17 protein-coding genes and 1 pseudogene (1 of these 18 running past the window's edge) are annotated in these 57,671 nt (G+C 70.3%); 11 read left to right on the plus strand and 7 right to left on the minus strand.

The window, feature by feature from the left end; all coding sequences use genetic code 11:
• The 5 genes and pseudogenes from CV755_RS12480 to CV755_RS12500 form a co-directional block, all read left to right on the plus strand.
• Positions 1-20,686, plus strand: a 20,686-nt coding sequence (locus CV755_RS12480) for a type I polyketide synthase (protein WP_109280287.1), incomplete at its 5' end; no start/stop codon positions are given.
• A gap of 36 nt (positions 20,687-20,722) precedes the next feature.
• Positions 20,723-31,471: a type I polyketide synthase gene (locus CV755_RS12485; protein ID WP_109280288.1), complete on the plus strand. Its 10,749-nt coding sequence runs from the start codon at positions 20,723-20,725 to the stop codon at positions 31,469-31,471.
• Positions 31,472-31,509: 38 nt separating this feature from the next.
• Positions 31,510-37,755 (plus strand): annotated as a pseudogene (locus CV755_RS12490) (type I polyketide synthase); the annotation flags it as partial.
• A gap of 150 nt (positions 37,756-37,905) precedes the next feature.
• A complete protein-coding gene (locus CV755_RS12495; protein WP_193553399.1) occupies positions 37,906-38,457 on the plus strand; it encodes a CcdC protein domain-containing protein in 552 nt (183 codons plus the stop codon).
• A gap of 43 nt (positions 38,458-38,500) precedes the next feature.
• Positions 38,501-39,721: a glycosyltransferase gene (locus tag CV755_RS12500; RefSeq protein ID WP_161968673.1), complete on the plus strand. Its 1,221-nt coding sequence runs from the start codon at positions 38,501-38,503 to the stop codon at positions 39,719-39,721.
• 129 nt (positions 39,722-39,850) lie between these two features.
• Here the strand turns inward: CV755_RS12500 and CV755_RS36685 are convergent, their stop codons facing one another.
• The 3 genes from CV755_RS36685 to CV755_RS12515 all read right to left on the minus strand — a co-directional run bounded on the left by CV755_RS36685 (position 39,851) and on the right by CV755_RS12515 (position 46,332).
• Entirely contained in the window at positions 39,851-42,568 is a 2,718-nt protein-coding gene (locus tag CV755_RS36685; protein ID WP_109280291.1) for a LuxR C-terminal-related transcriptional regulator, read from the minus strand.
• A 162-nt stretch (positions 42,569-42,730) separates the two neighbouring features.
• Entirely contained in the window at positions 42,731-45,532 is a 2,802-nt protein-coding gene (locus CV755_RS12510) for an AAA family ATPase (protein WP_109280292.1), read from the minus strand.
• Between the two features lie 107 nt (positions 45,533-45,639).
• Entirely contained in the window at positions 45,640-46,332 is a 693-nt protein-coding gene (locus CV755_RS12515; protein WP_277751806.1) for a thioesterase II family protein, read from the minus strand.
• 693 nt (positions 46,333-47,025) lie between these two features.
• Between CV755_RS12515 and CV755_RS12520 the strand changes: the two genes are divergently transcribed.
• Both CV755_RS12520 and galE read left to right on the plus strand, forming a co-directional pair.
• Positions 47,026-47,502: a DUF1453 family protein gene (locus tag CV755_RS12520; protein ID WP_109280294.1), complete on the plus strand. Its 477-nt coding sequence runs from the start codon at positions 47,026-47,028 to the stop codon at positions 47,500-47,502.
• A 160-nt stretch (positions 47,503-47,662) separates the two neighbouring features.
• Positions 47,663-48,658 (plus strand): UDP-glucose 4-epimerase GalE, encoded by a 996-nt coding sequence (gene galE / locus CV755_RS12525; protein ID WP_109280295.1) that lies wholly within the window; start codon positions 47,663-47,665, stop codon positions 48,656-48,658.
• Positions 48,659-48,795: 137 nt separating this feature from the next.
• Here the strand turns inward: galE and CV755_RS12530 are convergent, their stop codons facing one another.
• From CV755_RS12530 to pdxR, 3 genes are all read right to left on the minus strand, one after another.
• A complete protein-coding gene (locus CV755_RS12530) occupies positions 48,796-48,981 on the minus strand; it encodes a hypothetical protein (protein WP_109280296.1) in 186 nt (61 codons plus the stop codon).
• Positions 48,982-49,105: 124 nt separating this feature from the next.
• Positions 49,106-50,185 (minus strand): mechanosensitive ion channel family protein, encoded by a 1,080-nt coding sequence (locus CV755_RS12535; protein WP_109280297.1) that lies wholly within the window; start codon positions 50,183-50,185, stop codon positions 49,106-49,108.
• Between the two features lie 131 nt (positions 50,186-50,316).
• Positions 50,317-51,759 carry a MocR-like pyridoxine biosynthesis transcription factor PdxR gene (pdxR, locus tag CV755_RS12540; RefSeq protein WP_109280298.1) on the minus strand — a complete coding sequence of 481 codons (1,443 nt, stop codon included), beginning with the start codon at positions 51,757-51,759 and terminating at the stop codon, positions 50,317-50,319.
• 124 nt (positions 51,760-51,883) lie between these two features.
• Here pdxR and CV755_RS12545 point away from each other — a divergent pair, with 124 nt between their 5' ends.
• From CV755_RS12545 to CV755_RS12560, 4 genes are all read left to right on the plus strand, one after another.
• On the plus strand, positions 51,884-52,375 hold the full coding sequence (locus CV755_RS12545) for a hypothetical protein (RefSeq protein WP_206608425.1): 492 nt from the start codon (positions 51,884-51,886) through the stop codon (positions 52,373-52,375).
• Positions 52,376-52,423: 48 nt separating this feature from the next.
• Positions 52,424-52,885: a cupin domain-containing protein gene (locus CV755_RS12550; protein WP_109280300.1), complete on the plus strand. Its 462-nt coding sequence runs from the start codon at positions 52,424-52,426 to the stop codon at positions 52,883-52,885.
• Positions 52,886-52,976: 91 nt separating this feature from the next.
• Positions 52,977-53,933: a trypsin-like serine peptidase gene (locus CV755_RS12555; protein ID WP_109280301.1), complete on the plus strand. Its 957-nt coding sequence runs from the start codon at positions 52,977-52,979 to the stop codon at positions 53,931-53,933.
• A gap of 125 nt (positions 53,934-54,058) precedes the next feature.
• Positions 54,059-54,841 (plus strand): isoprenyl transferase, encoded by a 783-nt coding sequence (locus CV755_RS12560; RefSeq protein ID WP_109280302.1) that lies wholly within the window; start codon positions 54,059-54,061, stop codon positions 54,839-54,841.
• A gap of 7 nt (positions 54,842-54,848) precedes the next feature.
• Here CV755_RS12560 and CV755_RS12565 read toward each other — a convergent pair whose 3' ends face one another.
• Positions 54,849-57,671: the 3' portion of an NHLP bacteriocin export ABC transporter permease/ATPase subunit gene (locus tag CV755_RS12565; RefSeq protein WP_109280303.1), read on the minus strand. Its footprint extends 99 nt past the window's final position; the window shows 2,823 of its 2,922 coding nt (coding positions 100-2,922); its start codon lies off the right edge, out of view; its stop codon occupies positions 54,849-54,851.

Genomic DNA, 57,671 nt, shown 5'->3' on the forward strand with positions numbered 1-57,671 from the left:
CTGGGAGGCGTTCGAACGTGCCCGGATCAACCCGCAGACCCTGCGCGGCACCGCGGCCGGCGTCTTCGTCGGCGCCAGCGCCCAGGGCTACGGCGCCGACGCCGACGACAGCGGCGACGGCTCCGAGGGCTACTTCCTCACCGGCAGCCAGACCTCGGTGATCTCCGGCCGGGTCTCCTACACCCTGGGCCTGGAGGGCCCGGCGGTCACCGTGGACACCGCCTGCTCCTCCTCGCTGGTCGCCCTGCACCTGGCCGTACAGTCGCTGCGCAACGGCGAGTGCGAACTGGCCCTGGCCGGCGGTGTGGCCGTGATGGCCACTCCCGGCGCCTTCGTCGAGTTCTCCCGCCAGCGCGGCCTGGCCGCGGACGGACGCTGCAAGGCCTTCTCCGCCACCGCGGACGGCACCGGCTGGGGCGAAGGCGTCGGCCTCGTCCTGCTGGAACGGCTCTCCGACGCCCAGCGCAATGGACACCAGGTCCTCGGCCTGGTCCGCGGCTCAGCGGTCAACCAGGACGGCGCCAGCAACGGCCTGAGCGCCCCCAACGGCCCGTCCCAGCAGCGCGTCATCCGCCAGGCCCTGGCCACCGCCGGGCTGACCGCCGACGAGATCGACGCCGTGGAGGCACACGGCACCGGCACCCGCCTCGGCGACCCCATCGAGGCCCAGGCACTGCTCGCCACCTACGGCCAGGAACACCCCGCCGACCGGCCCCTGTGGCTGGGCGCCGTCAAGTCCAACCTCGGCCACACCCAGGCAGCCTCCGGCATCGCCGGCGTGATCAAGATGGTGCAGGCCATGCGGCATGGCATCCTGCCGCGCACCCTGCATGTGGATGAGCCCACCCCCGAGGTGGACTGGTCCACGGGCGCCGTGCGACTGCTGACCGAGGCCCGCGACTGGCCGGACACCGGCCGCCCCCGCCGCTCGGCCGTCTCCTCCTTCGGGGTCAGCGGCACCAATGTCCACACCATTCTCGAACAGGCACCGCCCACCCCCGCCGAGCAGACCCCGGCGGACGCGCCCGCCCCGGGCCGCACCGGCACCGCCCTGCCCTGGGTGATCTCCGCCCGCTCCGAGACCGCCCTGCGGCAACAGGCCGCGCGACTGGCCGAGTTCCTCCAGGACCGCCCCGGCCTCGACCCCCAGGACATCGCCTACTCGCTGGCCGTCACCCGCTCCTGCTTCGAGCATCGGGCCGTCGTCACCGGCACCGGCCGGGAGGAAGTGCTCGCCGCGCTCACGGCGTTGGCCAACGGCAAGCCGGCCGCCAACGCCACCCTGGGCACGGTCTCCCCGCTGGGCGCCGCCCCCCTGGCCCTGCTGTTCACCGGCCAGGGCAGCCAACGGCCCGGCATGGGACGCGAACTCTACGAAACCCACCCCTCCTTCGCGGCCGCCTTCGACGAGGTCTGCGCCCACCTGGACGTCCACCTCGAACGCCCGCTGCATGAGGTGGTGTTCGGCAGCGAGCACCGTGGGCAGCTGGATGAGACGGCGTTTACTCAGGCGGCGTTGTTCGCGCTTGAGGTGGCGTTGTTCCGGTTGGTGGAGTCGTGGGGGGTGCGGCCGGACTTCCTGATCGGGCACTCGGTCGGGGAGATCGTCGCGGCTCATGTTGCCGGTGTGCTGTCGCTTGAGGATGCGGCGACGCTGGTGGCGGCTCGTGGGCGGTTGATGCAGGCTCTGCCGGCCGGTGGTGCCATGGCGGCCGTGGAGGCCACCGAGGCCGAGGTGGCGGAGTGGATTGCCGGGCGTGAGGCTGAGGTCGCGATCGCGGCGGTCAACGGCCCGTCGTCCGTGGTGGTTTCGGGCGACGAGGCGGCGGTTGAGGCGGTTGTCGCGCAGGCCCAGGAGCTGGGCCGGCGGGTACGCCGTCTGACCGTCAGCCATGCGTTCCATTCCCCCCGTATGGAGCCGATGCTGGAGGACTTCCGCGCGGTGCTCACCGGGCTGTCCTTCAACGCGCCGCAGATCCCGGTGGTTTCGAATGTCACCGGCACCCTGGCCACGGCCGACGAATTGTGCTCGCCGGACTACTGGGTGCGTCATGTCCGCCAGGCGGTCCGTTTCGCCGATGGCATGACCTACCTGTCCGGTCAGGGTGTTGGCAAGTTTCTGGAGCTGGGTCCGGACGGGATTCTCTCCGGCATGGGCCAGCAGTGCGTCAGCGACGACGCGGTATTCGCGTCCGTCCTGCGCAAGGACCGCCCGGAGGCCCAGACCCTCACCACGGCCATCGGCACCATGCACGCCCATGGCACCGACCTCGACTGGGAGGGCATCTTCGCGGGCCGCGCCGCCAAACGCGTGGACCTGCCCACCTATGCCTTCCAGCACCAGCGCTTCTGGCTGAACTCCGCGACGCCCACCGGAGACGTCAACCGCCTCGGCCAGTCCGCCACCGACCACCCGCTGCTGGGGGCGGCCATCTGGCTCCCGGAGTCCGACGGCCTGGTACTCACCGGATGGGTCTCCGCCCAGACGCACTCCTGGATCGCCGACCACACGGTGCTGGGCACCGTGCTCGTCCCGGGCACCGGACTGGTCGAGCTGGCCATTCACGCCGGCGACCGGGTCGGCTGCGCCACCGTTGACGAACTCACCCTGCAAAGCCCGCTCGTCCTCCCCGAACAGGGCGGACTCGCGCTGCGCGTCACCGTCGAGGCCATCGATGCCACCGGACGCCGCCCCGTGGCCATCCACTCCCGGCCGGACGACGCGGCCCCCGACGCCCCCTGGACCCGGCACGCCACCGGCTTCCTCCAGCAGGACGCCCCGGCCCCCTCGTTCGACCTGTCCGTCTGGCCGCCGCAGGGCGCCCAGCCGGTGGCCATTGACACCGCCTATGACCAGCTGGCCGCCGCCGGATTCGGCTATGGACCGGTCTTCCAGGGCATGAAGTCCGCCTGGCGACTGGGTGATGAGATATTCGCCGAGGTCGCCCTCCCCGAGGGCACCGCCACCGATGGCTTCGGCCTGCACCCGGCCCTCTTCGACGCCGCCCTGCACGCGGCCTCCCTGGCCGGGACCGAGGCCATCGACACCGGTCTGCCCTTCGCATGGACCGGGGTCACCCTCCACGCCACCGGGGCCTCCGCCCTGCGGGTGCGGCTCTCCTCCGGCCCGGCCGGCGGCCTGTCCATCGCCCTGGCCGACGGCACCGGCGCGCCGGTGGCCTCGGCCGAATCCCTGGTGTTCCGGCCGGTCACCGCCGAGCAGCTGACCGCCGGCGGCACAACCGACACGGACTCCCTGTTCCGCGTCGAGTGGACCCCGCTGCCCACCCCGGTCACCGGTACCGACACCGCCACCTGGGCGGTGCTCGGCGGGGACGACCATCTGCCGGCCGAACTCGACGGGGCCGCCCGCTACCCGGACCTCGCGGCACTGGCCACCGCACTGGACGCGGCCGCCCCCACGCCGAGGCTGGTCATCGCCCCGCTCACCGCTCCGGCGGACGGCACCCAGGACACCGCCGCCCAGGCCCACTCCGCCGCCCGGCACGCCCTCGCCATGGTGCGCGACTTCCTCGCCGACGAGCGGCTGCTCGACGCCCGCCTGGTCTTTCTGACCAGCGGCGCCATCGCCACCCGGGCCGGCGAGGACGTCCCCGGTCTGGCGCACGCCACCGTATGGGGCCTGGTGCGCTCCGCCCAGGCGGAGAACCCGGACCGTTTCCTGCTGCTCGACATGGAACCGGGGAACCCGGCCGGCCTGGGCCGCGCCCTCGCCGCGGCCACCGGCTCCGGAGAACCCGAACTCGCCCTGCGCGCCGGTGAATTGAAGGCGCCGCGCCTGGCACGGGCGCACGCCCCCGCCGACCCGGCGAGCCAGACCTTCACCGCCGGTGACGGCACGGTGCTGGTCACCGGCGGCACCGGTGCCCTGGGCGCGCTCGTCGCCCGCCATCTGGTGACCCGGCACGGCGTAACGAACCTGCTCCTGACCAGCCGCCGCGGACTCCAGGCCGAAGGCGCCCGCGAGCTGGCCGCCGAGCTGTCCGGACTCGGCGCCGAGGTGGAGATTGCCGCCTGCGATGTCTCCGACCGCGACGCCCTGGCCGTGCTGCTGGCGGACCGCCCCCTGACCGCGGTCGTCCACATCGCCGGCGTCATCGACGACGGCGTCATCGCCTCCCTCACTCCCGAGCGCCTGGCGGCCGTACTGCGCCCCAAGGTGGACGCTGCCTGGCACCTCCACCAACTGACTCGCGACCGCGAACTGTCCGCCTTCGTCCTGTTCTCCTCGGCCGCCGGCGTCCTTGGCGGCCCCGGCCAGGGCAACTACGCAGCGGCCAATGTCTTCCTGGACGCCCTCGCCGCACACCGGCGCGCCCACGGCCTGGCCGCCACCTCGCTGGCCTGGGGCCTCTGGGAGCAGAACGGTGGCATGACCGCCGAACTGGCCGACACCGACGTCAACCGGATGAACCGGGCCGGCATCGAAGGACTGCCGGCCGAGCAGGGCCTGGCCCTGTTCGACGCCGGATCGGCGGCGGACGAGGCCCTGCTGGTGCCCATGCGGTTCGACCTCGCCGAGGCACGTGCCCGCGCCATCACGACCGGGGTGCCGCCGCTGCTGCGCGCACTCGTCCGCGTCCCGGCACGCCGCACCGCACGCTCCGGCGATGCGCCTTCCGGTGCCCTGGGCCAGCGGCTCGCCGGCCTCCCCGAGGCCGAACGGCACCCGGCCGTACTCGAGTTGGTCCGCACCCATGTCGCGGCGGTACTCGGCCACGGCGGACCGGAGGCCATCGAACCGGGATGGGCGTTCAAGGAACTGGGCTTCGACTCGCTGACCGCCGTCGAACTGCGCAACCAGCTCTCCACGGCGGTGGGACTGCGCCTGCCCGCCACCCTGGTCTTCGACTACCCGACGCCTTTGGTGCTGACGGACTTCCTGCTGGCCGAGGCCCTGGGCGCGGTCACCACCGCGGGCGCCGCGCCGGCCTCCCCGGCCGCCTCGCGCGCCGATGACGAACCCATCGCCATCGTGGGCATGGCCTGCCGCTACCCCGGCGGGGTCACCTCACCCGAGGACCTCTGGCGCCTGCTGGTCAACGGTGAGGACGCGGTCTCCGTCTTCCCGGCCGACCGTGGCTGGGCACCGGAAGACCAGTTTGTGGACGACTACCAGCTCAAGGGTGGATTCCTCTACGACGCCGCCGAGTTCGACCCCGCCTTCTTCGGGATCTCGCCGCGTGAGGCGCTGGCGATGGACCCGCAGCAGCGGCTGCTGTTGGAGGCGTCCTGGGAGGCGCTGGAGTCGGCGGGCATCGACCCGGCATCCCTGCGGGGCAGCCAGACCGGTGTCTTCGCGGGCGTGATGTACCACAACTACGCGGCCCGCCTGACCGAGGTGCCCGACGAGGTCGGCGGCTTCCTCGGCACCGGAAACTCCAGCAGTGTGGTCTCCGGCCGGGTCTCCTACACCTTTGGCTTCGAGGGCCCCGCGGTGACCGTGGACACGGCGTGTTCCTCGTCGCTGGTCGCCCTGCATCTGGCCGGACAGGCGCTGCGTCGGGGCGAGTGCTCGCTGGCCCTGGCCGGCGGCGTCACGGTCATGCCGACGCCCGACACCTTTATCGACTTCGCCATCCAGGGCGGACTCGCCCGCGACGGCCGCTGCAAGCCCTTCGCGGCCGCGGCGGACGGCACAGGCTGGTCCGAGGGAGTCGGCATCCTGCTGGTCGAGCGGCTGTCCGACGCGCTGCGCAATGGACACCGGGTGCTGGGCGTGGTGCGGGGTACGGCCATCAACCAGGACGGCGCCAGCAATGGCCTGACCGCCCCGAACGGCCCCTCGCAGCAGCGTGTTATCCGCAGGGCGCTGGCCGAGGCCGGTCTGTCGGCGGCGGACGTGGACGCGGTGGAGGCACATGGCACGGGCACCACCCTCGGCGACCCGATCGAGGCCCAGGCGTTGCTGGCCACATATGGCCAGGAGCGGCCGGAGGAGCGGCCGTTGTGGCTCGGTGCCATCAAGTCCAACCTGGGTCACACCCAGGCGGCCGCCGGCGTGGCCGGTGTGATCAAGATGGTGCTGGCGATGCGGCACGGTGTGCTCCCGAAGACGCTGCATCTGGATGAGCCCACTCCGCATGTGGACTGGTCGGCGGGTGCGGTGGAGTTGCTGGCCGAGACGCGGGAGTGGCCGGAGGTGGGTCGTCCGCGGCGGGCCGCGGTGTCCTCGTTCGGTATCAGTGGCACCAATGCGCATGTGGTGCTGGAGCAGGCGCCGGAGGCGGCTATTACCGCTGCCGAGCCGGTTGTTGGTGCGGCTCCGGTGGCGTGGGTGGTGTCGGCGAAGTCGGAGGCGGGGGTTCGTTCCCAGGCTGAGCGGCTGCTGGCGTTCCTGGAGGAGCGTGCCGGCCTGTCGCCGGTGGATCTGGGCTACTCGCTGGCGGTGGCACGGTCGCGGTTCGAGCACCGGGCCGTGGTCGTCGGCGCTGAGCGGGACGAACTGATCGCCGGGGTGCGCGCCTTGGCGTCCGGCGAGGTGTCGAGTGCCGTGGTCGGCGGCAGCGTGGCGCGTGGCCGGCTGGCGTTGTTGTTCACCGGGCAGGGCAGTCAGCGGGCCGGTATGGGCCGTGAGCTGTATGAGACCTTCCCGGTCTTCGCGGATGCGTTCAACGAGGTCTGCGCTCACCTGGACGAGCAGTTGGACCGTTCACTGAAGGACGTTGTCTTCGGGGATGGGTCGTCTCTGTTGGATCAGACGGCGTTTACTCAGGCGGCGTTGTTCGCTCTGGAAGTTGCTCTGTTCCGGTTGGTGGAGTCGTGGGGGGTGCGGCCGGACTTCCTGATCGGTCACTCGGTAGGCGAGATCGTCGCCGCGCATGTGTCGGGTGTGCTGTCGCTTGAGGATGCGGCAACCCTCGTCGCGGCCCGTGGCCGGTTGATGCAGGCCCTGCCGACCGGTGGTGCCATGGCAGCCGTCGAGGCCACCGAAGCCGAGGTCGCGGGATGGATTGCCGGCCGTGAGGCTGAGATCGCGATCGCGGGGGTCAATGGCCCCTCCTCGGTGGTGGTTTCCGGTGGTGAGGCGGCTGTTGAGGCGGTTGTCGCCCAGGGGCAGGAGCTGGGCCGGCGAGTACGCCGCCTGACCGTCAGCCATGCGTTCCACTCGCCGCGTATGGAGCCGATGCTGGAGGACTTCCGCAGCGCCATCGCGGAGCTGTCCTTCAACGCCCCGCAGACCCCGGTGGTTTCGAATGTCACCGGCACGCTGGCTACCGCCGAGGAGCTGTGCTCGCCGGACTACTGGGTGCGCCACGTCCGCCAGGCGGTCCGTTTCGCCGATGGCATGGCCTACCTATCCGGTCAGGGAGTTGACAAGTTCCTGGAGCTGGGCCCGGACGGGATCCTCTCCGGCATGGGCCAGCAGTCCGTATCCGAGGGCGCGGTGTTCGCGTCTGTCCTGCGCAAGGACCGGCCGGAGGCTCAGACCCTCACTACGGCCATCGGCACGATGCACGCCCATGGCACCGACCTTGACTGGGAAGGTGTGTTCGCCGGCCGCGCCGCCAAGCGTGTGGAACTGCCCACCTACGCCTTCCAGCACCAGCACTTCTGGCTGGAAGGCGGCAAGGCCGCCGGTGACGCGTCCGGCCTCGGCCAGACGGTGACCGGACACCCGCTGCTCGGCGCGGTCGTGACCGTCCCCGCAACGGACACCGTGGTACTGACCGGCAGGCTCTCCACCGTCACCCACCCGTGGCTTGCCGACCACGCGGTGGCGGGCACGGTCATCCTGCCCGGAACCGCCCTGGTGGAGCTGGCGGTTCATGCCGGTGACCAGGTGGGCTGCGACACCGTCGAGGAGTTGACGCTCCAGGCCCCGTTGGTCCTGCCGGAACGCGGTGGCGTCGCGGTACGGGTGACGGTCGAGGCCGAGGAACAGACCGGCCGGCACCGGATCGCTGTCTACTCCCGGCCGGCCGACGCCGAGCCGGACGCTGCCTGGACCGTCCACGCCACCGGTGCGCTCGTCAACGCCCCTGCCGCACCCGCTCTTTCCGGGCCGGCCGCCTGGCCGCCGCAGGGCGCCGACCCGATCGCCATCGACGGCTTCTATGAGGGGATGGCGGAGGCCGGGCTGTCCTATGGACCCGTTTTCCAGGGCCTGAAGTCGGCCTGGCGACTGGGCGATGAGGTGTTCGCCGAGGTGACCCTCCCCGAGGGCACCGCCACGGACGGCTATGGTCTGCACCCCGCCCTGTTCGACGCTGCCCTGCACGCCATTGCCCTGGGCGGCTATGTCACCGACCCCGACCATGCTCATCTGCCGTTCTCCTGGAACGAGGTGGCTCTGCACGCCACCGGTGCGACCGAACTCCGGGTGCGGGTGATGCCTGCGGGCACCGACGCCGTGTCCCTGGAGATCGCCGATGGAGCCGGTGCGCCGGTCGCCACAGTCGGTGCGCTGATCGTCCGGCCGGCCTCCGACGAGGCGGCCTCCGCACGGATCGGCCACCGGGAGTCGGCCTTCCAGGTGGACTGGACCGCCCTGTCGCTGCCGGATGCCGAGCCGGGCCCGTTCTCCGTCCTGAACAGCCCCTCCGAGCTGGAACAGGCGGTAGGGGCGGAGGCCGTCTTTGTGCCGCTGGCGGCCGAGTTCCCCGCCTCCGAGCCGGTCTCCCGGATACACCGGGCTGTTCACCTCGCCCTGGAATGGGTGCAGGTTTTCACCGCGGACGAGCGATTCGCCGATGCCCGACTGGTGTTCGTCACCAAGGGCGCCATGGCCACCGAGGCCGGTGAGGGAATCAGCGACCCGGTGCACTCCTCGGTATGGGGCCTGGTGCGCTCGGCGCAGTCCGAGTACCCGGACCGTTTCGTCCTGGTGGACACCGACGGAGACGGGCCGCTGGACGCCAAGAGACTGTGGCCGCTGGTTGTGTCCGGCGAGCCGGAGTTGGCCGTCCGCGGTGGTGTGGTGCGGGTGCCGCGTCTGGCGCGTGCTGCCCTTGCCGAGGGTGGCAACCCGTTTGCTGCCGGTGAGGGCACGGTGCTGGTGACGGGCGGTACGGGTGCCCTGGGCGCCCTGGTGGCCCGCCACTTGGTGGCCGAACACGGGGTGCGCAGCCTGTTGTTGACCAGCCGCCGTGGGATGGAGGCCCAGGGCGCCACCGAGTTGGTGGCGGAGCTGTCGGAGCAGGGTGTCCAGGTGGAGGTCGCCGCCTGCGACGTGGCCGACCGGGACGCGCTCTCAGCGCTGTTGGCGGGCCGTTCCCTGTCGGCAGTGGTGCACACCGCCGGGGTGCTGGACGACGCGACCATTGGCTCGCTGACCCCGGAGCGGCTGGACGCGGTGCTGCGCCCCAAGGCGGACGCCGCCTGGCATCTGCACGAGCTGACCCGCGACCGGGAACTCTCCGCCTTCGTCCTGTTCTCCTCGGCCGCCGGCGTCCTGGGCAGCCCGGGGCAGGGCAACTATGCCGCGGCCAACGCCTCGCTCGACGCCCTCGCCCTGTACCGGCGTTCGCTCGGCCTGCCCGCTGTCTCCCTTGCCTGGGGCGCCTGGGCGAGCGTCGGCGGCATGGCAGGTGAGCTCGGCGAGACCAATGAGGCGCGGATGAACCGCGCGGGCATCGCCGGTCTGTCGGCCGCCGAGGGCCTGTCGCTCTTCGACCTCGGATGCTCCGCCGAGCAGGCGCTGCTGGTGCCGATGCGCATCGACCTGGCCGGAATCCGGGCCGCGGCGGCGACGGCTGGTGTACCGCCGCTGCTGCGCGGACTCGTCCGCACCCCCCTGCGGCGTACCGCGCGTGCCACGACCATGGAGACCAGCGCCCTGGCACAGCGGCTCTCCGGCCTGACGGCCGAAGCCCGTCTGGGTGCGCTGCTGGAGATCGTCCGTACGCATGTGGCGTCCGTGCTCGGCCATGCCGGACCAGAGGCGATCGAGCCGGAGGCGGTCTTCAAGGAGCTGGGCTTCGACTCGCTGACCGCCGTCGAACTGCGCAACCAGCTCGCGGCCGCCACCGGTCTGCGCCTGCCTGCCACTCTGGTCTTCGACTACCCGAGCTCCACCGCGGTCGCGGAGTACCTGCTTGCCGAGGTGCTCGGGACCCAGCCGGAGGCCGGCGCCCCGGCGATGATGCGGCGCGCGGCGGATGACGATCCGGTCGTCATCGTGGGTATGGCCTGCCGCTACCCCGGCGGTGTCAACTCTCCCGACGACCTCTGGCGACTGCTCATGGCCGGTGGCGACGCCATCTCCGCCTTCCCGGCCGACCGCGGCTGGGACCTGGAGGGCATCTTCACCCCGGATCCGGACCGTCCGGAGGTCTCGTACCTCCCCGAGGGCGGATTCCTCCACGGGGCGGGCGACTTCGACCCGGTGTTCTTCGGGATCTCGCCGCGTGAGGCGCTGGCGATGGACCCGCAGCAGCGGTTGCTGCTGGAGGCGTCCTGGGAGGCGCTGGAGTCGGCGGGTATTGACCCGTCGTCGCTGCGGGGAAGCCAGACCGGTGTCTTCGCGGGCGTGATGTACCACAACTACGCCTCCCGTCTGACCGAAGTCCCCGAAGAACTGGCCGGCTTCCTCGGCAACGGCAGCGCCAGCAGTGTGGTCTCCGGCCGGGTTTCCTACACCTTTGGCTTCGAGGGCCCCGCGGTGACCGTGGACACGGCGTGTTCCTCGTCGCTGGTCGCTCTGCAACTGGCCGCCCAGGCACTACAGCGGGGCGACTGCTCCCTGGCCCTGGTCGGCGGTGTGACGGTGATGCCGACGCCCGACACCTTCGCCAACTTCTCACTTCAGCGCGGTCTGGCCGTCGATGGCCGCTGCAAGCCCTTCGCGGCTGCCGCGGATGGCACGGGCTGGTCCGAGGGTGTGGGCATGCTGCTGGTGGAGCGGCTGTCGGATGCCCGGCGCAACGGGCACCAAGTGCTGGCAGTGGTGCGGGGTACGGCGGTCAATCAGGACGGTGCCAGCAACGGTCTGACCGCGCCGAATGGTCCTTCGCAGCAGCGTGTTATCCGCAGGGCGCTGGCCGAGGCCGGTCTGTCGGCGGCGGATGTGGACGCCGTGGAGGCGCACGGTACGGGTACGCGGCTGGGTGACCCGATCGAGGCGCAGGCGTTGCTGGCCACGTATGGCCAGGGGCGGTCGGAGGAACAGCCGTTGTGGCTGGGTTCGATCAAGTCCAACCTGGGTCACACTCAGGCGGCTGCGGGTGTGGCCGGTGTGATCAAGATGGTGCTGGCGATGCGGCACGGCATCATGCCGAAGACGTTGCATGTGGATGCGCCGTCGCCTGAGGTGGACTGGTCGGCGGGTGCGGTGGAGTTGCTGACCGAGGCGCGGGAGTGGCCGGAGGTGGGTCGTCCGCGGCGGGCCGCGGTGTCCTCGTTCGGTATCAGTGGCACCAATGCGCATGTGGTGCTGGAGCAGGCGCCGGAGGCGGCTGTTGCTGCTGTGGAGCCGGTGGTTGACACGGTGTTGCCGTGGGTGGTGTCGGCGAAGTCGGAGGCGGGTGTTCGCTCTCAGGCGGAGCGGCTGGTGGCGTTCCTGGAGGAGCGTGCCGGCCTGTCGCCGGTGGATGTGGGCTACTCGTTGGCGGTTGCGCGGTCGCGGTTCGAGCACCGGGCGGTGGTCGTTGGTGCGGATCGTGACGAACTGCTCGCGGGTGTCCGGGCGTTGGCGGCCGGTGAGATATCTGGTGCTGTGACCATGGGCAGTGCGTCGCGTTCGAAGCTGGCGTTGTTGTTCACGGGGCAGGGCAGTCAGCGGGCCGGTATGGGCCGTGAGCTGTATGAGACCTTCCCGGTCTTCGCTGCCGCCTTCAACGAGATCTGCGCTCACCTGGACGAGCGGCTGGGTCGTTCGCTGAAGGATGTCGTCTTCGGCGATGAGCCCTCTCTGCTGGATCAGACAGCGTTTACTCAGGCGGCGTTGTTCGCTCTGGAAGTTGCTCTGTTCCGGTTGGTGGAATCGTGGGGAGTGCGGCCGGACTTCCTGATCGGCCACTCGGTAGGCGAGATCGTCGCCGCGCATGTGTCGGGTGTGCTGTCGCTTGAGGATGCGGCAACCCTCGTCGCGGCCCGTGGCCGCTTGATGCAGGCCCTGCCGACCGGTGGTGCCATGGCAGCCGTCGAGGCCACCGAAGCCGAGGTCGCCGAGTGGATCGCCGGTCGCGAGGCTGAGGTTGCGATCGCGGCGGTCAACGGGCCGTCGTCCGTGGTGGTTTCGGGTGACGAGGATGCGGTTGAGGCGGTTGTCGCGCAGGCCCAGGAGCTGGGCCGGCGGGTGCGTCGCCTGACGGTGAGCCATGCGTTCCATTCGCCGCGTATGGAGCCGATGCTGGAGGACTTCCGTAGCGCTATCGCGGAGCTGTCCTTCAACGCTCCCTCGATCCCGGTGGTTTCGAATGTGACCGGCACCCTGGCTACGGCCGAGGAGCTGTGCTCGCCGGACTACTGGGTGCGTCATGTCCGTCAGGCGGTCCGTTTTGCCGATGGCATGACGTACCTGTCGGGTCAGGGCGTGGCCAGGTTCCTGGAGCTGGGTCCGGACGGGATTCTCTCCGGCATGGGCCAGCAGTCCGTATCCGAGGGCGCGGTGTTCGCGTCCGTCCTGCGCAAGGACCGGCCGGAGGCTCAGACCTTCACCACGGCCATCGGCACGATGCACGCCCATGGCACCGACCTCGACTGGGACGGTGTGTTCGCGGGCCGAGCCGCCAAGCGCGTTGCCCTGCCCACCTACGCCTTCCAGCACCAGCGTTACTGGCTGGAGGCATCCGCCTCCGCCGGTGATGTGACCAGCTTGGGTCTGGGGTCTGCCGGTCATGCCCTGCTGGGTGCGGCGGTGGAGCTTCCGGACAGTGGTGGGGTCGTTCTCACCGGGCGTCTGTCCGTCCAGGCCCAGCCATGGCTGGCCGAGCACGCGGTGATGGGTTCGGTCTTGCTGCCGGGCACCGGCCTGGTGGAGCTGGCGATTCACGCCGGCGACCAGGTGGGTTGCGGCTACCTGGAGGAGCTGATGCTCCAGGCGCCGCTCGTGCTGCCCGAGCACGGGGGACGTGCCGTGCGGGTCACTGTGGAGACCGAGGAAGGGACCGACCGAGGCCGCGTCGTCATCCACTCCCGCGCGGAGAGTCCTGACGAGCCGTGGACGCTGCATGCTGTCGGCGTGCTCACTGCCACGTCGGCGGCAACGGGGACCGACCTCACGGTCTGGCCGCCGGAGGGGGCCGAAGAGCTAGAGATCGGCGAGACCTTCTATGCCGGTCTCGCCGAGGCGGGGCTTTCGTATGGCCCGGTGTTCCAGGGCCTCAAGTCGGCCTGGCGGCTTGGCGATGAGGTCTTCGCGGAGGTGGCCCTGCCCGAGGACACGTCCATCGAGGGCTTCGCTCTGCACCCGGCCCTCCTTGACGCCGCGCTGCACGCCGTCTCCCTCGGCGAGTTCGTGGATCAGAACCAGGCTCACCTGCCCTTCTCCTGGAACGGCGTGACGTTGTACGCCACGGGCGCGTCGGCGCTGCGGGTCCGCCTGACCAAGGCCGGTGAACGCAATGCCGTGGCGCTTACGGTCGCGGATGCGAGCGGGGCGGCGGTCGCGCACGTCGATTCGCTGGTGCTGCGTCCGGCTGCGCCCGGGGAGACCTCCGAGGGCTCCGGTTGGGTCGGCGACTCCCTGTTCCGGGTGGATTGGGCCACCATGGCTATCCCAACGGTGACTCCGGGCACCTCCGCCGTCCTCTCCGGCGCGTTCGACCTGAACCAAGCGGTTGGGGCGGAGGTGATCTACGTACCGCTGCTGTCGGCCCATGGCACACAGTCGTTGGCGGACGAGGCTCATCATGCGGTTGGCCGGGTGCTCGGTCTGGTGCAGCGGTTCCTTGATGATGAGCGGTTTGCCGGTTCGCGTTTGGTGTTTGTGACGCGGGGTGCGGTGGCTGTTGGTGCTGATGGGGGCGTGCTGGATCTGGTGCATGCTCCGGTATGGGGTTTGGTGCGTTCGGCGCAGGCGGAGAATCCGGACCGGTTTGTGCTGGTGGACAGCGATGAGGAGCTGGATTTCGCTGGCTTGTGGCCGTTGGCGGTGTGCGGTGAGCCGGAGTTGGCGGTGCGTGACGGGGTGGTGCGGGTGCCGCGTCTGGCGCATGCTGTGGTTGCCGGGGATGGTCGTGGGTTTGTTGCCGGTGAGGGCACGGTGTTGGTGACGGGTGGTACGGGTGCGCTGGGCGCCCTGGTGGCTCGTCATCTGGTGGTTGAACACGGTGTGCGGAGTCTGTTGTTGACCAGCCGTCGTGGTTTGGAGGCTTCGGGTGCTGCCGAGTTGGTGGCGGAGTTGTCGGGGCTGGGTGCTGGGGTGGAGGTTGTGGCGTGTGATGTGGCTGACCGGGGTGCGGTTGCGTCGCTGTTGGAGGGGCGTGTTGTCTCGGCGGTGGTGCATACCGCGGGTGTGCTGGACGATGCGACGATTGGTTCGCTGACTTCTGAGCGGTTGGATGCGGTGTTGCGTCCGAAGGTGGATGCGGCCTGGCATCTGCATGAGTTGACTCAGGATCAGGATCTGTCGGCGTTTGTGCTGTTCTCTTCGGCTGCCGGTGTGATGGGTAATCCGGGTCAGGCCAACTATGCGGCGGGGAACGCTTTCCTGGATGCTTTGGCTGCGTATCGGCGGGCGTGTGGGTTGGTGGGTGTGTCGTTGGCGTGGGGTGCGTGGGCGGAGTCGGGTGGGATGGCTGGTTCGCTGGGTGAGGCGGACCGGGAGCGTCTGGCGCGTGCTGGGGCTTCGGGGCTTGGTGATGCGGAGGGTCTGGCGTTGTTCGACGCGGCCGGCTCCGGCGAGCACGCACTGCTGGTGCCGATGCGGTTGGATCTGGCCGGGATCCGGTCGAGGGCTGCGACGGCCGGGGTGCCGCCGCTGCTGCGTGGGCTGGTCCGTGTCCCCACCCGCCGCACCACCGCCCAGGCGGCCGGTGCGACGGCAGGAGCGATGGCTCAGCGTCTGGCCGGACTTGGCAAGGAAGACCAGCGCACTTTCCTGCTCGGGCTTGTGCGGACCCATGTCGCCGCTGTCCTGGGATTCGAGGACGGTGAAACCATCGAGGCCGAGCGCGCCTTCAAGGAGATGGGTTTCGACTCGCTCACCGCGGTCGAGCTGCGCAACCAGCTCGGTAAGGCGGTCGATCTGCGGCTGCCGACGACCTTGGTGTTCGACTACCCCAACTCCATGGCGGTGGCGGACTATCTGCTGGACGAGATCGTTGGGACCGGCCCCGCCGATGCCCAGCCCGTGGCGACCGTCACCGTGACGGATGATGAGCCGATCGCGATTGTGGGTATGGCGTGCCGTTATCCGGGTGGGGTGAACTCTCCGGAGGATCTGTGGCGGTTGGTGCTGGCGGGGGATGATGCCATTTCCGCTTTCCCGACGGATCGTGGTTGGGATCTGGAGGGCATGTTCGATGATGATCCGGATGTCGCGGGTTCGTCGTATGTGCGGGAGGGCGGTTTCCTGTATGACGCGGCGGACTTCGATCCGGCGTTCTTCGGGATCTCGCCGCGTGAGGCGTTGGCGATGGACCCGCAGCAGCGGTTGCTGCTGGAGGCGTCCTGGGAGGCCCTGGAGTCGGCGGGTATCGATCCGTCGTCGCTGCGGGGCAGCCAGACCGGTGTCTTCGCGGGCGTGATGTACCACAACTACGCCTCCCGCCTCTCCGCCGTACCGGAGGAGGTCGAAGGCTTCCTGGGCACCGGTACCTCGGGCAGCGTTGCCTCGGGCCGGGTTTCCTACACCTTTGGGTTCGAGGGGCCGGCGGTGACGGTGGATACCGCTTGTTCGTCGTCGCTGGTCGCCTTGCATCTGGCGGGGCAGGCGCTGCGCCGGGGTGAGTGCTCGCTGGCGCTTGCTGGTGGTGTGACGGTGATGCCGACGCCGGATACCTTCCTGAGCTTCTCCCGTCAGCGCGGTCTCGCGTCGAATGGGCGTTGTAAGGCCTTCGCCGCCGCGGCGGATGGCACGGGGTGGTCCGAGGGTGTGGGCATGCTGCTGGTGGAGCGGCTGTCGGACGCGGTGCGCAAGGGGCACCGGGTGCTGGGCGTGGTGCGGGGTACGGCCGTCAACCAGGACGGTGCCAGCAACGGTCTGACGGCGCCCAATGGTCCTTCACAGCAGCGCGTCATCCGCCAGGCACTGGCCACGGCCAAGCTGTCGACGAACGACGTCGATTTGCTGGAGGCGCATGGCACGGGTACGCGGCTGGGTGACCCGATCGAGGCGCAGGCGCTGCTGGCGACCTATGGGCAAGGACGGTCGGAGGAACAGCCGTTGTGGCTGGGTTCGATCAAGTCCAACCTGGGTCACACCCAGGCGGCTGCGGGTGTGGCCGGTGTGATCAAGATGGTTCAGGCCATGCGGCACGGCATCATGCCGAAGACGCTGCATGTCGATGCGCCGACTCCTGAGGTGGACTGGTCAGCGGGTGCGGTGGAGTTGCTGACCGAGACGCGGGAATGGCCGGAGGCGGGTCGTCCGCGGCGGGCCGCGGTGTCCTCGTTCGGTATCAGTGGCACCAATGCGCATGTGGTGCTGGAGCAAGCCCCGGAGGCGGCTGTTGCTGCTGCGGAGCCAGTGGTTGACACGGTGCTGCCGTGGGTGCTGTCGGCGAAGTCGGAGGCGGGGGTCCGGGCCCAGGCGGAGCGGCTGCTGGCGTTCCTGGACGGGCGTTCTGACCTGTCACCGATCGACATCGGTTATTCGCTTGCGGTCGCGCGGTCGCGGTTCGAGCACCGGGCGGTGGTCGTTGGCGCGGTCCGGGACGAACTGCTGGCGGGCGTCCGGGCGTTGGCGTCCGGTGAGGTGTCTGGTGCTGTGGTTGCCGGTGGTGCGTCGCGTTCGAAGCTGGCGTTGCTGTTCACGGGGCAGGGCAGTCAGCGGGCCGGTATGGGCCGTGAGCTGTATGAGACCTTCCCGGTCTTCGCGGCCGCCTTCAACGAGATCTGCGCTCACCTGGACGAGCGGCTGGGTCGTTCGCTGAAGGATGTCGTCTTCGGCGATGAGCCCTCTCTGCTGGATCAGACAGCGTTTACTCAGGCGGCCCTGTTCGCTCTGGAAGTTGCTCTGTTCCGGTTGGTGGAATCGTGGGGGATGCGGCCGGACTTCCTGATCGGTCACTCAGTCGGGGAGATCGTCGCCGCGCATGTTGCCGGTGTGCTGTCGCTTGCCGATGCGGCGACGCTGGTGGCGGCTCGTGGGCGGTTGATGCAGGCGCTGCCGACCGGTGGTGCCATGGCGGCCGTGGAGGCCACCGAGGCCGAGGTCGCCGAGTGGATCGCCGGCCGTGAGGCTGAGGTTGCGATCGCGGCGGTCAACGGCCCTTCGTCCGTAGTGGTTTCGGGTGACGAGGCAGCGGTTGAGCCGGTTGTCGCGCAGGCCCAGGAGCTGGGCCGGCGGGTGCGTCGCCTGACCGTCAGCCATGCGTTCCATTCCCCCCGTATGGAGCCGATGCTGGAGGACTTCCGCGCGGTGCTCACCGGGCTGTCCTTCAACACGCCGCAGATTCCGGTGGTTTCGAATGTCACCGGCACGCTGGCCACGGCCGAGGAGCTGTGCTCGCCGGACTACTGGGTGCGTCATGTCCGTCAGGCGGTCCGTTTCGCCGATGGCATGGCCTACCTCTCCGGTCAGGGCGTAGCCAAGTTCCTGGAGCTGGGCCCGGACGGCATCCTCTCCGGCATGGGCCAGCAGTCCGTGCCCGAGGACTCGGTGTTCGCCTCCGTCCTGCGCAAGGACCGCCCGGAGGCCCAGACCCTCACCACCGCTCTCGGCACCATGCACGCCCACGGCACCGACCTCAACTGGGAAGGCGTCTTCGCCGGCCGCGCCGCCAAGCGCGTTGAACTGCCCACCTACGCCTTCCAGCACCAGCGCTACTGGCTCGAAGCCCCCGCATCCGCGGGTGACGCGGTCAGCCTGGGGCTGGGCATCTCGGCCCATGCCCTGCTGGGCGCGGCGGTTGAGCTCCCGGACACGGGCGGAGCGGTTCTCACCGGACGTCTGTCCGTCCAGGCCCAGCCGTGGCTGGCCGATCACGCGGTGATGGGTTCGGTGATCCTGCCGGGCACCGGCCTGGTGGAGTTGGCCGTTCACGCCGGTGACCAGGTCGGTTGCGGCACGCTGGACGAGCTGACGCTCCAGGCACCGCTTGTCCTCCCCGAGCGCGGCGGCGTCATGCTCCGTGTGACCGTGGACGGCGCGGACGAGGACAGCCGTTCCCATGTGCGGATCTACTCCCGCCACGAGACGGCATCGCGTGAAGAGGCATGGACCCTGCATGCCTCCGGCGTACTGTCCGCCGACGGCAACGCGGCCATCGCCGACCTGACGGTCTGGCCGCCGAACGGCGCGGAGCGCATAGAGCTGTCCGGCCACTACGAGACCATGGCGGAGGCCGGTCTCTCCTACGGCCCTGTGTTCCAAGGGCTGAAGTCGGCCTGGCGGCTTGGCGATGAGGTCTTCGCGGAGGTGGCCCTGCCCGAGGACACGTCCCTCGAGGGCTTCGCTCTGCACCCGGCACTCCTTGACGCCGCTTTGCATGCCATCTCCCTCGGCGAGTACATCACCGGTTCCGCGCAGGTCCACCTGCCCTTCTCCTGGAGCGGGGTGACCCTGCACGCGACGGGCGCCTCGGCGCTGCGGGTCCGGGTGTCCCCGGCAGAAGGGCAGGCGGTCTCCATCGCGGTCGCGGACGCGGCCGGTGCTCCGGTTGCCCAGGTCGACTCATTGGTCCTGCGGCCCGTCGATGCCGGTCAGCTGGCGCTGCCCGGTGGCGATGACGCCTCGAACTCACTGTTCCGGCTGGACTGGACCGAGTTGGACGAGTCCTCGCTTGTAAAGCACCCGACCTATGCCGTGCTCGGAGACATGACCGGTGCCGACTACGCGGACCTGGAGGCCCTCGGCGCGGCGCTCGCCTCCGGGAGCGAGATGCCCGGTGTCGTTCTGGTGCCCATGGTGTCGGCCGCTGAGAGCACGGAAACCGTGAGCAGCGCCCACCAGGCGGCCCAGCGGTCGCTCACGCTGATGCGGCACTGGCTGAACGAGCAGCGGTTCGCCGACTCGCGTCTGGTCTTTGTGACCGGGGGCGCGGTGGCCGCCGGCCCGGGGGACGACATCCGGGACCTGGCGCACGCCCCCGTTTGGGGTCTGGTCCGCTCGGCCCAGTCGGAAAATCCGGAGCAGTTCGTTCTCCTGGACGTTCACAGCGCCGATACGCTCTCCGACCCCGCTCGACTGGCGGCCCTGGCGGCCACTGGTGAGCCGGAGTTGGCGGTGCGTGGTGGTGTGGTGCGGGTGCCGCGTTTGGTGCGTGCTGCGGTTGCCGGGGACGGTCGTGGGTTTGTTGCCGGTGAAGGAACTGTGCTGGTGACGGGTGGTACGGGTGCCCTGGGTGCTTTGGTGGCTCGTCATCTGGTGGCTGAACACGGTGTGCGGAGCTTGCTGTTGACCAGTCGCCGTGGTTTGGAGGCTTCGGGTGCTGCCGAGTTGGTGGCGGAGTTGTCGGGGCTGGGTGCTGGGGTGGAGGTTGTGGCGTGTGATGTGGCTGACCGGGGTGCGGTTGCGTCGCTGTTGGAGGGGCGTGTTGTCTCGGCGGTGGTGCATACCGCGGGTGTGCTGGACGATGCGACGATTGGTTCGCTGACTTCTGAGCGGTTGGATGCGGTGTTGCGTCCGAAGGTGGATGCGGCCTGGCATCTGCATGAGTTGACTCAGGATCAGGATCTGTCGGCGTTTGTGCTGTTCTCTTCGGCTGCCGGTGTGATGGGTAATCCGGGTCAGGCAAACTATGCGGCGGGGAACGCTTTCCTGGATGCTTTGGCTGCGTATCGGCGGGCGTGTGGGTTGGTGGGTGTGTCGTTGGCGTGGGGTGCGTGGGCGGAGTCGGGTGGGATGGCTGGTTCGCTGGGTGAGGCGGACCGGGAGCGTCTGGCGCGTGCCGGGGCCTCGGGGCTTGGTGATGCGGAGGGTCTGGCGTTGTTCGACGCGGCCGGCGCCGGCGAGCACGCACTCCTCGTACCGATGCGGTTGGATCTGGCCGGGATCCGGTCGAGAGCTGCGACGGCCGGGGTGCCGCCGCTGCTGCGTGGGCTGGTCCGTGTCCCCACCCGCCGCACCACCGCGCAGAGCGCGGCGGTGGAGACGCGTTCGCTGGCCGACCGGCTGACCGGTCTGCCGGCCGATGAGCGCCAAGCCGTTCTCCTCGACCTGGTCCGTACTCAGACGGCTTCCGTGCTGGGCTTCTCCGGCCCCGAGGCCATCGAGCCCAAGCGCGGGTTCCTGGAGCTCGGCATTGACTCGCTCACTGCCGTCGAACTCCGGAACCAGCTGGGCAAGGCGGCCGATCTACGGCTGTCGGCGACCTTGATCTTCGACTACCCGACTCCCGCGGCCGTGGCCGACCACCTGGCCGAGGAACTGGGCCAAGGTTCGGCGCCCAGCTCTCACTCCGTGTACAGCGAGATCGACAAGTTGGAGCAGTTGCTCTCGGCCCTCGCTGACGACGAGACCGAGCGGGCCGGCATCACGGCGCGGCTCAGGGCGGTGATGTCCAAGTGGACCGATGCCGAGACCCGTTCCTCGCAAACGCTGGCCGATGACGAGCTGGCCTCGGCAACCGCCGATGAGTTGTTCAACCTTCTCGATGACGAACTCGGTCAGGCGTAACCCGTAAGTCGTAGTCCTCACAGTGGAGTTATCTCAGTGTCGAACGAAGAAAAGCTGGTTGACTACCTCAAGCGGGCGACAGCTGACCTGCGCGAGACCCGCCGCCGCCTCCGCGAGGCGGAGGGCAAGTGGCAGGAGCCGATAGCCATCATCGGCATGAGCTGCCGCTACCCCGGCGGGGTCAGCTCGCCCGAGGAGCTGTGGCGGCTGCTCATGGACGGCCGGGACGGGATCTCCGAGGTACCGGCCGACCGTGACTGGGACCTGGAGAACCTTGCCGTTCCGGGTGATGAGGGAGAGGGCGGGACACGTCTTCCCCAGGGCGGATTCCTGGAAGGGGCCGGTCACTTCGACCCCACCTTCTTCCGGATCTCGCCACGAGAGGCGCTGGCCACCGACCCGCAGCAGCGGTTGCTGCTGGAGGCGTCCTGGGAGGCCCTGGAGTCGGCGGGCATCACCCCAGAGACGCTGCGGGGCAGCAAGACCGGCGTTTTCGCCGGTCTGATGAACAACACCGACTACACGCCTGCCCTGGACGCGATACCGGAGGGTGTGGAGGGCTTCCTCGGTACGGGCAGCTCCGGCAGCGTGGCCTCCGGACGAGTCGCCTACACCCTGGGACTGGAGGGGCCGGCCGTCACCGTTGACACCGCCTGCTCCTCATCCCTGGTGGCGCTGCACCTCGCTGCGCTGGCGCTGCGCAACGGTGACTGCACCCTCGCACTCGCCGGTGGCGCCACCGTGATGGCAACCCCCGGCACCTACCTGGAGTTCAGCCGTCAACGAGGACTGGCGGCGGACGGCCGGTGCAAGTCCTTCGCCAATGCGGCGGACGGCACCGGGTTCTCCGAAGGCGTCGGCATGCTGCTGGTGGAGCGGCTGTCGGACGCGCTGCGCCACGGTCACCCGGTCCTGGCCGTAGTGCGTGGTACGGCCGTCAACCAGGACGGCGCGAGCAGCGGGCTCACGGCCCCCAACGGGCCCTCCCAGCAGCGGGTGATCCGCCAGGCCCTGACCAACGCCGGCCTGTCCACGGCGGATGTGGACGTGGTGGAGGCGCATGGTACGGGTACGCGGCTGGGTGACCCGATCGAGGCGCAGGCGCTGCTGGCCACCTATGGGCGAGGCCGGGACAAGGACCAGCCGCTGTGGCTGGGTTCGATCAAGTCCAACCTGGGCCACACCCAGGCGGCCGCCGGCGTGGCCGGTGTGATCAAGATGGTGCTGGCCCTGCGGCAGGGGGTCATCCCCAAGACGCTGCATGTTGACCAGCCCACCTCGGAAGTGGACTGGTCGGCCGGCGCGGTGGAACTGCTGACGGAGGCGAAGGAATGGCCGGAGCTCGAGCGTCCGCGCCGGGCCGCGGTCTCGTCCTTCGGCATCAGCGGCACCAATGCGCATGTAGTGCTCGAACAGGCTCCCGCGGAGGAGCACACGCGGGAAGAACCGTCGGTCTCCGGGGCCGCGACCCCCTGGGTGGTTTCCGCCAGGACCGAGGCAGGTTTGCGGGCACAGGCGGAGCGCCTGCTCACCAGGGTGAGCGAGCGGCCCGAGCTGTCGCCCGTCGATGTGGGCTACTCGCTCGCCGTGACCCGTTCCCGCTTCGAGCACCGGGCGGTCCTTACCGGGGCTTCCCGGGACGAACTGCTGGCTGGACTGCGGGCCGTGGCCGAGGGGCAGGTCGTCTCATCCGCGGTGACCGGTTACGCGGAACCGGGCAAGCTGGCGTTGTTGTTCACGGGGCAGGGCAGTCAGCGGGCCGGTATGGGCCGTGAGCTGTATGAGACCTTCCCGGTGTTCGCGGCCGCGTTTGACGAGGTGTGCGTTCACCTTGATGAGCGGCTGGGCCGTTCGCTGAAGGATGTCGTCTTCGGCGATGAGTCCTCCCTGGACCAAACCGCGTTTACTCAGGCGGCGTTGTTCGCTCTGGAAGTTGCTCTGTTCCGGTTGGTGGAGTCGTGGGGGGTGCGGCCGGACTTCCTGATCGGTCACTCGGTCGGCGAGATCGTTGCCGCGCATGTGTCGGGTGTGCTGTCGCTTGAGGATGCGGCGACGCTGGTCGCGGCCCGTGGCAGTTTGATGCAGGCCCTGCCGGCGGGCGGTGCCATGGCGGCCGTTGAGGCTGCTGAGGACGAGGCGGCTGGATGGGTTGCCGGGCACGAGACTGAGGTTGCGATCGCAGCGGTCAACGGCCCGTCGTCCATAGTGGTTTCCGGGGACGAGGCCGCGGTTGAACAGGTGATGGAGCAGGCCCGTGCGGCGGGCCGGCGGGTGCGTCGCCTGACGGTGAGCCATGCGTTCCACTCACCGCGGATGGAGCCGATGCTGGAGGACTTCCGGGCGGTGCTCACCGGGCTGTCCTTCAACGCGCCGTCGATCCCCCTGGTCTCCAACGTCACCGGGACGTTGGCCACCGCTGAGGAGCTGTGCTCGCCGGACTACTGGGTGCGTCATGTCCGCCAGGCGGTGCGTTTCGGCGATGGCATGGCCTGCTTGTCAGGCCAGGGCGTGGAGCGTTTCCTGGAGCTGGGTCCGGATGGGGTGCTGACCGGCATGGGGCAGCAGTGTGTGCCCGCAGGCGCGGTCTTCGCCGCCGCCCTCCGCAAGGACCGTTCCGAGTCTCAGGCGCTCACCATGGCCGTGGGTACCCTGCACGCCCATGGTGTGGACCTCGACTGGGAGGCTGTGTTCGCCGGCCGCGCCGCCAAGCGCGTTGAACTGCCCACCTACGCCTTCCAACGTGAGAACTACTGGCTTCAGTCGTCAGCCGAGACGCCTGGTGATGTGCACACCCTGGGACTCGGCTCCGCCAATCACCCACTGCTGGGCGCGGCGGTTGAACTGCCTGAATCTCAAGACCTCGTGCTGACCGGGCGTTTGTCGCGTCAATCTCATCCGTGGCTCGGTGACCACGAGGTGATGGGTGCGGTCTTTGTGCCGGGGACTGCTTTGGTTGATATGGCGGTTCATGCTGGTGATCAGGTGGGTTGTGACTGTGTTGAGGAGTTGACGCTTCAGGCGCCGCTTGTTGTTCCTGCGCGTGGTGGGGTTGCGGTGCGGGTGTCGGTGGGTGCGGTGGATGAGTCGGGGCGTTGTCGTGTCGCGATTTATTCGCGGGTGGGTGTGGAGCCGGATGCGTCGTGGGTGTTGCATGCCAGTGGTGTGCTGGCCCGTGGTGCGGGTGGCGATGTGGGTGGTGATCTGGGGGTGTGGCCGCCGGAGGGTGCTGAGCCGGTGGTGGTGGAGGGGTTGTATGACGGTCTTGCGGAGGCGGGGTTGTCGTATGGCCCGGTGTTCCAAGGGCTGAGGTCGGCCTGGCGGCTGGGTGATGAGGTCTTTGCGGAGGTGGCGCTGCCTGAGGGCACATCCGCGGAGGGTTTTGGTCTGCATCCTGCGTTGCTTGATTCGGCGCTGCATGCGGTGGCGTTGGGCGGGTTTGTGGAGGAGGCGGATCGTGCGCATCTGCCGTTCTCCTGGAGCGGGGTGTCGCTTTATGCGACCGGTGCGCGGGAATTGCGGGTGCGGGTGGCCAAGGCCGGTACCAGCGCGGTGTCTTTGAGCATTGCGGATTCCAGTGGTGCACGGGTGGCGTCCGTGGAGTCCCTGATGCTCCGGCCCCTCGACCCCGAACGATTCGCCGACGCGAACCGGGGAGTTGGCGAGAGTCTGTTCCAGATTTCATGGAGCGATATAAGCCGTCCCACCGGTGAGCCGGGCTCCTGGGCGGTACTCAACGGGGACCTCTCACTGGACCTCCCCGAAATTCCCGAAGTCATTTTCGCCCCGCTGATGGAGCAGCGCACTGAGACGGACCCGGTTTCCCGGGCTCATCATGCGGTTGGCCGGGTGCTGGGTCTGGTGCAGCGGTTCCTTGATGATGAGCGGTTTGCCGGTTCGCGTTTGGTGTTTGTGACGCGGGGTGCGGTGGCTGTTGGTGTTGATGGGGGTGTGCTGGATCTGGTGCATGCTCCGGTGTGGGGTTTGGTGCGTTCGGCGCAGGCGGAGAATCCGGATCGGTTTGTGCTGGTGGACAGCGATGAGGAGCTGGATTTCGCTGGTTTGTGGCCGTTTGCGGTGTGCGGTGAGCCGGAGTTGGCTCTTCGCGACGGGGTGGTGCGGGTGCCGCGTCTGGTGCGTGCTGCGGTTGCCGGGGACGGTCGTGGGTTTGTTGCCGGTGAGGGCACGGTGTTGGTGACGGGTGGTACGGGTGCCCTGGGCGCCCTGGTGGCCCGTCATCTGGTGGTCGAACACGGTGTGCGGAGCTTGCTGTTGACGAGCCGCCGTGGTCTGGAGGCCCGTGGTGCTGCCGAGTTGGTGGCGGAGCTGTCTGAGCTTGGTGCCCGGGTGGAGGTTGTGGCGTGTGATGTGGCTGACCGGGGTGCGGTTGCGTCGCTGTTGGAGGGGCGTGTTGTCTCGGCGGTGGTGCATACCGCGGGTGTGCTGGACGATGCGACGATTGGTTCGCTGACTTCTGAGCGGTTGGATGCGGTGTTGCGTCCGAAGGTGGATGCGGCCTGGCATCTGCATGAGTTGACTCAGGATCAGGATCTGTCGGCGTTTGTGCTGTTTTCTTCGGCTGCCGGTGTGATGGGTAATCCGGGTCAGGGCAACTATGCGGCGGGTAATGCCTTCTTGGATGCTTTGGCTGCGTATCGGCGGGCGTGTGGGCTGGTGGGTGTGTCGTTGGCGTGGGGTGCGTGGGCGGAGTCGGGTGGGATGGCTGGTTCGCTGGGTGAGGCGGACCGGGAGCGTCTGGCGCGTGCCGGGGCCTCGGGGCTTGGTGATGCGGAGGGTCTGGCGTTGTTCGACGCGGTCGGCGCCGGCGAGCACGCACTGCTGGTGCCGATGCGGTTGGATCTGGCCGGGATCCGGTCGAGGGCTGCGACGGCCGGGGTGCCGCCGCTGCTGCGCGGTCTGGTCCGTGTCCCCACCCGCCGCACCACCGCCCAGGCGGCGTTGAGTGAACGTGGGAGTTGGGCGAACCGCGTTGCCGCAATGCCTGCGGATCAGCGTCGGGCCGCCGCCCTGGAACTTGTCCGAAGCCGCGTCGCCGCGGTGCTCGCATTCCCGAATGCCGATGCGGTGGAGCCCAAGAAGGCTTTCACGGAATTCGGCTTCGACTCCCTGACGGCGGTCGAGTTCCGCAACCAGCTTGCGTTGGCCACCGGTTTGCGGTTGCCGGCCACCCTTCTCTTCGACTACCCCAACTCCGCTTCCGTGGCCGAATATCTGGTCTCGGAGATTACCGGTGCGGAGGACCGGGCCGTCGTCGTGGCATCCGCGGGCTCTCATCCCGATGACGAGCCGATCGCGATTGTGGGTATGGCGTGCCGTTATCCGGGTGGGGTGAACTCCCCGGAGGATCTGTGGCGGTTGGTGCTGGCGGGGGATGATGCCATTTCCGCTTTCCCGACGGATCGTGGCTGGGATCTGGAGGGCATGTTCGACGATGATCCGGATGTCGCGGGTTCGTCGTATGTGCGGGAGGGCGGTTTCCTGTATGACGCGGCGGACTTCGATCCGGCGTTCTTCGGGATCTCGCCGCGTGAGGCGTTGGCGATGGACCCGCAGCAGCGGCTGTTGCTGGAGGCGTCCTGGGAGGCGCTGGAGTCGGCGGGTATCGATCCGTCGTCCCTGCGGGGCAGCCAGACCGGTGTCTTCGCGGGCGTGATGTACCACAACTACGCCTCCCGCCTCTCCGCCGTACCTGATGAAGTCGAAGGCTTCCTTGGTACCGGCAACACCGGCAGCGTGGCGTCCGGCCGGGTTTCCTACACCTTTGGGTTCGAGGGGCCGGCGGTGACGGTGGACACGGCGTGTTCGTCGTCGCTGGTCGCCCTGCATCTGGCCGGGCAGGCGCTGCGTCAGGGTGAGTGCTCGCTGGCCCTGGCCGGCGGCGTCACGGTCATGCCGACACCCGACACCTTCCTGAGCTTCTCCCGCCAGCGCGGCCTTGCCTTTGACGGACGTTGCAAGGCCTTCGCCGCCGCGGCGGATGGCACGGGATGGTCCGAGGGTGTGGGCATGCTGCTGGTGGAGCGGCTGTCGGACGCCGTCCGCAATGGGCACCGGGTGCTGGGTGTGGTGCGGGGTACGGCCGTCAACCAGGACGGCGCCAGCAACGGCCTGACGGCGCCGAATGGCCCGTCCCAGCAGAGGGTTATCCGCCAGGCGCTGGCCCAAGCCGGTGTTGCCGCAGCGGATGTGGACGTGCTGGAGGCGCATGGCACGGGTACGCGGCTGGGTGACCCGATCGAGGCGCAGGCGTTGCTGGCGACCTATGGGCAAGGACGGTCGGAGGAGCGGCCGTTGTGGCTGGGTTCGATCAAGTCCAACCTGGGTCACACCCAGGCGGCTGCTGGTGTGGCCGGTGTGATCAAGATGGTTCAGGCCATGCGGCACGGCATCATGCCGAAGACGTTGCATGTGGATGCGCCGTCGCCTGAGGTGGACTGGTCGGCGGGTGCGGTGGAGTTGCTGACGGAGGCCAGGGAGTGGCCGGAGGTGGGTCGTCCGCGGCGGGCCGCGGTGTCCTCGTTCGGTATCAGTGGGACCAATGCGCATGTGGTGCTGGAGCAGGCGCCGGAGGCGGCTGTTGAGGTGGCTGAGCCGGTTGTCGGCACGGTGTTGCCGTGGGTGGTGTCGGCGAAGTCGGAGGCGGGGGTCCGGGCTCAGGCTGAGCGGCTGGTGGCGTTCCTTGAGGAGCGTGCCGGCCTGTCGCCGGTGGATGTGGGTTATTCGCTTGCGGTTGCGCGGTCGCGGTTCGAGCACCGGGCGGTGGTCGTTGGTGCGGATCGTGACGAACTCCTCGCGGGTGTGAGGGCTTTGGCGGCCGGTGAGGCGTCGGGGGCCGTGGTTTCCGGCAGCGCTGTTTCCGGTGCCAGGCTGGCGTTGTTGTTCACGGGGCAGGGCAGTCAGCGGGCCGGTATGGGCCGTGAGCTGTATGAGACCTTCCCGGTCTTCGCGGATACGTTCAACGAGGTCTGCGCTCACCTCGATGAGCGGCTCGGCCGTTCGCTGAAGGATGTTGTCTTCGGGGATGGGTCGTCTCTGTTGGATCAGACGGCGTTTACTCAGGCGGCGTTGTTCGCTCTGGAAGTCGCTCTGTTCCGGTTGGTGGAGTCGTGGGGGGTGCGGCCGGACTTCCTGATCGGTCACTCGGTCGGTGAGATCGTCGCCGCGCATGTTGCCGGTGTGCTGTCACTTGAGGATGCGGCGACGCTGGTCGCGGCCCGTGGCCGGTTGATGCAGGAGCTGCCGGCCGGTGGTGCCATGGCTGCTGTCGAGGCCACCGAGGCCGAGGTCGCCGGGTGGATCGCCGGCCGTGAGGCGGAGGTCGCGATCGCGGCGGTCAACGGCCCATCGTCCGTGGTCGTTTCGGGTGACGACGATGCGGTTGAGGCGGTTGTCGCCCAGGGGCAGGAGCTGGGCCGGCGGGTACGCCGCCTGACCGTCAGCCATGCGTTCCATTCCTCCCGGATGGAGCCGATGCTGGAGGACTTCCGCAACGCCATCGCGAAGCTGTCTTTCAACGCCCCGCAGACCCCTGTCGTTTCAAATGTCACCGGCACCCTGGCCACCGCCGAGGAGCTGTGCTCGCCCGACTACTGGGTGCGTCATGTCCGCCAGGCGGTCCGCTTCGCCGATGGCATGACGTACCTGTCCGGTCAGGGTGTTGGCAGGTTCCTGGAGTTGGGCCCGGACGGGATTCTCTCCGGCATGGGCCAGGCGTGCGTCAGCGACGACGCGGTGTTCGCCTCCGTCCTGCGCAAGGACCGCCCCGAGGCCCAGACCCTCACCACCGCTCTCGGCACGATGCACGCCCACGGCACCGACCTCGACTGGGAGGGCATCTTCGCGGGCCGCGCCGCCAAGCGCGTTGAACTGCCCACCTACGCCTTCCAGCACCAGCGCTACTGGCTCGAAGCCCCCTTGACCGCCAATGACGCCAATGGCCTTGGCCAGACCGTCACCGGGCATGCCCTCGTGGGCGCCGCCGTCGAACTGCCCAACTCTGAGGAGGTTGTGCTGACGGGGCGCCTCTCGCGTCACACCCACGCCTGGCTGGGGGACCACGCGATCGCTGACACGGTCCTCCTTCCCGGTACCGCTTTGGTTGATATGGCGGTTCATGCTGGTGATCAGGTGGGTTGTGACTGTGTTGAGGAGTTGACGCTTCAGGCGCCGCTTGTTGTTCCTGCGCGTGGTGGGGTTGCGGTGCGGGTGTCGGTGGGTGCGGTGGATGAGTCGGGGCGTTGTCGTGTCGCGATTTATTCGCGGGTGGGTGTGGAGTCGGATGCGTCGTGGGTGTTGCATGCCAGTGGTGTGCTGGCCCGTGGTGCGGGTGGCGGTGTGGGTGGTGATCTGGGGGTGTGGCCGCCGGAGGGTGCTGAGCCGGTGGTGGTGGAGGGGTTGTATGACGGTCTTGCGGAGGCGGGGTTGTCGTATGGCCCGGTGTTCCGGGGGCTGAGGTCGGCCTGGCGGCTTGGTGATGAGGTCTTTGCGGAGGTGGCGTTGCCTGAGGGCACGTTCGCGGAGGGCTTTGGTCTGCATCCTGCGTTGCTTGATTCGGCGCTGCATGCGGTGGCGTTGGGCGGGTTTGTGGAGGAGGCGGATCGTGCGCATCTGCCGTTCTCCTGGAGCGGGGTGTCGCTTTATGCGACCGGTGCGCGGGAATTGCGGGTGCGGGTGGCCAAGGCCGGTACCAGCGCGGTGTCTTTGAGCATCGCGGATTCCAGTGGTGCACGGGTGGCGTCCGTGGATTCCCTGATGCTCCGGCCCCTCGACCCCGAACGATTCGCCGACGCCGATGAGTCGCCCACGTCCGATGCTCTGTTCCATGTGGAGTGGGCACAGTTGCCCGTGGCCGAGGCCGGTTCGTCGCCGATTTCGTGGGGCGTTCTCGGTACGGATCCGTTCAACCTCGACTCCCTGCTGAAGGAGGCAGGGACGGAGACCGCATACTTCGCCGACCTCGGTGAACTCGGTGCGGCGGAGGAGGTCCCGGACGTGGTCCTGGTTTCCCTCGGCGGTTCACCTCTGACCACCCCGGCGCCGGACCTGCCCGCCCAGTCGGCATCCTCGGCCCGCCAGGCCCTCGAACTGGTCCAGGAGTGGCTGAAGGACGACCGGTTTGCCGGATCCCGCCTGGTCTTTGTGACGCGGGGGGCTGTGTCCACGGGGCTGGAGGACACTGTTCAGGATCTCGCCCATGCCCCGGTGTGGGGTCTGGTCCGCTCGGCGCAGGCGGAGAACCCCGGCTGCTTTGTCCTGCTCGACCTTCCGGAGCAGGAGCGGCAGGAGCAAGTCGATCTGCGCGGCCTTCTGGCGTCCGACGAACCACAACTGGCTCTCCGTGACGGGGTGGTGCGGGTGCCGCGTCTGGTGCGTGCTGCGGTTGCCGGGGACGGTCGTGGGTTTGTTGCCGGTGAGGGCACGGTGTTGGTGACGGGTGGTACGGGTGCCCTGGGCGCCCTGGTGGCCCGTCATCTGGTGGTCGAACACGGTGTGCGGAGCTTGCTGTTGACGAGCCGCCGTGGTCTGGAGGCCCGTGGTGCTGCCGAGTTGGTGGCGGAGCTGTCTGAGCTTGGTGCCCGGGTGGAGGTTGTGGCGTGTGATGTGGCTGACCGGGGTGCGGTTGCGTCGCTGTTGGAGGGGCGTGTTGTCTCGGCGGTGGTGCATACCGCGGGTGTGCTGGACGATGCGACGATTGGTTCGCTGACTTCTGAGCGGTTGGATGCGGTGTTGCGTCCGAAGGTGGATGCGGCCTGGCATCTGCATGAGTTGACTCAGGATCAGGATCTGTCGGCGTTTGTGCTGTTTTCTTCGGCTGCCGGTGTGATGGGTAATCCGGGTCAGGGCAACTATGCGGCGGGTAATGCCTTCTTGGATGCTTTGGCTGCGTATCGGCGGGCGTGTGGGTTGGTGGGTGTTTCGTTGGCGTGGGGTGCGTGGGCGGAGTCCGGTGGGATGGCTGGTTCGCTGGGTGTGGCGGACCGGGAGCGTCTGGCGCGTGCTGGGGCTTCGGGGCTTGGTGATGCGGAGGGTCTGGCGTTGTTCGACGCGGCCGGCTCCGGCGAGCACGCACTGCTGGTGCCGATGCGGTTGGATCTGGCCGGGATCCGGTCGAGGGCTGCGACGGCCGGGGTGCCGCCGCTGCTGCGTGGGCTGGTCCGTGTCCCCACCCGGCGTACCACCGCGCAGAGCGCGGCGGTGGAGACGCGTTCGCTGGCCGACCGGCTGACCGGTCTGCCGGCCGATGAGCGCCAAGCCGTTCTCCTCGACCTGGTCCGTACGCATGTCGCGGCCGTCCTTGGATTCACCGACGCGGAAGCCATTGAGCCGCAACGGGCGTTCCGGGAGGTGGGCTTCGACTCGTTGACCGCGGTGGAGTTCCGCAACCAGCTCGGGGCGGCCACCGGTCTGCGGCTGCCCGCGACCGTGGTGTTCGACTACCCCAACCCGGCGGAGGTTGCGGAGTACCTCTCCAACTCGCTTCCCGGCGGCGGTGCGAAGGCGTCCGGCGCGGACGGTGGCTCTGCGGGCTCGGTGCTCGACGAGCTGGAGGCACTGGAGGGGAGGCTCGACGGCCTGGCGGCCGACGCGGCCGAAAAGGCTAGGATCGCCGCCAAGTTGGAGTCATTGCTGGCCCGGTGGACGGACACCCGGAGCGAGGGCCGCGCGGACACGGCGGAGCAGGAGGCCGCCGATGTGACCGATGTGATCGAAAACGCCACCGACGATGAGATGTTCGAGTTCATCGGCCGGGAATTCGGAATTTCCTGAAACCGGCTTCCCGACTGCCTAGGAGTTAGAGACCAGCGATGTCCAACGAGGAAAAGCTCCGCCGTTTTCTGAAGCAGGTCACGGCCGATCTGCATGAGACCCGTCAGCGTTTGCGGGAAACCGAGTCCAACGCCCGTGAGCCCATTGCGATCGTCGGTATGAGCTGTCGTTTCCCCGGCGGGGTGGGGTCCCCCGACGAGCTGTGGGAAATGGTGCGCGACGGGCGCGAGGGCATCTCGGAATTTCCCGACGACCGCGGCTGGGAGGCGTCCGACCTGGATGGTTCCACCACCCGGCACGGTGGATTCCTCAAAGGCGCGGGGGAGTTCGATCCGGCGTTCTTCGGGATCTCGCCGCGTGAGGCGCTGGCGATGGACCCGCAGCAGCGGCTGCTGCTGGAGGCATCCTGGGAGGCGTTTGAAAGCGCCGGGGTGGATCCCGCCGGGCTGCGCGGCAGCCGCACCGGGGTATTCGCCGGGCTGATGAACAACACCGACTATCTCGCCCAGGGTCCCGATATTCCGGAGGGCGTGGAGAGCTTCCTGGCGATCGGCACCTCCGGGTCCGTGGCCTCCGGACGGATCGCCTATACCTTCGGCCTGGTGGGACCGGCCATGACGGTGGACACGGCCTGCTCGTCCTCGTTGGTCACGCTGCATCTGGCCGTGCAGGCGCTGCGCCGGGGCGAGTGCTCGCTGGCCCTGGCCGGCGGTGCCACCGTGATGTGCGCCCCCGGGTCGTTTGTCGCGGTCAGCAAGCAGCAAGGGCTGTCGGCGGACGGCCGGTGCAAGGCGTTCTCCGACTCGGCCGACGGCGCCGGCTTCTCCGAGGGTGCCGGCATGCTGCTGCTGGAGCGGCTGTCGGACGCGCGGCGCAACGGCCGCCGGATCCTGGCGGTGGTGCGCGGCTCGGCGGTCAACCAGGACGGGGCGTCCAATGGACTGAGCGCCCCCAACGGCCCGTCCCAGCAGCGAGTGATCCTGGAAGCACTGGCGGACGCCCGGCTGGCCCCTGAGCAGATCGACGCGGTGGAGGCCCATGGCACGGGAACCGCGCTGGGCGACCCGATCGAGGCCCAGGCGCTGATGGCCACCTACGGCAAGGGCCGGGACGCCCAACGCCCGCTGTGGCTGGGCTCGTTCAAGTCCAATGTGGGCCACACCCAGGCGGCGGCCGGGGTGGGCGGCGTCATCAAGACCGTCCAGGCCCTGCGCCACGGCCGATTGCCGAGGACCCTGCATGTGGACAAGGTCTCCACCAAGATCGACTGGGAGGGCGGCGGGGTAGCGGTGCTCACCGAGGCCCGGCCCTGGCCGGAGACCGGTGAGCCGCGCCGGGCGGGCGTCTCCTCCTTCGGTGTCAGTGGCACCAATGCGCACATCATCCTGGAGCAGGCGCCCGAGGCCGGTGCGGAGGAACCTTCCGGCACGGAGCCCGGCACCGAGACCGGCGCGGAGTCCGGGGCGGACAACGCCGGGCCGGACAACGCCGGTGCGGCGCCGCTGGATTCGGAACTGGCCACCCTGCTGCTGTCCGCCCCCTCCGAGCAGGGGCTGCGCGGCCAGGCCGAGCGGCTGCGGGCCCACCTCGTGGACCACCCGGACCTGAGGCTGTCGGATGTGGCGCACTCCCTGCTGACCACGCGCGCCATCTTCGACCACCGGGCCGCCGTGGTCGTCCCGGAGGGCGACCGCGACGCCGCCCTGGGCGGGCTCACCGCCCTGGCGGAAGGGGAGTTGGTGACCGGCACCACCCGGGCCGTGGCCCGGCCCGACCGCAAGGTGGTGTTCGTCTTCCCCGGGCAGGGCTCCCAGTGGCTGGGCATGGCTCGTGAACTCCTCGACAGCTCACCGGTGTTCGCGGACCAGGTGGCCGCCTGTGACGCCGCGTTCGCCGAGTTCACCGGCTGGTCGGTGGCCGACGCGCTCCGCGGCGCCGAGGGCGCGCCGCCCGCCGACCGGCTGGATGTGCTTCAGCCCATGCTGTTCACCACCATGGTGTCGCTGGCCGCGCTTTGGCGCTCCTGCGGCGTCGAGCCGGCCGCCGTGGTCGGCCACTCCCAGGGCGAGATCGCCGCCGCCCATGTGGCCGGGGCGCTGACCCTGAAGGACGCGGCGCGGATCGTGGGGCTGCGCAGCAAGGCGCTGCTGACCCTGATGGGGCAGGGCGCCATGGCCTCGGTGCTCGCCCCCGTGGAGGAGATCCGCCGGCGGGTGGCGGCCTGGGACGAGCGGCTGTCGGTGGCCGTGGTCAACGGTCCCGGCGCGTGTGTGGTCGCCGGGCAGCCGGAGGCCGTGGAGGAGTTCGTCGCAGCGCTTCAGGCCGAGGACATCCGGGTGCGCCGCATCCCCGGGGCCAACGCGGCCGGGCACTCCGCCCAGGTGGAGGCGGTGCGCGAGCAGGTGCTCGCCGACCTGGAGCCGGTCAGACCGCTGGCCGCCACGGTGCCGCTGTACTCCACCGTCACCGGGGAGCTGCTGGACACCACCACCATGGACGCCCGGTACTGGTACCGGAATATGCGGCAGACGGTGGAGTTCGACCGGGCGGTGCGCTCCCTGCTTGCCGCCGGACACCAGATGTTCATCGAGATCAGCCCGCACCCGGTGCTGACCGTGCCGCTGGAGGGGGTGCTGGAGGACGCCCGTTCCACGGCTGTCGCCCTGCCCACCCTGCGCCGCGACGAGGGCGGCGCGCGCCGCTTCCTGACCGCCGTGGCCACCGCGTACGCCCATGGCGCCCGGCCCGACTGGAGCCTGCTCATACCGGGCGGGAAGCGGGTGGAGCTGCCCACCTACGCCTTCCAACGAGAGCGTTACTGGCTGGAACCGGGCGCCCTGCCGGGCGATGTGGCGGGCGCGGGACTGACACCGGCCGGGCATCCGCTGCTGTCCGCGGTCATCGATTCGGCCGACTCCGGGGCGCTGCTGTTCTCCGGGCGGCTCTCCCTGCGCAGTCATCCCTGGCTGGCCGACCATGCCGCGCTGGGCACCGTACTGCTGCCCGGTACCGCCTTTGTGGAGCTCGCCCTGCAGGCGGGGGAGCGGGCGGGCTGCGCCGGCCTGGAGGAGCTGACGTTCGAGGCGCCGCTGATCCTGCCCGAGCACGGCGGGGTCGCGGTGCAGCTCACGGTTGGCGCGCCGGACGAATCGGGCCGTCGGCCGGTGGCCGTCTATTCCCGGCCGGATGAGGAGGAGGGGGAGTGGACGCGCAATGCCGGCGGTTTCCTCGCCCCGCAGGCGGCGGCGGATGCCGGCGGCCTTGCGGGGGTGTGGCCGCCGCAGGGCTGTGAGCCGGTGGCGGCGGACGGTCTCTATGAGGCCTTCGCCGCCTCCGGCATCGGCTATGGCCCGGCCTTCCAGGGGCTGCGCCGGGTGTGGCGCCGCGGCGAGGAGATCTACGCCGAGGTGGAGCTGCCGGACGAACACCGGGCGACGGCCGGGGAGTTCGGAGTGCACCCGGCCCTGCTGGACTCGGCCATGCACGCGGTGGGCGTCGGGGCCTCGCTCGGTATGGACAGCGGTGAGGCGGGCGAAGGGTTCTGGGTGCCCTTCTCCTGGCGCGGGGTCGGCCTGCACGCGGTCGGCGCCTCCCGGCTGCGGGTGCGCTTCGCCCCCGTCGAGGGCGAGGAAGCGCTCTCCCTTGAGGCGGCGGACGAGCAGGGCAGACCGGTGGTCTCGGCCCAAGCGCTGGTGGTACGGCGGATCGCGGCGGACAAGCTGAGCGCTGCCGGCGGCCGTCACCATGAGGCGCTGTTCCAGGTCGAATGGACGCCGCTGGCGCTGCCCTCACCCGGCCGGGGCGCCACCGCCGTCGTCGGCGATGGTCTGGACGTCCCCGGTTCGCCGGCCTACCCGGACCTGGCCGCACTGGCCTCGTACCTGGACGGCGGCGGGGATGTGCCCGCGGTGGTGTTCGCGCCGCTGGGGATGGCCGAGCCGGACGGCGCACCGGTGACCGAGGGGGCCCACCGGGCCGCCCGGCAGGCGCTGGAACTGGTACGGCACTGGCTGGCGGACGAGCGCCTGGACCGGTCGCGGCTGGTGGTCGTCACCCGCCATGCGGTGGCCACCGGCCCGGCGGAGGACGTCCCCGGTCTCACCCACGCCCCCGTATGGGGCCTGCTGCGCTCGGCGGCCTCGGAACACCCCGGCCGGTTCCAGCTGATCGACCTCGACGGCGCGCAGGACGCCGCGGCGGCCCTGCCGGCGGCCGCGGCCAGTGACGAACTGGAGATCGCGCTGCGCTCGGGCCGGGCCCTGGCGCCGCGGCTGGCCCGGGTGCCGGTGAGCGCCGACGCGGCGGAGGAAGACCAGGCGCCTGTCCTGGACGCCTCGGGCACCGTCCTGATCACCGGGGGCACCGGCACGCTGGGCGCGCTCCTCGCCCGCCACCTGGTCACCCGGCATGGAGTGCGCCGGCTGCTGCTCACCAGCCGGCGCGGCATGGCGGCCCCCGAGGCGTCCGCCCTCGCCGGAGAACTGGAGGCGCTGGGCGCGCGGGTGACCATTGCCGCCTGCGACACCGCCGATCGCGGGCAACTGGCCACGCTGCTGGCGGGTATCCCGGAGGACCGGCCGCTGACCGCGGTCATCCACAGCGCCGGAGTGCTGGACGACGGCGTGATCGAGACCCAGACGCCCGAGCGGCTGGCCACGGTGCTGCGCCCCAAGGTGGACGCGGCCTGGCTGCTGCACGAGCTGACCCGGGACCTGGGGCTGTCGGCCTTTGTGGTGTTCTCCTCGGCCGCCGGGGTGCTGGGCAACCCGGGCCAGGCCAACTACGCGGCGGCCAACGCCTTCCTGGACGCCCTCGCCCACCACCGGCGCGCCCAGGGCCTGCCCGCGCACGCGATGGCCTGGGGCCTGTGGCTGGACAGCCTGGCCCGCATCGGCGAGACCAATGGCGAGGAGGCGGCGGCGCGCACCGCCGGGCGCATCCCCGGCCTCACCGCCGAGGAAGGGCTGGCCCGCTTCGACACCGTGCTGTCGGGGGACGGCACGCTGCTGCTGCCGATGAAGCTGGATCTGTCCGCGGCGCGCGGCCAGAGCGTGCCCCCGCTGCTGCGCGGGCTGGTCAAGGCGGCCCCGCGGCGGGCGGCGGCGGGCGGCGGGGAGGCAGAGGGGTCGCTGCTGCGGCGCTTCACCGAGGCGGCGGAGGCCGAACGGCCGGGCGTGGTGCTGGAGTTCGTCCGCCACCAGGCGGCGCTGATCCTGGGTTATGGTGACGCCGAGGCCGTCTCGCCCACCCGTCGTTTTCTGGAGCTGGGCTTCGACTCGCTGGGCGCGGTGGAGCTGCGCAACCGTCTCGGTGCCGCGGCCGGAGTGCGGCTGACCGCCACCGTGGTGTTCGAGAACCCCACGCCCGAGGCACTGGCCGCCCATCTCGCCCAGCGGATGGCCGCGTTGGGGGAGGGCACCGGGGACGAGCCGGAGCCGGCCGCCGGGCCGGCCGGCGGCGGGCGGGAGAGCCTGATCACCGCCATGGCACGGCAGGCCGCGGAGAGCGGGCGGATGCAGGAGTTCGTCCATCTGCTCACCGCGGTCACCGAGTTCCGCCCGTCCTTCGAGGAACCGGGGCAGTTGCGCGGCGAGTTGGACCTCGTACGACTGGCGAAGGGCGAGACCGGGCCGGAGCTGGTGTGTGTTCCCTCCATCCTGCCGATGTCGGGGCCGCACGAGTATGCGCGGTTCGCCGCGGCTCTGCGGGGTGTGCGGGATGTGTCGGTGCTGCCGGCGCCCGGCTTCCTGCCGGGTGAACCGCTGCCCGCGAGCATCGGGGCGCTGGCCCGGGCGCATGCCGAGGCGCTGCTGGCCCATGTCGGGGAGCGGCCGTTTGTGCTGGCCGCGCATTCCTCCGGCGGAATGCTCGTCCACTCCCTGACCTCGCTGCTGGAAGAACGCGGCCAGGCCCCGGAGGCACTGGTGCTGATCGACCCCTATCCGCTGAGCGACCAGGCACTGACCGGTGTACAGACCCGGGTCGAAGGGGTCCGGGACGAGCAGGGAGCGGCCGGCTTCGGTGCCGTGGACGAGACCAGGCTGACCGCAATGACCGGCTACTTCCGGCTGTTCCGGGACTGGCGGCCGCGGCCGGTGGCCACCGGGACGCTGCTGGTGCGGGCCACCGAGCCGCTGGCCGCCTGGCGCGGCACGGACGACTGGCGGTCGGTGTGGCCGCTGGAGCACAGCATCGCCGACGCGCCGGGTGACCACTTCTCGATGATGGAGGATCACGCGGCGGGCACCGCCCAGGTGGTGCACCAGTGGCTGCTCGACCGGTGACCCCGCCCCGGTAGGGGTGGGCAGGGGGGTGGACGTCCGGTGGAAAAGTCCACCCCTCTTCTCAACCCAAGGGGCCAGGACATGTCCCGGCCGCGCACCTAAAGTCAACGTCTGTACAAACGGATTGGGAGGTGCGCGGTGAGCAGCGGAATGCGCGACGCGCTGACACTGGCCGGGATTCTGATTGCGATCGTGCTCTTCACTCAGGTGGGGCGGCACCGATTCAATCTCTTCAAATTGCTGCTGCCCATGGGGCTGGTGGTGTTCTTCGCCTGGAGCATGCTGAAGGACCTGAAGTTCACCACGCCGAACATGACGGTGGCCGGAACCGGTGTGGGCATCGGCGTGGTGATCGGTATCGGCCTGCTCTACACCATGAAGGTGGAAAAGGACCAGGCCACCGGAAAGACCTATACCCGGGCCGGACTTCCTTATCTGGCCATCTGGCTGACTGTTCTGGTGGCCCGGCTGGCGTTTATCTGGTCCCTGGAGAACATCACCTCCTTCGGCCATGACTTCGGTGTCTGGGCGTACAAGCACCACATAGACGCCGATGGTGTGGCGGCCTTCTTCGTGCTGATGGCCATGGCGATGGTGTTCGTCCGTACTCTGGGTGTCGCGGTGCAGTGGCTACGGGGCCCGAAGGTGGGGCGGGTAGGGGTTGCCGGTGAATCCGGCCGCCGGGTAAATGTTTCCAAGTAATTCCGGCACAGCGGAAACGGCTTACGGCGGAAGTGGATTGACGATGCGGGTATTCTGTACGGTGACCGGCACCCAGGGGCACGCCAATGAAGTGCTGCCGCTGGCAACGGCGTTGGCCGAGGCCGGCCACGAGGTGATGGTGACGGCACCGGAACACCTGGCGAGTGTTTTCGAGGGCGCCCCTGTACGGGTCGATCCCGTGATGCCGGGAATCTTCGAGGTGATGCAGGCCATCTTCTCGCTCGGCGACGAGCGCCGGAAGAACAATCCGGACGAGGAAGTCGTGGTCGACAACCGGCTCCAGATGATCCTCTGGGGCGGCGGTCCGCACATCACCAGCACCTTCCGCACGATCCTGCCCATCGCCAAGGAATTCCGCCCCGATCTGGTGCTGCGGGACGGCGGGGAGCTGACCGGCGTCCTGGTCGCCGAGGCGCTCGGCATTCCCCATGTCTCCTGCCCGTCCGGCCCCACCAATGTCACCGACCCGGCCGGCCTGCTGCCGTTCCTCAACGAGCGGCGCCAGGAGGTGGGTCTGGTCCCGCAGAGCGACCCTTGGTCCATCTACCCCTACGGCCGCATCGACTGCGTCCCCTCCTCGCACTCCTTCACCCAGTACGAGGTGCCCGAGGCGGTGGCCTACCGCCAGCCCGCCACCCTCAAGGACACCGAGGGGCTGCCGCCGCGGCTGGCCGAACTCCCCGGTGACCGCCCGCTGGTGGTCGCCTCGGTGGGCAGCGCCCTGCCCACCGTGATGAACCTCAAGGCCATGGGCATCAACCCGCCCGAGGGCATGCTGGAGCCCGCGCACACCCTGCGCGCCATCATCGAGGGGCTGTCGAGCCTGGACTGCCACGCGGTGGTGGGCACCGCCGGCATCGCCGTGGAGGACGTCACCCCCGGGGACAATGTCATCGTGATGGACTGGCTGCCGCAGATGCTGCTGCTCCAGGCGGCGCAGCTGTTCGTCAGCCACGGCGGATACAACAGCGTGCGCGAGGCGGTGCGCCAGGGAGTGCCCATGGTGGCCCTGCCGCAGTTCGGCGACCACCACCACAACGCCGAGCGGCTCGCCGCGTTGGACCTGGGCGTGCACTGTACGGACGTCACCGCCGAGGGCGTGGCCGCGGCCTGCCACCGGGTGCTGACCGAGGAGCGGTTCACCACCGGCATCCGCGAAGCGCACCGCCGGATGCTGGGCCTGCCGGGCATCGAGGCCATGGTCTCCTACCTGGAGTCGGTGGTGGCCAAGCACGCATCCTGACCAGTGATGCGCAGGGCCCTCTCAAGACCCGCTGCCGGTGCCCCCGTTCGGCAGCGTGGCGGAAGCGGGCGCCGGTATTCCCCCGGCCGACGCCCGCTCCTCCGTCGCTTTCCGGTAACCGCCCTGTGTTCAGGCGGTGTCGGCGACGTCCAGGTCGAGACGGCCCGACAGATCCTGACGCCGGGTCACCTTCACCTTGCGGTACACCCGGGTCAGATGCTGCTCGACCGTGCTGACCGTGATGTAGAGCTTCGCGGCGATCTCCCGGTTGGTGTGGCCGCGCGCGGCCAGCGACGCCACCCGCCGCTCGGCGGCGGTCAGTTCAGCGCCCTGGGCAGCGGCTCTGGCGGCCGCCGGCGGCCGGCCCGCCGCGGCGGCGGAGTCACGGGATGCCGGTGGCTGAAGCGAGTGGTAAAGCCCTTCCGCGCCGCACCGGTCGGCCGTGCGCAGCGCCTGCCGCACCAGCAGCCAGCCCTTGCCCTGGTCACCTTGCCGTTTGTAGACCTCGCCCAGATCGGCCAGGATCCGCGCCGTCTCGTACAGATCACCGGACTCACGGATCTCCGCCAGGGCTTTTTCCAGGATCTCCCGGCGGCGCTCCGGCTGGTGGGCCGCGGCCAGCACCCGCAGCGCCTTGCCCCGGGCCCTGCGCCCGCCGGCCACCGGACGGGCCAGTTCCGCGGCGGCGAAGCGGGAGGCGTCCTGCGGGGAACCCGACTGCAGCAGTGCCTCCGCCGCACCCGCCCGCCAGGGCAGCAGCGCCGCCAGGTCCATCCGCCACCGGCGCATCAGCTCGTCGCACTCCATGAAGTCCGCCAGCGCCGCGTGCGCCCGCCCCGTGGCCAGCTGGTGCCGGGCGCGGGCGTGCAGAAAGTGCAGTGCATACCGGGTGCGGTACATCGCCTGCGGCACCGGATGGGCCAGCAGCGCCATGGACGCCTCCCGGTGCCGTCCCTGGCCCGTCCGCGCCTCGACCAGCACCGAAAGCGGCAGGCCGATGGCCACCCCCCAGCCATGCGGCGGCAGCAGCTCCAGGGCGGAGCAGGCGGCGTTGGCCGCCGCGTCCAGCCGTCCCCGGCGCAGCGCCGTCAGGCCCTTGACGGCCGTCACCACGGCCCGGCAGGCCGGTGAGCCAAGGTGTTCCGGCTGGGAGAGCAGCCGCTCGCACCAGTGCGCGGCCTGTTCCGGCCGGTCGGTGCAGACCAGCGCCATCAGCGCCGCCTCCACCACTTCCACCGCGCTCGGATCGGCCGGGCCGAGGGCCTCCAGCGCCCGTTCCGCGTCCGCCTGCACACCCTGGCCGCCGGCCGGGGACAGGGCGGCCGCCAGCGCGGCCAGGGCCGGCAGCCTGGGATCGGCCGGGCGGACCGCCGCGGGCACGGCCACCGAGGCCGACGCCGGGCACACTCCCGGATAGGTGACCGCCAACAGCCTCTCGGCAAAGGCGAGTTCACTGCGGATCGGGTCTCCTCCGGGCGAGCGGCCGGCGGCGTCACGGGCAGTGGCCATGACCCGGGCCGCCTCCTCGAGATGGCCATGACGCAGCAGCTGGGGCGCCAGCCGCAGCGCGCTCTCCGCCGGCAGCAGCCCGTTGCCCGCCGGGGAGGCCAGCGCACGCAACTGGGCAGCCGCCTCACCGGGGTTGAGCCAGCCGGCGATCTGGGCCCGGCGGGCTGTGAGCTGCAGCCGTTCCCCCTCCCGGCTGCGGTCCTCGGCAGCCTTCAGAAACCGCCTGGCCAGTTCGGCCTGGCCGCGTTCCAGCGCCAGCTCGGCCGCCGTCGCCAGGGTGCGGCAGATCCACCGCGGCCGCCGGCCCGGTGGCGGATCGGCGTCCAGCAGCTGCGCCGCCACCACCACCGGGTCCGCACCGGTCCGGTGCAGCAGTCCGGCCGCCCGGCGGCGCAGCCGGTGCCGCTCGGGCACGGGCAGTGCCTCCAGCACGGCGGTACGCACCGCCGGGTGGCGGAAGGCGGTGTCCTCGGTGATCCCGGCCCCCTCCAGCGCGGCCAGGGCCCCGCGCACCCTGCCCGGCCGCAGGCCCAGCAGCTCGGCCAGCAGCGGCACCGTGGCCTCCTTGCCGAGCACGGCGAGGCCATGCGCGGTCTTGACCGCATCCCGGCCGCTGCGCCGCACCCCGTCCAGCGCGGCCTGCTGGAACGGTTCCCCGGCCGCCGTCTCGCCGGGTGCGCCGCCCGGCTCGCCGAGGAAGGCCATGGCCAGCCGCGGTGAGCCGCCGGTGCGCGCATGCACCTCGGGAGCGCGGCGCACCGACCCGGGGATCTTGCGCTCGGACAGCAGCCGGCCGACCCCCAGGACGCTCAGCGGGCGCAGCGTCAGGCGCATGTCATCCGCCAGTTCCAGCAGGCGGGTGAGCGCCAGGGACGCGGGAAGGACGCCGGGGGTGTGCGTGACCAGCAGGGACATCCGGCCGGTGAGGTCCTGGCGCACCGCGTGCAGCAGGCACTGTACGGAGCGGGGGTCGGCGAAGTGGATGTCGTCCACGGCCAGCAGGACCGGGCCGTTGCCCGCCGTCCGGGACAGCGCGCGTTTCACCGCGATGCGCGCCCGCAGCGGGCCGCAGTGGACCAGACGCAGTTCGGGCAGCAGCTGGTCCACCACCCCGTAGGGGAGGCCCCGTTCGGCGGGTGAGGCGAGGGCGGACAGCACGGTGATGCCCTGCGCCTCGGCATCCTCGATGGCGTCGCGCAGCAGAGCGGATTTGCCCGAGCCGGCCGGGCCGCCGATGACACCGACCGCGGAATGGGCCCGGTCCGGGCGCTGCCGGCCCCGGCCGGTGAAAAGCCGGAGCCGGGTCACCTCTCCACCGCGTTCGATCAGTGAGTTCATGGGTCCTTCCGTCCGTGGTGCGCGGGACCGGACGCCGCCGGCGCGGCGCGGCGGCGCGGGAGGGGGCAACGGCGGCCCCCAAGAGAAGCTGACGATGCATCAACTGTGGGCCTTCACCGGTAAGCAGCGGTGAAGATCATGTGAACCGGGCGTAAAACGCCGTCAGCCCCCGCCCACCCCGGCGGTCGGCCGGCCCTCCCGGTAGCCGTTGCGACCCGGCCGCGCGGCCAGCGATTTGGCCAGGTCGCGGCGCCGCTGGACGTTCAATTTCCGGTAGATCCGGGTCAGATGCTGTTCCACGGTGCTGACGGTGACATAAAGCCGGGCGGCGATCTGACGGTTGGTGTGGCCATGGGCGGCCAGCATCGCCACCCGGCTTTCCGCCTCGGTGAGTTCCTCCGCCGCCTTCGGCATCACGGCTTCGGTGGCCGCGGCCTCCGGTTCGCTGTCCATATGCCCGGGCATCAGTTGCCGGCACAGCGGTTCGGCCTCGCAGATCCTGGCCATGTGCCAGGCCCGGCGCGCCAGCGAGCGCGCCTCGTGGATGTCGCCCAGCTCCTGGTGGGCCCGGCCCAGTTCGCCGAGGGCCAGCGCCAGCTGGATCCGGTCGCCGCCGTCTTCCAGCAGGGCGATGGCCTGCTGCAGCGGCTCGATGCGGGCGCGGCCCTCCCGGACGCTGCCCAGCAGGCGCAGCGTGCCGGCCCGGGCCCGGTGCGGACTGATGCGCAGCTGTTCCTCCACCAGCTGTGCCGCCTTGGCCTGGTTGCCCAGGGCCAGCCAGGCGTTCGCCGCCTCCAGCCGCCACGGCACCAGCTCGGGCACGTCCATGTCCCAGCGCCCCATGCTCTCGCCGCAGGCCAGGAACTCCTCCAGCGCGGCGTGCAGCCGGCCGGTGGCCATGAACCACTGGCCCCTGGCCCGCCGGAAGTGCAGGCCCGGCAGGGTCTGCAGATGCGCTTGGGAGCCGCTGTGCTGGAGCAGCCGCATGGCGTCCTCGTAGCGGCCCCGGCCGGTGTACGCCTGGATCAGTGTGGCCAGCGGGTAGTACGCGGTCAGCCCCCAGCCCGCCAGGGGCAGCAGGGCCAGCGCCGACTCGATGTACCGCTGGGCGCCGGGCAGATCGCCCTGGCGCAGGGCGATCTCGCCCCGGACCGCGGTCAGCGCCGCCTGCCAGGCGGGCGCACTGTGGCCCGTGCACTCGCCGAGCAGGCGCTCGCACCAGTGCTGGGCCACATCGGTACGTCCGGCGTACACCAGCGACCACAACGCGTAGACCAGCGGCTGCAGATAGCCGTCGCCGAGGCAGTAGCGCTGCAGCAGCCGGACCGCCTGCCGCGCGGCCTCCTCGGCGCCCGGACCGGACAGGGCGGTGAGCACGGCCGAGGCGGCGTGCAGATGGGCGACGTCCAGGGTGCCGCCGAGCGGTTCATCCGCCGGCGCGGCCACCGGCTGCGGCATGGGCCGCCGGCGCAGACCGGGGTTGACCATGCCCATCCAGCGGTGGCAGGCGGTGATCGCGGCACGGGTGCGCGGCTGGTCGGCGGCGCCGGAGCGCTCCAGGGAGTCCAGCAGGTCCATCGCCTGGTCCTGGCGCTTGGCCCAGGCCAGATAGGTCATGCACAGCACCAGGTCGTCCGGCGGCAGCCCGCCCGCGGCCAGCCGCGGCAGCAGGGCGGACAGCTGGCCCTCGGCCGTGGTGGGGTCGTTCTGCCACAGCAAGTTCATCAGCCTGGTGCGCAGCCGGGCGTTGGTGCGCGGATCCTCGCAGGCGTCGGCGGCCCGCGCCAGGCAGCGGCGGGCGAACTCGGCGTCGTCCATGGCCAGCGCGTAGTCGGCCGCCTCCTGGAGAGCCTGGAGCGCCCAGGGGGCGGATATGGTCCGGGAGTTCAGCAGATGCCGGGCCACCTCAATGGCGATGGCGCCATCCTGGTGCAGCAACTCGGCGGCCCTGCCGTGCAGTTCGGCCAGCAGCGGGCCGGGCGCCGCGTGCAGGACGGCCGATACGGCGGCGGGGTCGCGGAATGTGCCCTGAGTCAGCAGCCCGCCGCGGTCCAGGTCGCGCAGCCCCTGCTCGACCACCGTGACGGACAGCCCGAGCAGCCGGGCGAGCAGGGACGGCGTCGCGGACTCACCGAGAGCGGCCAGGCCGCGCGCGATGACCGGGGCGGTGGGGCCCATGCGGTGCAGGCTCTCCTGCACCGCATGGGCATAGCTCTCGCCGCGCCGCAGCGGCGTCCCGGCCGGCGGGATGCCGTCCGTCTGGTCCTCCAGCAGGGCCCGCAGCAGCAAGGGGTTGCCGCCGGTGGCGGCATGGGTCTCGGCGGCCAGCTGGGCTGTCGGGGGCGCCCCCAGCCGCTCGGTCAGCAGCCGCTGCACCGCCTCCTCGCTCAATGGCGCTAACCGCAGCTGGTGGCAGTGCGGTTGACGGCCGAGCTCGGCGCGCAGCCCCAGCTGGTCGTGGTGCGGGCGGCCCGGCTGGGTCAGCACCATCAGTACCCTGGCCCGCCGGGCGCGCCGGGCCAGGTGCAGCAGGAACTGCAAGGACGCGCCGTCCCCGAAGTGCACATCGTCCACGGCCACCACCACCGGGCGGCCGCGCGCCGCCTCGAGCACGGTGCCGGTCAGCCCAGGCAGCAGGGCCAGTTGCTGTTCGGTGGTGGTGGCCGGGGCCTCGTCCAGCAGCCCAAGGGCCCGGGCGGCCCAGCCGGCGGAAGGGGGCGCGCTCTCCAGGAGTTTGCGCACCAGGCCAAAGGTCCATCCGCTTTCGGTGGCAGAGCCGGTCGCGTCCAGCAGCAACGCGTCGTCCGCCGCCGCCCGGTCGGTGAATCTCGCCAGGAGCGTGGTCTTGCCGCTCCCTCCGGCCCCGCTGATCAGGACGACCTGGCCCTGTCCCTGCCGTGCGCTGCCGTACCACTGCGTGAGTACGGACAGCCCCCGCTCATGTTCGTAAGAGTACGCAGACAACGTTTCCCCCGTGGCAGCCGCATATCAGACGCGTCAGGTCAGCGCCAGGGCCGTTGCTGTCACTTCAGCAGATTTGTCGCGACATCAACGGCAACCGCACCTCGACCCTAGGTTTGTTCGATTGCGGCTTCAAGATCCGTCAAGAGCAGTTTGACGACTTTTTCGCGCTGGTCGTTGAGGTAGAAGTGGCCGCCGGGGAAGACCCGGACGTCACAGTTTCCCGTTGTGTGCTCGCGCCAGGCGCAGGCGTCGTCGAAGCTGGTGCGCGGATCGGCGTCCCCGGTGAGCACGGTGACCGGGGAACGCACCGAGGCGCCCGGTTCGCACCGGTAGTTCTCCACGGCGCAGAAGTCGGCCCGGAGCACCGGCAGCGCCATGCGCAGCAGTTCGGGGTTGTCCAGTACGGCCGCGTCGCTGCCGCCCAGCGCCCGGACCGCGGCGATCACGCCCTTGTCGTCTCGCAGGTGGATACCTTCCGAGTAGTGCCGGGAGGGGGCGCCATGGCCCGACAGGAACAGATGGCGGGCGGTGAACGCCGGGTCCCGCTCCAGCCTGCGCACCACCTCGAAGGCGAGCAGGGCCCCCATGCTGTGCCCGAAGAAGGCGGTCGGCCGGTCGAGCAGCGGCCGCACGGCGTCGGCGATCTCGTCGGCAAGGCGATGGAGATCTTTGACAAGGGGTTCGGCGTACCGTTCCTGCCTTCCCGGATACTGCACGGCCGCCACACTGGCGACGGACGCCAGGGCCCGGGACAGCGGGAAGAAGTAGGCCGCGGATCCGCCCGCGTGCGGCAGGCACACCAGTCTGAGCTGATGGTCCGGAGCAGGAGGGAATTGGATTACCCAGGGGCTGGTCGTCAGATGGCTTGCCACGTTACTGATGCTCTAACTCTTTCCGATTGCAGCATGTCTTGCGGCATGGTCATTGCGAATGGCACACGACAGTGCCTGAATCGAACTGCCGTGTGACCCATGGGCATCCTAGGGGGTTGGTGGTCAATAGGGGGTACCCCTAACTTTCCTCCCGGCACTGGCGCGTGGGGGCCGCAACGCGTTCCACCCCGGCACCGTGGAGCGATGGCCGGATGTGTGCCCGCCACCCCTGCACCGCACCATCTCTGACCCGGTGTTCTCCGCGTCCTGGGACGCCTCCTCGGCCACCCGGCGGAGCGTGCTCGAACCTGCTTCCCCTTCAGGGGAGTTGGGCCGCCAGCCGGCCGTACTCGCGAAGGCCGTGTGCGGTCGGCCGGTAGGCTTTGTCACCGGTAATCCAGGCACCCCAACAGCCGTCCTGGCGGCTCCGGCCGGCGGAAACACCACTGGAACCGGACGTGCAAAGCGCCCAACTCAACAGCCCGGTCGTGGACTTCATCCACCGGGACATCCTCACCCAGGCACCGCCAGTGAGCCGGAACCACACACGTCACCCAGCTGTCGTTGCGGTACTAGTATGGGGTTTTGGTGTGAGCGTGCTAATAAGATGGGCGGTAAGTTGTGAACCCCTGGCTGCTTGCGGCGATCATCCTCGTGTTGGTGATCGCGGTGGTGATCAAGCGGTTGATCGGTGAACCAATCAATGTGCGTGACCTGTTCGCGCCGCCGGTGGTGCTCATCATCATCGGCTGCGTCTCCCTCGCCAAGATGAAGGATGTGACCAACACCGATCTCGGCTGGGTCATCGGGGGCTCGATCCTCGGTATGGCGCTGGGCGCCTACCGTGGTACCACCATCCAGATCTCCGAGAAGCAGGGGTATCTCTATCAGCGCTACACCGGGAAGACGTTCCTGGCCGTGGTCGGAACTCTGGTGATTATGGCGGCCTTCGGCTTCCTGGCGGTGAAGATGGGCATGCACGAAAACGCGCGGCCGGTCCAACTGTCCATCGGCGTCAGCTTCCTCGGCGAATCCCTGGTCGTGGGGCGGCGCGGCCTCGCCACGGGGATTCCCTTCGCGCCCGAACGCCGCCGCTGAGCGAGCCGTTCAGGGACCCGGCGTGCCTGGGCCCATGGGGCCCGGGCCGCACCCGGTGGGCTGCACATCTCGGCCCGGTGCGGCCAACCGCACTTGCACGGTCAGCCTGACCGGCGATCACACACTCGTCGTTCTGCAAACTTCCGGAAAGAGATTGAACGTGTCCGTTCTTATCGCCGGCGGGGCCGGCTACATCGGAAGCACGGTGGTGTCGGCGTGCCTGGACGAGGGCATCACCCCCGTCATTGTGGACAGTCTGGTCCGAGGGCGCCGAGAGTTCACCGACGGCCGGGTGTTCTACGAAGGGGACATATCTGACGGAACATTGATCGACCGGATCTTCGCGGAGCACCCGGACATCACAGCGGTGGTGCACTGCGCGGCACTCATCCTCGTTCCGGAGTCCGTCGAGGACCCCCTTGGTTACTACAAGGCGAACGTCGCCAAGAGTCTGGACTTCGTCAGCCATCTGAGCCGCAATGGCTGTGACCGCCTGATCTTCAGCTCCTCCGGTTCCATTTACCGGGCCGAGGACGGCTCCCCTGTCGATGAGGACTCCCCGCTGGCGCCGCAGAGTCCGTACGCCCGGACCAAGGCCCACTGCGAGGAGATGTTCGCGGACATCGCCGCCGCCGGGCAGATGCGCGTCCTGTCCCTGCGGTACTTCAACCCCATAGGCGCCGACCCCAAGATGAGGACCGGGCTCCAGCTCAAGCGACCCAGCCACGCCCTGGGCAAGATGATCCTGGCCCACCGGGAAGGCACGCCCTTCCCCGTCACCGGCACCAACTACCCCACCCGCGATGGGTCGGGTATCCGGGACTATGTGCATGTCTGGGATCTCGCCGCCGCCCATATCGCGGCGATCAACAAGTTCGACTCCCTGCTCACGAAGTCGGCGCCGTCGCTGGCGATCAACTTGGGCACCGGCTCCGGCACCACCGTCCGCGAACTCTGCGCTGCCTTCAACAAGGTAGTCGACACTCCGCTGGCCACCATCGACACCGAGCCCCGTCCCGGTGATGTAGCCGGGGTCTACACCAGAAGCGATCGTGCCCAGCGGCTGCTGGGATGGACACCGCAGTACTCCCTCGAAGAGGGGATCCGTGCCTCTCTGGACTGGATTCCCGTGCGCGACGCGATGCTGGAGGACTGATTACGCATCCGGTTGCTTGCCGTACCGAACAAGCACCTGCTACCCGGCTGTCGCGGGCCGGCCGGGTACGGGGCGGCGATGAACGGGCAACGGGCCGGGGAGATGACCCCCGGCCCGTAGGGGTCGCTGCGGTCCGGTCAGAAGTGCACCCGGTCCGGCGTGGAGAAGTGCACCCGGTCGGGACCGGAGTTCACCTGGTTCGCGGTGAAGTGCACCCGGGTGGGCTGCTGTTCGGCCAGGGCCGGGGTGCCGGTGGTGAGCAGGGTGCCCACCACCAGGGCGGCGGTGGCGGCAACGGCGGGCAGGGCGAATCGGCGTTTCATGGAAACGGCTCCTTCACGGTGTGGGCCGGGCTGTTCCCAGCGTGCCCGGCACGGCGGTGAACTGTCGTCAGCCGCGGGCGGTAACCGGGCGCCGCGCTTGCTCCAACTGCCGTGGTAGAGCGGGTCATTCGCCGGTACGGGCGGCGGGGATCCGCTGGTGCGGGATCAGCGCCTCGGTGCTTCCGCGCAGCGAAACGGTGCGTTCCGGGGCGGGTATCCGGATGCCCTCGGCCCGGAAGCGCCGGTGCAGACGCTTGATGAACTCATGCTTGATGCGGTACTTCTCGCTGAACTCGGCGACGCCGAGGATCACCGTGAAGCCGATCCTGTTGTCCCCGAAGGTGTGGAACCGCACGGCGGGCTCATGGTCGGGGACGGCACCGGCCACATCCTTCATCACTTCCCCGGCCACCTCGATGGTGATCCGTTCCACCTGCTCCAGGTCGCTGTCATAGGCGACGCCCACCTGCACCGTGACCGACAACTTCTGTTCCGGCTGGCTGAAGTTGGTCATATTGGTGCCGGCCAGCTTCCCGTTGGGGATGATGACCAGGTTCTTGGAGAGCTGTTCCACCACCGTGTTGCGCCAGTTGATGTCCACGACATAGCCCTCCTCCCCGCTGCTCAGCCGGATGTAGTCGCCCGGCTGCACAGTCCTGGAGACCAGGATGTGCACCCCGGCGAACAGGTTGGCCAGGGTGTCCTTCAGCGCCAGGGCGATCGCCAGACCGCCCACCCCCAGGGCGGTGAGCAGCGGGGCGATGGAGATGCCCAGGGTCTGCAGGATGACCAGGGAGCCCACCGCCAGTACCGCGATGCGCGTGATGTTGACGAATATGGTGGCCGATCCGGCCACTCCGGAACGGGACTGGGCCACGGAATGGACCAGGCCGCCGATCACCCGTGCCGCGGTGAGGGTCACGATGAGGATGACCACCGCCGTCAGAGTCTGGTTGACGGCGTGTCCCATGGCGCGGGTCAGCGGCAGGGCGGAGGCCCCCGCCGCGGCGCCCGCGACAACCGCGGCCCCCGGGGCGGAGGTGCGCAGCATGTCCACGATGATGTCGTCCCCGCTCCACCGGGTTCGGCGGGCCCGTTCGGCGAGCCAGCGCAGGATCACCTTCAGCAGCAGGGCCGCGGCGAGGCCCGCCACCAGCGCGATGCCGGCGGCGATGAGATTGTGCAGGGTGGGGGAGTGGTTCACCGGCTGCCCCCTGCGGGATGGGGGCTCACCGGTCGTGAGTAGTCGTCAGCGGAGAAATGGGGCGTCAACTTTCACCTTGCCTGGAATGACTCTGCGCGGGGGGTTGGCCCGGCGCGAGTGATCATCCTGCCTTATGGCCGGGGCGGCCCGGCATCCGGCGTTCCCCGGCCGGCGGCCATCAGCCGCGCCAGGATCGCCATGGCCTGGTCGATGCCATGGGGGGTGATATTGCCGTAGCCCAGCACCAGCGCACCGGGCCGCCCGGCGGGAGTCAGCCGGTAGCGGGTGACGGAGTCCAGGGCGATGCCCTCGGCGGCGGACCGGCGGACGAGGGCGTCCGCGTCCTGGCCTTCGGGCAGGGCGGCGAGGGTCTGCACCCCGGCCGGGACACCGGTCAGCCGCAGGGGCACGCCATAGCGGTGGACCGCCGCCTGGAGCGCCTCGCGCCGCGCCTTGTAGCGGGTCCGGCTCTGCCGGATGTGCCGGTCGTAGGCACCACTGCCGATCAGCTCGGTGAGGGCGAGCTGGTCCAGCGCGGCGGTGCCGTGGTCGGTCAGGAACTTCCCCGCGGTCAGCGGTTCCACCAGGGCGGACGGGGCCACCAGCCACCCCAGGCGCAGGGCCGGTGAGAGCGCCTTGCTGGTGGAGCCGAGATAGACCACCGAGTCGGGGGCCAGCCCCTGCAGGGCGCCGATCGCCCGGCGGTCGAAGCGGAACTCCCCGTCGTAGTCGTCCTCCAGCACCAGGGCGCCGGTGCGGCCCGCCCAGGCGAGCAGCGCCTCACGCCGGTGGGGCGCCAGCACGGCTCCGGTGGGGAACTGGTGGGCGGGAGTGGTCAGTACGGCATCGGCACCGCCGCCGGGGAGTGCCGCCACGACCAGGCCCTCGGCATCGACCGGTACCGGTATGGGCGTCAGCCCGGCGCGGCGGATGACCGGGGCCCGGTGCGGCAGGCCGGGGTCTTCCAGGGCCACGGTTCTGGCGCCGGCGGCGTACAGCGTCCGGCAGAGCAGGTCCAGCCCCTGGGTGAACCCGGAGCAGATCAGGGTGGTTTCGGGGGTGGCGGCCACACCGCGTACCCGGGTGAGGTACCCGGCGACCGCCTGGCGCAGCCGGGGATGACCCGCCGCATGGGGGTAGCCGAGATCCGCATCGGAGGCGCCACCGAGGGCCGACTGCCAGGCGCGGCGCCACTGTTGGCGGGGGAAGTGGGCGAGCGATGGAACGCCGGGGCGCAAGTCCCAGCGCGGTGACCGGGGTTCGCTCCCCTCGGCGGCCGTGCGGGCGGGACCGGTGGCCGGGGGCAGGTCACAGACCCAGGTGCCGGACCCGGCGCGGGCGGTCAGATAGCCCTCGGCCGTGAGCTGGTCGTACACATCCACCACCAGCCGCCGGGAGACCCCCAGATCGGCGGCGAGAACCCGGCTGGCCGGCAGCCGCTGGCCGGGCGCCAGCCGGCCGGAACGGACGGCGGTGCGGAGCGCGGACCCCAGCTGCACCCACAGTGGTTCGTCCGCCTCCGGCGACAGTGCGACCAGGATCTCCGGCCCGGAAGTGGTACCCGAATCAGCCATGGAATTGGACCATACCCGGGATCCGCTGTCCTCCTACCGTTGGCCCCGTGATCAACAGCGGTCGCCGGTGCGGCATTTCACGGCACTTCACCGGCGGCGGGTACGGACGGAAGGGGCGGCCTCGATGCCCATGACCCCGTGGGGCGGCCCGCGGCAGCGGACGCACCGCTCGGGCGACGACCGGCGGGCATGGGTGGTTGCCGCGCTCTTCGCCCGCCTGGCGCTGTCGGCGGGCTTCCTGTCGGCGGTCGCCGACCGGTACGGCCTGTGGGGCGCGCCCGGAACCGGCCGGGTGGCATGGGGCAACTACCACCGCTACCTGGCCTATGTCCAGGTGCTCGCCCCCTATCTGCCCCATGGGTGCGTCGGCCCGGCGGGCGGGGCGGCGACCGCGGCCGAGGCGGTTCTGGGGGTCACCCTGCTGCTCGGGGTGGCGGTACGGATCTCGGCCTGGGCGAGTGCGGGCGTACTGCTCACCTTCGCCCTGTCGATGTTCCTCTTCTCCGGGCCCGAAGCACCGTTGAACGCCTCGGTGTTCAGCGCCTCCGGCCTCGCCCTGCTCCTGGCGCTGGCCCCGCCCGGCGTGTACCGGCTCACCCTGGACCGACGACCGTGAAACGACGCCCGGGAACGACGCCCGGGAATACAACGAAAGGGAATCCGGATGACTGAAGACCGCTTCTTCCTGCTGGACCAAGGGGAGGCGCGACCGGGCAGGATCCCGGTGCCGCCCGCGTTCAGCGTCAAGGCCCGTACCGAGGACACCGAGGGGCGCTTCTCGCTGCTGGAGGTCACGGTGGCGCAGCCCATCCCGCGGCATACGCACCAGGTGGCCGATGAGTGCGTCTATGTGCTGGAGGGCGAACTGGAGGTGGAGTTCCAGGGAACCGTCCACACCATGACCAAGGGACAGTTCGTCCTGCTGCCGAAGGGGGTGCCGCACGCACTGCGGCCGGGCTCCGGTCCGCCGCCCCGGGTGATCCAGGTCTCCTCGCCCGGCGGCTGGGAGTGCGTGGTGGAGGCCCTGATCGAGCACCGGGCCGAGGTGAGCCGGGCGGGACGGCTCGACCCGGCCGCGCTCAACCGCTATACGCGCCGGTACCAGGTCGTTTACGAGGAGGACTGACAGTCCCTTCGCCGCGCGGACAAGTGTCTTCCGGCCCCGGGCGCAACACCCTATGGTGAGCCGTCACTTGTGTCCGACCGGAAGGGAACCCATGGTGCCCAGGACCAGGTTCATCCGGCAGGCCGCCACGCTGGCCGCCGCCCTGCTGCTCTCCGCCGGGACCGCTCCCGCCGCCTTCGCCGGCAACGCCCCGCCGCCCGGGGCCAGTCCGGCCGCCGTCCGGCTCGACGCCTACTGGACCCCGGCCCGGATGGCGGCCGCCCGGCCCGCCGACACCAAGGGCTCCGAGATCACCCCACGGGTGGACGGGCCGCGGCCGGGCGAGTACATACCGCCCAGCCGGAGCTTCGACGGCATACCGCAGGCCGGCACCTTCTTCTGGACCGACGCCAAGGGCACCGGGCGCACCTGCAGTGGTTCCGTGGTCCGCAGCCCCGGCCGCGATCTGGTGCTCAGCGCCGGGCACTGCCTCAACGGCTACTCCGGGACCTCGCCCAGACGCCATCTGGGCTTTGTGCCCCAATACCACGACGGGGCAAAGCCCTTCGGCATCTTCCCGGTCAAGAACAACGGGGTCTATGTGGCGCAGGAGTACTACGACCTGGGGGCGCACGCCGGCGCCAGGTATGACTTCGGCTTCGCGGTCACCGAACGCAATGAGCACGGCGCCCTGCTGCAGGACGCCACCGGAGGAGTGCAACTGCTCACCGGCACCGGGTACTTCCACGCCCCGGTGCGCATGATCGGTTATCCGGGGGGCGCTCCCAAGCCGCTGGAGTGCTGGAGCATCACCACCAGATGGGCCAGTGATGATCCGGCCGACCCCGGCACCTTCCCCCGTATCGCCTGTGACGGCTTTGTGGGCGGCACCAGCGGCGGGCCCATGCTGATGCCCTGGCCCGGCGGCTGGGCGGTGATCGGGGTCATCGGCGGCTACCACACCGGCGGCAACACCCCGCAGATCTCCTACAGCGCCTGCTTCGGCGCCGCCACCCGCGCCCTGTACCGCGCGGCGGTCACCGGAGCGCCGCCCGCGGGCCCCCGATGACCGGCGTCCAACTCCCCTTGGTAGCCGGGAAGTTACCGGCCGCCACGGGGAGGGCGAACCGTCGCCCCTGCTAGAGTCGAGGGGAGATGTGCACAACTCGATAACAGATACGACGGAGAAGGTTTATGAAGCTGCTCCCGCTGTTCCTCCGGCGGCCGATGGAGGCGGTGTACGAGCGCCGGCTGGCCAGCGGCCTGGTGGGGCTGCCCCGCCCCCAGCATGTGGGGATCATGCTTGACGGCAACCGGCGCTGGGCCCGGCAGGCGGGGCACACGGATATGCGGGAGGGATACCGGGCGGGCGGCGCCAAGGCCACCGAGTTCCTGGGCTGGTGCACTGCCGCGGGGATCGAGCATGTGACCCTCTTTATGCTCTCCGACGACAATCTGGGGCGCCCGGCCGAGCAGCTCGGCCCGCTGATCGAGACCATCGAGGAGACCGTCCGGGACATCGCGGCCCAGGACCGTCCCTGGGAGGTCCAGGTGATCGGCTCGCTCGACATGCTGCCCGGCGACAGCGCCCGGGTGCTCAAGGAGGCCGTCGCCGGGACGGCCGGGCGCGGCGGGCTCAAGGTGGATGTCGCGGTCGGCTATGGCGGCCGGCGGGAGATCGTCGATGCGGTGAAGAGGGCCTTCGAGGAACATATGGCGGGCGGCGGCGATCCGGCGGACCTGGTGGAGCGGTTCGACATCGAGGACATCTCCCGGCACTTGTACTCGCCGATCGCCGACCACACCGACTTCATCATCCGCACCTCCGGGGAGCAGCGGCTGTCCGGCTTCCTGCTCTGGCAGTCCGCCTACGCCGAAATGCACTGGGTGGACTGCTACTGGCCGGCGTTCCGTCATGTGGACTTCCTGCGGGCGCTGCGCTCCTATGCGAATCGTGAGCGCCGCTTCGGCAAATGACACCGGGTCAGGCCAGCTGGCGCCGCGCCAGCTGATGGAACAGCCCGGTGGCGTCGGCCAGCAGCTCGGCGGGCGGGCCCTGCTGGACGATCCGGCCCTGGGACATCACCACCACCCGGTCCGCGTCCAGCACCGTGGACAGCCGGTGGGCGATCACAATGCGGGTGGCCCGCAGCGCCCGGGTGGACTCGATGACCACTCGCTGGGCCTCGTTGTCCAGGGCGCTGGTGGCCTCGTCCAGGAACAGCACCCGTGGCTTGCGGACCAGCGCCTGGGCGACCATCAGGCGCTGGCGCTGGCCGCCCGAGACGGTGCCGCCGCCGTCGGACAGCATGGTGTGCATCCCCATGGGCATGGCCTTGATGTCCTCGGCCAGGCCCGCCATCGCCGCGGCCTCCCACACCTCTTCCAGGGAGAAGTCGTCGGCGCCGCGGATGCAGTCCAGGATGGAGCCGGAGAAGGGCTGGGCGTTCTGCAGGACCACCCCGCACTGGCGGCGCACCGCGGCCCGGTCCAGGCCCGCCAGGTCCTGGCCGTCATAGCGGACGCTGCCGGACAGCGGCTTCTCAAAGCCGATCAGCAGGCGCAGCAGGGTCGATTTGCCGCAGCCGCTGGCGCCCACGATCGCCACGAATTCCCCCGGCCGGGCCTGGAAGGAGACCTCGTCCAGGACCAGCGGGCCGTCGTCGGTGTAGCGGAAGGAGAGGTTCTTGGCCTCCACCGCGCCACCGAGCGGTCCCGGCCGGATGCTTGAGCCGCTCACCTCGGGGGTCTCCCGGAGCAGCGGGGCCACCCGCTCGACCATGGGCCGTACCGCGGCGGCCGACAGCAGGGCGCCGGTCAGCTGGGTGACCGAGGACAGCAGCATGGTCAGGGCGGTGCTGAAGGTGAGGAACTCCCCCGGGGACATGCTGCCGCGCGCCGGTCCGGCCAGCAGCGCGAACAGCACCAGGGTGCACAGCGGCAGGCAGACCGAGTTGAGCACCGTGACCACGTTTTTGATCCGGCCGATGCGCTGCTGGAGCACCCGGGTACGGGCGAACTCCCTTGCCCAGGCGGCATAGGCAAAGCTCTCGGCCGCGGCCACCCGCAGCTTGGGCAGGCCGCGCAGGGTCTGGAAGGCCCGGTTGTTGAGCTGGTCGCCCAGGCTGACCAGCCGTCGCTGGTAGCGCAGTTGCCAGAGCCCGAGGCCGGTGAGGACGGTGGCGATGACCAGCAGCATGGCGATCGCCGCCAGCGCCAGCGGCACGCTGTAGACCAGCAGCAGAACCAGGTTGACGGTGCCGATGGTGCCCGCCTGGAGCACCGCCGGACCGATCCCGGACAGCACGCTCCGGATGGCGCTGACCCCCATGGCCGCACCGGCCAGTTCACCCGTGGAGCGGCCGGTGAAGAACCTGGCCGGCAGCCGCAACAGCCGGTCCCAGACGGCCGGTTGCAAGGTGGCCTCGATACGGCCCTCCAGACGGAGCACGGCGAGGTTCTGCAGCAGGGTGAAGGCGGCGGAGACCACACCGGCCGCGATCAGGGCCAGCGCGGTCTGCACAATCAGGCCGTTCTCGGCCTGGGGCACATAGCTGCCGAGCACCTTGCCGGTGGCGACGGGCACCAGGGCGCCCAGCCCGACCGTGACCAGCCCGCCGAGCAGGATCCGGCGCAGATCGCGGGCCGTCCCGCGCAGGCCGAAGCGCAGCAGTGACAGCGCTCCCAACCTGCCCTCCGGCAGCGGCCGGTAGAGCATCACGGCGCGTGGCTCAAAGGCGCCGGCGTTCGCCCGGCCGACGCGCTCCCGGGTGCCGGCGGCGGGATCGACGGCCTGGTAGCCACCGCGCCGCCACAGCAGCGCCACCGGAGTCCCGTCCGCCGCGCGCCGCCCCACCAGGGGGCCGTAATCCTCCCGCCACCAGCGGCCGCCGAGCCGGACAGTGCGGGTACGGACCCCCGAGGCGAGGGCGACCCGCTCAATGGCATCCCGCGGCCCGGCGGCGCCGCTCCCGGCGGGCTCGGTCAGGACGATGGCGGCATCGGCGGCGACCAGCCGGCAGGCGGCGAAGACGGCGTCGTCACCCGCTGTACGGGGCGTCTCGGCGCCGGACCGGCCGATGGAGGCCAGCAGGGTCCGGTCGGCCTGGGCGCGGGCGGCCTCGCCGGCCTCGATACCGGCCGCCGCACGGTCCTCATGGGCGCGTTCCAGCCGCTCGATCCAGTCGTCCACGGCATACAGCAGCCGGTACTGCTGATCGACCATGCCCTGCCAGAGGCCCGCGTCCACCAGCAGCGTCCCGGCCGTGTCCGGGCCCTCGTAGACGGCGCCGTACTGCACCTGGCCGGGGGAGATCTGCATCCACAGGACGTCCTCGTCGGGCGCCGCCGCATCCGGGCCGGTGGCCGAACGGCCTTCCAGGGGCGCCTGGCAGAGCACCCGCAGCCCGCGCCCCACGCCCAGCGCGAAGGCGTTCTCCAGAGGACTCAGCGTCCCGCCTCCGGCGCCGTACAGGTCCCAGCCGTAGGCGTCGTGGCCATGAGGATAGCCATGGGTGCCGTGGCCGTAAGTGCCGTGGCCGTAGGCGCCGTAGCCATGGGCGTCGTAGCCGTGGGGGTCCTGGCCGTACGGCGGCCGGCCGAGCTCGCGCAGCTCCACCCGGCGCAGCCGGCAGCCCTGGAGCGGCCGGCCCAGCAGGGTGTGCCGCGGCCCCTGGGCCGGGCCCAGCAGCAGGGTGCCCGCGGCCAGCCGGCCCAGGAAGTGCCAGTGGCCCTGCTGCGCCGCGTCCACCGCGAACAGGTCCAGTTGGCCGTCCGTCACCAGCCACAGCACCTGCGGCCCCTCCAG

It is taken from the genome of Streptomyces orinoci (genome assembly GCF_003121295.1).
Classification (GTDB): domain Bacteria; phylum Actinomycetota; class Actinomycetes; order Streptomycetales; family Streptomycetaceae; genus Streptomyces; species Streptomyces orinoci.

Bases quoted from the DNA above. Each gene is read 5' to 3' on its own strand.
- CV755_RS12550 (WP_109280300.1), top strand. From the start codon at position 52,424: ATGACTGAAGACCGCTTCTTCCTGCTGGACCAAGGGGAGGCGCGACCG.
- CV755_RS12545 (WP_206608425.1), top strand. From the start codon at position 51,884: ATGCCCATGACCCCGTGGGGCGGCCCGCGGCAGCGGACGCACCGCTCG.
- pdxR (WP_109280298.1), bottom strand. From the start codon at position 51,759: ATGGCTGATTCGGGTACCACTTCCGGGCCGGAGATCCTGGTCGCACTG.
- CV755_RS12500 (WP_161968673.1), top strand. From the start codon at position 38,501: ATGCGGGTATTCTGTACGGTGACCGGCACCCAGGGGCACGCCAATGAA.
- CV755_RS12530 (WP_109280296.1), bottom strand. From the start codon at position 48,981: ATGAAACGCCGATTCGCCCTGCCCGCCGTTGCCGCCACCGCCGCCCTG.
- CV755_RS12495 (WP_193553399.1), top strand. From the start codon at position 37,906: ATGCGCGACGCGCTGACACTGGCCGGGATTCTGATTGCGATCGTGCTC.
- CV755_RS36685 (WP_109280291.1), bottom strand. From the start codon at position 42,568: ATGAACTCACTGATCGAACGCGGTGGAGAGGTGACCCGGCTCCGGCTT.
- CV755_RS12555 (WP_109280301.1), top strand. From the start codon at position 52,977: ATGGTGCCCAGGACCAGGTTCATCCGGCAGGCCGCCACGCTGGCCGCC.
- CV755_RS12560 (WP_109280302.1), top strand. From the start codon at position 54,059: ATGAAGCTGCTCCCGCTGTTCCTCCGGCGGCCGATGGAGGCGGTGTAC.